This window comes from Desulfocicer niacini, assembly GCF_054657595.1.
Map to the genome: position 1 here is coordinate 1 of NZ_BAAHYK010000041.1, position 57,671 is coordinate 57,671.

The following is a 57,671-nucleotide window of genomic DNA, read 5'->3' on the forward strand; positions in this document are numbered from 1 at the left end:
CACCACGGATAATTTCGGGGATTTCTGGTTCCGGAAACTTGCCGATGATCGTAAATTTACCCTGACCATTGACAAGGACGGAAAACAAAAAATTGTGGACGGTATTGTCACTGATAAGGATTTAAGTCTTGGTGACATCCCCATGACTCTTTAGTGTATAAAAGTTGTGATAGCCTGGGGGGGCGGCTTGTCCCTCAGGCTATCTGATGATCCAAGCCCCCCAGGCTAAACGTGGTCAGGCTTGCGTTATTGGCGCTTTTTGCTTGAATTTGCTTTTAAACACAGGCTCTTGACAAAATCATGGAGTTTGATAAGATAAAAAATTAAACTCTAATACTACATAGCCTGACTCCGTTGGCCCCGCCCACTATGACAAATAAACCATATTGTGATCAAACCGGTAAAATGGGAGTGGAGCCCTTAGACATATGGGTTTTCAACCGGATTTGCCGGTCAATGAATTTGTTCTGACCCCTCCCCGTGATATGTCAATATAAAAAAATTGCTCATAGAGGTAAAAACTTGTACATCGAGTATGATGACCGGCCCATGTGGTGAGTAACTCCGAGATTCAATCAAAAATAATGGGAAATAGATTCGCCATGGAAAGAGCGCTGTGTTCTTTTATTAATGCCTTGGCGGTTTTTACGTTCTGGCTGGCAATGGCTTTATAAAGATTGTCGTGTTCTTCAATGATTTCAAACAGCCGGGGCGTTTCAAGGTGCTCTGTGCGGAAACGCAGAAATATTCGCTGATAAATATCCTTGTAGATGTCCACAAAATAATTGTTTTCGATCATCTCCCCGATGGCCGCATGGAATTCCATATCAAGAATAAAAAGATGTCGATAGACATGACTTTTTACAGATGATGCATGCTTGTTCTTTTTTTCTTCAAGGATGGCCAGTTTTTTCGGGGTTGCATTTTTGATTGCCTTTTCAATGCAGCCAAGCTCCATGAGCAATTTGATTTCGTAGAGGGATTCTGCCTCCTCCCTGGTCAGCTTATGAACCGAGTACCCTTGGTTGGGTATGAAATCAAGATATCCTTCCTTGGCAAGAATGGACAGTGCATTGTTCACGGGGGTGCGACTGACACCCAGCTCTTTAGCCAGATCAACAAATACCAGGCGTTGACCGGGAACAATATCATAGTTTAACATCATCTGTTTGATATTGTCATATACCCGTAATGTTAGATTCTTTTGTTCGGCCATTTATAACCTCCTGAACCGGAGTGTTGCTCTCATTCCCCTGGGCGTTTGTCTGGGATGATTTTCTTGAACCGGAGAATCGTTATAACTCCATTTTGAAAGTCGTTCCACAGGGAGCATTTTTTTAAATTAAGTCCGGGTGTGATAATGATTGTATTTAAAAAGAGTATTTGATTTTGTATGCAAGGTGATTTAAACTTGGTCTATCCAAAAACTTTTTATCTTTTTACATTATAAAACAAATACACAAATGTCAAATCATTCTGCCTCATCGTTCATAAGTTTTTCGATTTGCCATCGCGTGATGTACTCCATGGGCATTGAATAAAGCACATGCAGTATGGAAAAGCGGTCTTGGTCACAATATGCTTCGTTTTTGGGTGTGATCTGGCTTGCGTTATTGGGGGCCCCATGCTGTGATCATGCCCAAAATTTTTGTTTCTTCCTTGTGAAAATTATTTGAAAATGAGATACCGAGAAGTAATAATTGGGCTTGCTCATACCTTCGTTACTCGTTATCGTTGGCGGGCTGACGGGGTCAGGCTATGTGGTATTAGAATCTGAGTTGTTTATCAGACGCTATGATTTTGACAACGGTCTGTGTTGCAAGGCATATTTCAATAAAAACGTCAATAACGCAAGCCTGACCCCACCCCTAAGGGATGCCGGATTCATATGTTGGTTTTATTTTTAGGTCTGGGGTTAAATTTAATTTGACAAGAGAGTGATTGCATGTAATATAATATTCAAAATAAAATTCAGGAAAAAACAAACCATGACTGACAATAATTGTGATCGCTGGAGTGTTCGACTCAAGGTATGGCTTGAGATTGATGGTCGTCCTGTCATTGGTGAGGGCAGGGTGGCCATGTTAAGTGCCATTGATGATAATGGTTCCATCATTGAAGCGGCAAGAGCCTTGGGAATGTCTTATCGTAAGATTCGAGGTGCCATAGCCGACATGGAAGCATCTGTGGGTAAATCCTTGGTAAAGACCCATCGGGGCGGTGGCCATGGCGGTGGTGCTTGTCTGACCCCCCATGCCCACTCACTTGTTGAAGATTATATAAGGGTTTGTCGGGAATTCCGGGATGCAGCATCCGTTCAAGGGAAATCTGCTAATATAAAAAATTTATCACCGAATGGCAGATTCTGCCATTCGGTGGTCATGGGAGGGTGAGTATACCACAATGAAATCTTTTAAAGCTTTGTTGGAATCGTCTGCCATTGCCCATGGCCATTTGTGTGCCGGCCAGGTGGTCGGGGTGCGTATGGCCATGCTGGGATGTCGACTGGTGGGAATAGAAGATCCCACATCACCAGAGTTCAAGAAAAAATTGATCGTATATGTGGAGATGGACAGATGTGCCACCGATGCCATTGGCAGTGTTACAGGTTGTCGCCTTGGCAAACGTACCATGAAATTTAAAGATTACGGCATTAATGCCGCAACCTTTGTAAATTTGGAGACCCGAAAGGCCGTGCGGATTGTCTCAACAGAGGCCTCAAGGGAACTTGTTAAACGGTATGCCCCCGAAGAGACCCATCATTATCAGCAGCAGCTCAAAGGTTATAAAATCATGCCGGAGAACGAACTGTTTGATGTTCAATGGGTAACTGTGGATTTGCCGGATCAAGATATGCCCGGCCCCCCCCGGACACATGCCACGTGTAATCGATGCGGTCAGGTGGTCAGGGATTCCAGGGAGGTGGTGGTGGAAAAAGAAACCCTATGCAGAATTTGCGCAGGTAAAGGGTATTTTAAACCCGTGGGGCCGGTGATTCTGTGAATCTTGTGCCACCCCTAAGTGGCCCATGTTTTGATTAAGCCCGTGAGAGATAAGTATTATTTTATTTTCCGGGAAGTATTGCTCCCAAAATATAAAGTAATTTGGGATTGATATGAAAGATGCCAATGTTTTTTTAACTAAAATTGTTTGGGACAGGGAGGATTCTGATGATTCAAGTTGTAAACATAGAAGATGCTGTGGGATACCCGTTGGCCCATGATATAACGGAAATCAGAGCAGGCGAATTCAAGGGGCCGGCATTTCAACGGGGTCATATGCTGACCTGCCGGGATCTGGATCATTTGAGACGACTGGGGAAAGATCATCTTTATATCATCAAACCCGAAATTAATGAAATGCACGAAGATGATGCCGCCATTGCAATGGCCGATGCTCTTTGCGGAGATGGGGTGGCATGGGATGAAGCCCCCAGGGAGGGTAAAATCTCTTTAAAGGCCATCCGGGATGGTTTGCTTAAAGTGAATGTGGATGCCCTGGAGCAGTTCAACGAAATGGGCATTGTCATGTGTGCCACCCGTCACACCAATAGCATTGTTAAAAAGGGTGATCAGGTGGCGGCAACCCGTGCCATTCCTCTTTTAATTGCAAGCGATTATGTGGATGCCGCAGTTGCCATTGCTAAAAGTGCACCGGAAGGCATTTTACAGGTACAGCCCATGATGACTGCCAAAGTCGGGGTGATGATTACGGGCAGTGAAGTTTATTATGGCCGCATAGAGGACAAGTTTGAAGCCATTATCCGTAAAAAAGTGATGGCCCTTGGGGGGAGTATACTGGAGGTGGTTTTTCTTCCGGATGATGATAAAATGATTGCAGCCGCGGCACTTGATCTGGTGGAAAAAGGGGCCAATGTCCTTATTACCACCGGTGGCATGTCCGTGGATCCCGATGATCGCACTCGTTTCGCTCTAAAAGAGGCAGGTGCCTGTAATATGGTTTATGGTACTCCCGTGCTGCCAGGTGCTATGTTCATGATCGCATATTTAAAGGACGTGCCGGTACTGGGTATTCCCGCATGCGGTCTTTTTTCCACCACCACTATGTTTGATTTAATTTATCCCCGGGTACTGGCAGGGAATAAAATCTCACGTTCGGATATTGCTGCAAAGGGGCATGGGGGAATGTGCCTTGGTTGTAAGACCTGCACTTATCCTCGCTGTGCATTTGGAAAATAAAAGGAGTTGCATATGATTTCATGGCTGCCCATGGGGTTTCAAGAAGCGCTTCGAATTACCCTTGAGAGCATCAGTCCGTTGGGTCAAGACACGATTACCCTGTCACAATCCACGGGTCGAATCCTGGCACAAACATTGATTTCTACCATTGATTCTCCATCCATTGATGCTTCCCTTAAGGATGGATACGCGGTTGTGTCTGGTGATCTGGCTTGTGCCTGCCCGGAGGCCCCCGTCCATTTAGCACTGGTTGAGACGGTGGCCGCTGCAGGGGGCGGGCAGACCCAGCGTCTTCTTCCCGGGACAGCCATGCGAATTTTAACAGGGGCTCAAATCCCCCCGGGTGCCGATGCGGTGGTGGCCGAAGAATTTACGGATGTTTCCGGGACCACCCTTGTGGTCAAGAATAGTGCCGGGGTGGGGCGCAACATCATGCCAAAGGGAACCGATGTGGAGAAGGGGCAATGTATTGCCCAGAAGGGGGATGCCGTTATTCCGGGCTTGGCCGGCATCATTGCCGCGTCAGGATTCAGTGCGTTGCCTGTTTTTAAACAGCCCCGGGTGGCCATTATTGCCACGGGAGATGAGGTGGTGGCACCGGGACACCCCCTTCCCCAGGGAAAGCTTTATGCTAGTAACATGGTTACTTTGAGTGCATTTTGCCGACAATGGGGTATGGAGACGCTGCTGTTTACTGCCAAGGATGATCCACGGGAAATACAAAATGTGCTGGAAAAGGCCATGGATCAAAGTGATGCCATCATCACAAGCGGAGGGGCCTGGACCGGAGACCGGGATCTTGTGGCAAAAATTTTTCTGGAGTTGGGCTGGCAAAAGGCATTTCATCGCATCCGCATCGGACCCGGCAAGGCCGTGGGGTTTGGCATGCTTGATCATATTCCTGTTTTTATTTTACCCGGAGGTCCTCCATCCAATCTCATGGGATTTCTTCAGATTGCATTTCCGGGGCTTCGTGCCCTGGCAGGATATCAACGCCCGTGCCTGCCAACCATGCGAGCTGCCCTGGCCTCTGATCTACATGGACGTGACAGCGATTGGACCCAGTTTATTTTTGGAATGATAGATTTGGAGGGTGATACGCCATTGTTTCGTTCACTGGGGCAGAAGGGCAGGCTTCAATCCATGGCAAAGGCAACGGCCATTGCTTCAATCCCCGAAGGAACCACGGCTATCTCCCGGGGAACGATGATAGATATACAGGTGTTATCCTTTTAAGTTTAGGTATGAAATTATGAATAAATTGGATCAAGATTGTTTGACGGATGCCTTTAACCGAAGGGTAACCTATCTTCGGCTTTCTGTGACCGATCGGTGTAACCTTAATTGCTGTTATTGTGCACCTTCAAGGCCCAAGCTGGTGCCACTGGACGGATTGATGTCCTTTGAAGAGATGTTTCGTGCGGTGAAGGTTGGCGTGGGGCTGGGGATTACCAAGGTCCGTCTCACCGGGGGTGAACCACTTTGTCGCCAGGATATTACCTCGTTTGTTGCAAAATTATGCTGCATTCCCCAGCTTAAAGACGTTGGATTGACAACCAATGGGGTGCTCCTGGAACAGATGGCTGCCGGGTTAAAGCAGGCCGGAATGAAACGTATAAATATCAGTCTGGATACCCTTGATGCTGGGAAATTTGAACAAATAACCGGAAAAAATTACTGGGATAAGGTTTGGAATGGCATCATGGCTGCACATAAACTTGGATTTGCACCAATAAAAATTAATACGGTGGTGATGAAGGGTGTCAATGACGATGAGGTTGTGGATCTGGCTCGTTTGACCCTGAAATATCCATTTCATGTGAGATTCATTGAGTATATGCCCATTGGAACAGATCCCCGAGGAGCGCAAGGGTACTTTATTTCTGGCAATTCCCTTAGAAAGCGCCTTGTGGAGGTGGAAGAACTTATTCCCCTGGATAGTGAGGAAAATGATGGGCCAGCCAGACGATTCAAATTTGCAGGTGCGCCTGGGGAAATTGGGTTTATCAGTTCCATGAGTGACCATTTCTGCCATAGATGCAATCGTATGCGTCTCACCGCCAGGGGCTTTTTAAGACCCTGTCTATTGGCCGATGATCAGGTGGATCTGGGGACTAGGATGCGAAGAGGGGATTGTGATGAGACACTGGAACAACTGTTTTGTCTGGCATTGTCAATGAAAAAAGGAGAGCATGGATTGAATTTTCATGGAGCAGATGCCCTGAAAACAAAAATGGTGAGTATTGGTGGGTAACAACAATTGGGATTGTTTACAGCAATGCTTTCTTACCCCTATGAACCATGAAGTTACTTAGACACACAGAAATAGAATTGCCGAAAAATAGATATCTGCCTTGACAGACATTCATGTGAACACGTACAATTGCCAACGCATTATTTGAATTGCTTGTTGGTCAATGGGTTGTGTCATGATGGGGTAGGGGCTATTGAATATTTATTGTTTTAGAAAATCAAAGCGAATCACCCGGGAAATCCTCTGCAGGACCTGTCTGTTTCGTCGTAAATGCCGACCGTTTCAGCTTTGGCTGCAACCGGAATTTCCTTTTTTTTTCAAATCCAATGGAGAATGCAAGGGACTTTTTGATCTACAGAACAATGTTCAAGATACCTTGGATGCACTATTCCCCTCAGAATATCGTCTATTGAAAGCAAAGGCATTGAAAATGCTGTCCAGTGATGGACAGACAAGTCGGACATTGGTTCGACTGAAAATGTTTGAACTGATGAACCATTCTGGCAACTAACTGGATGAAAGGTTGATGGGGCCGGGATGCTTTTTAAAATGTATTTAAAAATCGGCGAAGTTATTGAAGTAGAAAAAATAAAAAAAACTTTTTTTTATTTTTAATTGCATGTAATATGACATGAAAGATAAGGCTATGCGCTCAATGATTCCGGCATCCTTCATGTGACTCCACAATCAGTTTGCATTTTTTGCAGAAATTGAACTGAAATAGGGATTTGAGGAAGTCATCAGTTTTCGATTTACCGTTTCACACTGGGCGGTATCCATGGGATACAGCCAGTTGGGATTGACAAATGCTGAATCGATAAGATCTGACCTTCTGATATTGGGCAGTCCAAGTCACTTATGGCCCATGCCGAACTTTTTATAGCCCAAGGGGGCAATGTAATCTGGTCCACGGCCAGCCCCGGGCATTGGTGCAGATATCCTTATAATTGCAATAAACCTAAACCCATAAAAGCAGAGGTTATTATGACAACAACAACAGACCCTTATTCAGGGCTGCAACTGGTTGAATTGAGCCATGAATGGGGTCATGGTGTACCATCCTACCCCGGACAGGAAGATGTGAAAATGGCCAGGGGGGTAAAACACGCCCAGCACGGTGTGCTTGCATGGAAAATTAACACCGTGATGCACACCGGGACCCATATGAATGCACCGTTGCACCTGGTACAGCGTGCGGCGGATCTGGCAGAGGTCCCCGTTGATCGTCTCTTTGGCAATGGGGTTGTTTTGAGTATTCCCAAGAAACGATTTGAGATTATTACTGCCAAGGATCTTGCAGCAGCCACCCCAGAAGTTCAGAAGGGGGACGTCGTGGTTATTGTCACAGGCTGGCACCATGAATACTCCGACGGTCTTGAATATTATGGTGCTTCGCCGGGGTTATCCAAGGATGCGGCGAAGTGGCTGGTGGATAAAGAGTGTAGAATGGTGGCAGTAGATACTCCCCAGATAGATCATCCCTTGGCGACTTCATTGGCCCCCCATCGCGGTGGTCCCACAATGAATAGACTGGTGGCCGCCTACAAAGAAGGAACCGGCCTTGATCCTGAAAAAGAACATCCAGAATGGAATATCGCCCATAAAACCATATTAGCAGCCGGTATTCCCACAATTGAACAGGTGGGGGGTGATGTAGATGTTATTGCAGGCATGCGGGCTACTTTTGTTGCCACGCCATGGAAATTTAAACATGGAGACGCCTGTCCAGTTCGCTTTGTAGCCATGATTGATCCCTCCGGTAATTGCCGCATTGATGCGGGTAATTGAGACCCCTTATCTGCTGAACCATCTGGTAGAAAAAAGATTAAAAACCTTGTTGTCATGGAATTTTTAATCTGGGTTTTTCAAAACATTTTAAATATGGAATAAGGAAAATGAGCCTGAAAATATATAATTTAAGTCATGCCTTCCATCAACATATGCCGGAATGGCCGTCCACTCCGGGTGTCAATGTCACCGTCAATAAATTTCACGCCAAGGATGGTGTTTACCAGGTCAACTGGGAGGGTATTATGCACCGGGGTACTCACATGGATGCGCCCATTCATGTAACGGAAAATACACCCGGCATCAGCGATTATCCACTGTGGCGCCTGTGCGGCACCGGTGTTGCCGTTTCCATTCCCAAGGAAAAATGGGGCGTAATTACCCCCGAAGATCTTGAAAAAGCCACGCCTGCCATTCAAGAAGGCGACATGGTCATGATCAACACCGGCTTCCACCATAAATGGGCTGACTGTGATGACTATTTTGCCCATGGCTGCGGAATTTCCGGAGCTGGCGCCCAGTGGTTGGTGGATAAAAAAATAAAATGCGTGGGCTATGGCTGCCAGGCCAATGATCATCCCCTTGCGACCAAACTTGTGGATCATGGTCTTGGACCCTCTCAGCCCCATCTCATTGAAGAATATAAACAGGTCACGGGACGTGATCCCAAGGAAGATTTCCCCGATTGGGAACCGGCACACAAAACCCTGATGGTCAAGGGCGGAATACCCGGTATCGAAAATATTGGTGGAGATATTGATGAAGTGACGGGTAAACGCTGTTTTTTTATGGCATTTCCATGGCGCTGGGTCGGTGGTGATGGATGTATTGTTCGCGTGCTTGCGGTGGTTGATCCTGATCAGACCTTTCGCTTTGGCTCTGGCAAATAAAAAAATAATGCTGTGTTGGGTACCCTTCACATCAGCACCAAACTATTGTACACTTTGGGGGGCAACAGCTTCCTAAGAATGGGGATTGTTGCGCCAGAAAGTGTAAACTGATAAATGAAGGGTGTCTTGTGTTGATTTCTATCATCTGATTTTTTGGGGGGCTTGTATGACGTCAAAGGGATATATTCATGTGTACACCGGGGACGGAAAAGGCAAAACCACAGCAGCATTGGGACTTGCCCTGAGAAGTGCAGGTCATGGCATGGGTGTATTTATCGGCCAGTTCATGAAGGGCATTCAATACGGTGAGATCCATGCCCTTTCCCATATTCCTGGTATTGAAGTAGAGCAGTTTGGGGACGAGATATGCATACGCAGGGAAGATGTCACTGACATGCATAGAGAACATGCCCGCCGGGGGCTTAAAGTGATTGAAGAGGTCATGGCACTGAAAAAATACAAGGTGGTCATCATGGATGAAATTTGCGTTACCTTGTGGTTCGGTATTCTTACCCTGGCTGAGGTCATGGCAGTGATAAAAGAGAAACCAGATGATATCGAATTGGTTTTAACCGGTAGAAGGGCACCCAAAGAACTAATCGACAGTGCTGATCTTGTGACTGAGATGAGGGAGATAAAACATTATTATACCAAAGGGGTGCTGGCCCGGGATGGTATTGAACGTTAGACTTTCAACGCGCCAGAATTCTTCAGTAACAGCGGGTGATGATTTTCACAATTTAAAAAAAGGGCGGGTGGCATATGCTATCCGCCCTTTGGCGCTTTAGAGGGATATTATTGGAGGCGTTTGTTACTGCTTGACAACATTTCTGGCAGCAGGCCCCCTGTCATTTTCTTCAATGTCAAAGGTTACCCGTTCTCCTTCGGAAAGGGTTTTAAATCCTGGCATATCAATGGCCGTATGGTGGACAAACACGTCACTTCCCTCATCCTGCTCAATGAATCCGAACCCTTTCTTGTCGCTAAACCATTTTACTGTTCCTTGTGCCAAACCGTTTTCCTCCTTAAAAAATATCAAGATGTGGCTGTCAGGCCGGTTGCCCTGGCACACCAGAGCGGCTCCCATTGAATTTAAAATCATCTGTTCCCATTGTCCTGTACGCTGGGTTGCTGATCCACATGGAAGCCCCCCTTTCCTGGATCGTTAAAACGTCATTGATTGGGAAAGGCAAGTTGGCGTTGTGAGGGTCTGCAGGCTGCAGATTTTCAGCCTTAGTCCAGGAAAAATGTGATCGATGATGATGAATTCTAATATAATAGGATTATCCATAGTAGCAAAAAAAATCAAGTAAAAAAACGTCAATTGTTATTTTTGAGTCAAAATTAGAAAAGGCAGCTTTATCCATGGATGTTGCCTCAAACTTACTTTTCCACCTGGTGCAGCAATAATTCCATTTTTCAAAAACAGGGGGGAATAATCTGGGCCAGTAACCTAATCTCTGGGGTAATGATTCTCACAAAGTGCAAAAAAAAAAGGTCTGCTTTAAAAAATAAAAGCAGACCTTCTTTAGATGTACCTGATTGTAAGTCACAGATGGGTTACAACAGGTTATTTACGATTCCCATATTCGGCATAGGACATGGCTGTCAATCGGTAAACCAAATGGGCCATCTTGGAAAACGGCAGAAAGGCAAACAGATTGAAGATGGCGATGAGATGCAGATAATAAATGAAATAAGAAACATACTCTGCACCGGCCAGGCGGCTCATTTCAGACAGAAGCCCCGTTACACCCAATGCCAGTACCAGGCCCAGGATATACCAGTCTTTGTATGATGAAACCTGGTCTTTTTTATCCATGCGGTTTTTAATCATGAGAATACTGCCGATGACAAGGGAAGCACCACAGATATTGGCTAGCCATTTAACCGGGTTAAGTTGGGAATAGGGGCCAGGAATGTGGAACACATAAAGCACCACAAAAAAGATATTGGTGACAATGAACAGACCAATAAACGCATAAAGAACCATCATGTGGGGGGTGGCACGGTCCTGGTTGGTGGTACACTCGTTAAATTTGTCATGCTTGAGTACCTTGGGAATAACCTTGATGATGGCCTGTAAGAAGCCTTTGGGATCAATTTTTTCTTTGTCGGTTTTACCTTCTGCCAGGGCATTGGCATGAATATCCACCACAAAGCGTTTCAGGCCCAGAGCAAAGACAATCACAGCAAATGCGGCAAGGGGTACAAAGGTTAGATCCACAAACCAGGTGGAGATGAAATTTGCATGGGCAATGACATCATGTCCGCCATGGGACCATTCCAGACCAAAGCTGTGAAACAGTTTTGTCATGCCTTCACCGCCTGTGATGGTGATGTAGGCCAGAATGGCAAACCAGATGGCTGGAATACCCAGAAGAAAGGGCAGTTTTTTCTGATCTTTTACGGCGTTTGCCAGGAATTTGGGCTGGGCATACTCGTTGATGGCGGCATATCGGACAGCGGCCAGGACGTCACCGGGTTTGGCACCCCGCGGGCACAGATCCGAGCAGTCACCACATTGGTGGCACAGCCAGATATCTCCGTTGGAGATCAGTTTATCCTTAAGACCCCAGGAGGCGGCGATCATCTCTTTTCTGGGGAAAGGGCTATTGTCAGGTGCAATGGGGCATGCCACGGAACAGGTGGCGCATTGATAGCATTTTTTGAGATCCTCTGCGCCAAAACCCACAACCTCGTCAATGAAGGCAAGATCCGGTTGGGCAAGGTATTTTTCACTCATACTGCGATACCTCCTAAAATTTCGGTATATAATAGCATTTTTCTGTCATGAAAATCGAGAAAAGCCCGCCACAAGATAAAATAGTGACGGGCAAGGTACATGACGGGATCAGAATCCCTTGAACGGGTTGGGACCCAGTGCTTCTATTTCTTCCACAAAGTCACTTAAGAGTCCTGGAAGTTTGTCATATTCATCAATGGCAATCTCTTCGAATCTGACGCGTTCTTCTTCCAGGGCCAGGCTTGCCAGGGCATCTCCGATCTTTTTCACCCTTATTTCGGCAAGCTCGCTGCCTTTCATGAAATGGCACTGGTAGTCATCGCCGTGCTTACAGCCAACGAGAATAACACCGTCCATGCCCTGGGCCAGGGCATCTTTAATCCAGATGGTGTTGACAGATCCCAGACAGCGTACGGGGATTACCCGGACATCAGGGGAGTAATCAACCCGATTCATGCCCACCATATCAAGGGCAGGGTAGGCATCATTCTCGCATACCAGAGCCAGGATTCGGAAGGGAGGTTCATCAAAATCATCTTCGGAGGGCACGCCAATGGCCTTGATCTGGGAACCGATGCTGTCAATGGTGTAATCGGCAAAGCTGATGATTCGTTCGGGACATGCACCCATGCAGGTACCGCATCTTCGGCACCGGGTGGGATTGATCTTGGGAGTTCCTTTAGCATCGTCATCCAGGGCACCAAAGGGGCATTCCACGGTGCAGCGTTTGCACTGGGTGCATCTCTGGAAGAAAAATTCCGGATAGGTCTTGTCGCCGGAGCGGGGATGAACTGCCACGCCGCGATCGGCGGAGGAGATACATTGGATGGCCTTGAGGGCGGCACCGGTGGCATCTTCCATGGACTCTTCAATGGTCATGCTGCGGCGGATGGCACCGGCTGCATAAACACCAGTTCTCTGGGTTTCATAGGGGAAACAGATATAATTGGAATCGGCATAACCCCCAAAGATATCATTATCCCGGAAGCCCGGACCCTGGCGATAAGCCAGGTTGATAATGGGGTCATCCACAGTGACTGGTACCATACCAGAGGCCAGAACCACAAGATCAGCCTTGAGGTTCAGATTGTCTCCCAACAGGGTGTTGGTGGCTTCCACAATGAGACTGTCGCCACTCTTGCTGACTTCGGTGACAGCCCCTTTGCTCATGAAAATACCACGGTCCTGCTGCATGCCTTTGTAAAAATTTTCCTGGAGGCCCGGGGTTCTCATGTGCTGGTAGATAATGTATGCCTTGCCATCGGGGTAATCGTCACGCACATATTTGGCCTGTTTCAGGGCCACCTGGCTGGTGACGGCACCGCAATAGGGAAAGTCTGCGTCATCCTCATCTTTTCCAGGGGACTGAATAAAGACAACGGATTTGGCCTCTTTGCCATCGGAGGGTCTCACAATTTTACCCTTGGCGGCAATTTTTTCAAATTCATCATTGGTGATAACGTCGGGAAGATCAATGCCCAGATGGGCGTAGGCATCTCCTTTAAGTTTGTCCGGACGCCATCCAGCTGCCAGAATCACAGCACCGTAAAGTTCACCAGTGGGGTCCAGTTGAAGAATATCTTCCCGGCCTTTATTAAACTCAAGGTACTTGGCGTGCTGAGCTTCTGCATCCAGCTCATTGCCCTTTTCATCCAAGGTCATCTCGTGGGGCAGTGGAAAGGGAACGTCAAAGGGAATCTTTTCCCCGGGTTTTTTAAAGGTCACGGTGAACTCACCGGGCTGACCGGCAATACGGGCAACTTCTGTGCTGGTTCTTACCTCAATGTTGGGATATTGTTCCAACTCAGCCAGTTTGTCCTGGACCACTGTGGGGATCAGAGCATCAAAGGGCTCCACAACGGGCATCTGGCTGCGCATCTGGGCCGCATATCCACCCAATGCGTTGGTTTTTTCCACAATGGTGACTTCAAAACCGGCTTTGGCCGCATCAAGTGCCGCTGAAATACCCGTGATTCCGCCACCCAGAACCAGAATTTTTTTGGAAAAGGTTTCTGTTTTATAAGGCTCGGGCAATTTTACTTTTTCAACACGGATCATGCCCATTTTAATGTAATCTTCGGCCTTCATCTGGATTTGATCAAAATGCTCTTCATCATCCTTTTGATCTTCGGTGAGTGCCGGATATTTTTCCCGGGAGTGGGGCCAGACAACGCCTTCTCTTAAATTGACGCGTTCCACAATACAGCCGTCAAAGTTGAATACATCAAAATTGACCCGGCGGGAACAGGCACCAATGACCATTGCATTTACCTTACCGTCATCCACGTCCTTCTGGATGAGAGCAACCCCTTCCTTACTGCACAGAAACGGGTGGGTCGTGCAGTTAACGCCCTCTTCTTCGGGTACGTCAACAAGGTCTTCCATGTCAAGGACATCGCCAATGCTGCAACCTGTGCAGATATATACTCCAAATTTCTTAGCCATGGTTATCCCTTACCTCCTCACCAGCGTCTGAATGGCCTTTAATGCCATGCCGGTTGCATTCTGGTTGGATGTTACAACATCAGCGGGTTTATTGGCACACCCGGCACCGAACATACCGCCTTTTTTAAAGTCATTCACAATAAAGCCATCTGCATTGAACTTCAGATCTGCACTGGGTTTATCAACGGATGCGGTGGGCTGCATACCCGTTGCAAGGACAAGCAGATCCACGGTCTGGCGGATTTTTTCACCGGAAATGGTGTCTTCTGCAACAAGGGTTATGTTACCGGTGGCACTGTCCTCACCCACTTCGGCAACTTTGCCTTTTACAAAAAAGATGTTCTTGTCTTCTTTGAGTTTCTTGTAAAAATTTTCGTATTTTCTGCCCGGGGTTCTCAGATCAATATAATAGATATAGATCTTGGCATCCGGGTACTGTGCTCTCAGGTAGGTAGCGTGTTTCAAGGATGCCATGCAGCAGATATAGGAGCAATAGGGAAGATGATTTTCATCTCTGGAACCGGCGCATTGTACAAATCCAATGGTTTCCGGTGCCTTGTCATCCGAGGGGCGCACAATTTTGCCCTGGGTGGGACCGTTGCTGGAGGCAAGGCGTTCCAGCATCATGTTGGTGATGATATTCTGGTATCTACCGAATCCCAGATTGTCAATACGTGCGGCATCATAGGGCTTCCAGCCAGTGGCCCATACAATGGCGCCCACTTTGAAATCCAGGGTTTTTTCCTGCATGTCAAAGTCAATGGCATCAAATTTACAGGCTTCTTTGCATTTTTCCCGATCATCGGCGCTCATGGACGGGGCAATGACGTAGCGTGAGGGAAACGCCATGTTGTGGGGCAGGTATGCGGCCTTTCTTCTGTCCATGCCAAAGTTGAACTCATTGGAGATCTCAGATTCACACACTTTGGCGCATTCACCACAGGCCGTGCAGTTTTCATTGACATATCTCGGGCTGATTTTTACTTTGACGGTGTAATCGCCGGGGGTCCCATCCACCTTTTCAACTTCGGCCATGGTGATGACCTTAATCTTTGGATTGTCTTTGATTCTCCGATAGTTGATTTCAAGTCCACAGGTGGGAGGGCAAAGTTTGGGGAAATATTGTTTCAATTGTGAAACTCTGCCGCCCAGGGAAGGTTCCTTTTCAATCAGGAACACCTCATACCCCACTTCTGCAGCTTCCAGAGCCGTTGTCAGGCCGCTGATACCGCCGCCAACAACCATGATGCTTCCGCCGGCCGGGGCTGATTTGTCTGTTGTCATGCTTTTCCTCCGTGCATATGTAAAAATAATATGATTTGACTGAGAATCCCGGGAATCAAAGCGTGTAGTCCGGAATCCTGTGCCCTTTGGAAATTAAATTCGCAAAAGGGAGCTCACCCACTGCCAGTTCCCCTTTGCCAGTTTTTTTCACAAAAGGACACAGGGGTAAAATTCCCATGTATCAAAATCTGAAAAAACCCCCAGGCACATACAGAATGCACCTGGAGGTTATTGTGTTACTTAACGAAACGTACTACAAGCATCCTTGATTAATCAGCGATGATCTTGTGGTAAGGTACTTTTTTCAGAGACCATTCGTTGGTCTCTTTGTTGTATGTAGAGTTAACAAAGCAGAACCATTCTTCGTCATTCTGACCCATGAAGTCGCCTCTGTAGTAGAAACCGGGGAAGCGGGTTTCTTCACGGAACTGGATATGACGAGTATGTGCCTGTACGGTGAACAGACGATGGAAAATTTCCCATGCTCTGAGCAGCTCATGCAGATCGCCAGCAGCGATGTTGTCAAGGTCTTCACGGAACATTTCAAACAGATCCATGAGAACTTCAAGGCTCTTACCGGAAGTCATGTAGAAAGTACCGGTACCTGCGCCGTATTCACTGGTCATCTTCATCAGACGCATGGCCATGCCAGCAGGTTTGCAGTAGTTGGGGTTTACATCCACAGCTGTGGAATATTCACAGTGATCAAGGTAGTTTCGGACAGGTTTGTAAACCATGTCAACGAGTTCCTGGTCAGTTTCTTTGATACCGGAAACCTTGTCGCCTTCAGCAGCAAGATACTGCAGCATGGACTTGGCAATGATACGGCCTTCAGCATGGGAACCGGAAGAGAATTTATGACCGGAACAGCCAACGCCGTCACCAGCAGTAAACAGTCCCTTAACGGTGGTCATTCTGTTGTAGCCCCATTTGTAGCTTTCGGGAACCCAGTCTTCTTCGGGACCGGAGCACCAGATACCACAGCATCCGGAGTGTGAACCAAGCAGGTACGGTTCGGTGGGCATAACCTCAGAGTCTTTTTTCTCAGGCTCTGTGTTGGTTGCGCACCAGAGACCAGCCTGGCCAACGGACATGTCAAGAAAATCTTCCCATGCTTCTGACTCAAGATGCTTGAGTTCTTTTTTGCTCATGGTCTCACCAAGAGCAGCAAGTGCTTTTGAGGTTTCCATGATGATGGGACCGCGACCTTCTTTATACTCTTTCATCATGAGATGGTTTCTCAGGCATGTGGGAGTAACAGCAGCTGTTCCATAGGGAGCATATTTTTCAAGCTCAGCTTTGGCATCATCGCTGGCGGCATAATTTTCACCAAGACCGTTGACGGTTTTAGCTTTAAACAGAAGGAACCAAGCACCTACAGGTCCGTATCCATCTTTAAAACGAGCAGGGGTGAAACGGTTTTCCATCATGGAAAGTTCAGCGCCGGCACGAAGGGCCATGGTGTATGTGGAACCAGCATTCCATACGGGATACCATGCACGACCTTTTCCCTCACCAACTGAACGGGGCTGATAAATATTTACCGCGCCACCGCAGGCAACCATCATAACCTTGGCTGTGATGATGTAAACTTTGTTTTCACGCAGGGAGAAACCAACTGCACCGGCAACTCTTGAAGGATCATCTTTGTCATTGAGAATTTCAACGATGAAGCATCTTTCAATGATGTTGTCTTCGCCCAGGGCCAGTTTTCCAGCTTCTGCAACGATTCTCTTGTAGGATTCACCATTGATCATGATCTGCCATTTACCGGTACGTACAGGCGTTGCGCCGCCCTTCAATGTTCCGGCCTTCTGGCCTTTTTTACCGTCAAGGTTTTTTCCATCATCTGTTTTTTTCCAGATGGGCAGTCCCCATTCTTCAAACAGATGAACAGAATCATCAACATGACGACCCAAGTCGTAGATCAAATCTTCACGAACAATACCCATAAGGTCATTACGGACCATGCGGACATAATCTTCAACTTTGTTTTCACCAATGTATGTATTGATGGCGGAAAGACCCTGGGCAACCGCGCCGCTTCTTTCCAGAGCTGCTTTGTCACAAAGAAGAATTTTTGTGTCATCGCTGGCCCATTTTTTGATCTCAAATGCTGTTCCACAGGCAGCCATACCGCCGCCGATAATCAGAACGTCAACATCTCTTTTGTCAACTTCCGGATCCCTTACTGCCTTTAGCTCACCAACAGGCTTATTAGGTAATGCCATTTATATATACCTCCGAATAATCTTAAAAAAAATTAATAATCAAATTAATTACCTGGTGATTATGCCAACTCCTCAGGAGTCTTCAGTACATAACCGTCAGCTTCTTGTGTAGAAAGAAGACCGCTGTTCAGGTCTTTGCCCTTAAGATCAAGGTAGGCATTGGCCTCGCCTTCGGGAGTGGTTCTGATGGGGAACTTGAAACGTTTTACAACGCCGTTTCTGAACTTACAGGTCCACATAATGTCTTCTGTACCCATCATGGGCACAACGCTTGCTCCCATGGGTACAAAGTCAGAGTATCCTCTTACTTCGATGGCCTGGGACGGACAGATTTTAACGCAGGAATAGCATTCCCAGCACTGATCGGGCTCCTGGTTGTAAGCTTTCATTGCGTTGGGATCAAGAACCATCAGGTCATTGGGGCAGATGTACATACATGCTGTTTTATCCCCGCCCTTGCAGCCGTCGCATTTCTCAGCGATTACAAAAGATGGCATTAAAAATACCTCCGTTACACTTTGGTGCAAGGCCCATCCGGACACATGCACTGCTGTTAATCATATTGCGACATTCAAACACGTTGTGTCGCACTTCAATATAAAAGTAGGTCTCACTTGACAGGACCTATTCATCCAGATTTCAAAAGTCTCTAACAGCGCGTTGAAATAAGAGGTGTATTGTCTTATTTCATAAAACGATTGAAAACGTAGCACCAGCTAATATCCTTGTCAAGCATTTTTGGAAGGAGTGCTTGTTAAATTCATTTTCGGCTGGGGTGCTTTGGGGGGCGGTGGGTTTCTTTTTTTGAAAGATGTGATAATGTGTGCCCCTCCCCACTGGGGTTTGATGTCCCGCTGAGCCGATGTGATCGGCCGTGGACACGGCTTGACAGGGCCTTTTCATGTCCCTGATCTGCAGGTGTTCGACGCTGAATAATTTTTAAGATAAAGGTGTTTGAAATATGAGTGATGAGATGATTCCGGTTTCCCTGAAAGACGATTTTACGTTTGTCTGTTCCCCAGATGTGTCCTGTTTTAATCAGTGCTGTCGAGATCTGAACCAGTTTCTGACCCCCTATGATGTGCTTCGTTTGAAAAATGCCATGGGAATGAGTTCCCATGATTTTCTAAAAAAATATACCCTGCGGCATAACGGGCCGGAATCGGGATTGCCGGTTGTGACCTTCAAAATGGATCCAAGTGCCGGGTATGCCTGTCCCTTTGTGTCGGAAAACGGTTGCACCGTTTACACGGACCGTCCGGCGTCGTGCCGGATGTATCCCCTTGCAAGGGCTGTGGTGAGATCCCGCCAGACCGGGGAGATGGAGGAGTATTTTGCCTTGATTGAAGAACCCCACTGTCACGGATTTAATCGACAATCAGGACAGACGGTCGGGCAATGGCTAGCGGGTCAGGATGTGGCACTTTACAATAGGATAAATGATCAACTACTGGAGGTTATCGGACTTAAGAATCGCATTATTCCGGGTCCCCTGGATGGTGCGGATGCCGATCGTTTCTATATGGCTTGTTATGACTTGGACGTCTTCCGGACCAATATCAGAGATGATGGTCTCTTGTCGGGGATTCCTTTTGCGGCGGCACAGATAGAGGGGGCAATGACAGATGATGTGGCATTGCTGGAGCTGGGCATGAAGTGGGTGAAGTATGTGTTGTTTGGCGTGCCGGTCCACGGGGCATGATAATCCAGGGAGGTAAAAAATGACGCTCAACGGAAAAGTAGCCCTTGTTCTGGGGGCTGTAAAGGGTATTGGTCGTGGCATCGGGCTGGCCCTGGCCCGTCAGGGGGTTCGTCTTGCTTTGACCCGGCATGACTGGCCTGAGAGTTTTTCCGAGATGGAATCCGCCTTTGAAGAAACCGGTGTGGAACATGCTGTTTTTGATGTGAACCTGTTGGAAACATCTTCCATTGAACGTTTGATGGAAGATGTTCGTGCCCGGTTTGGACGGCTGGATATTTTAATAAACAATATTGAGCGGGGGGGCTGGCCCGTGGTACATGGTCCCTATGTGCCGGAACAGTGGGATCTTGAGATGGCAACTACGCTCAGGGCCAAGCGTTGGGTGTTTGATCTTGCATTCCCTCTGCTTAAATGCAGCAAAGATGCTGTGGTGATTAATTTTTCATCCATTGCCGGTGTGTGTGGACGTTCAGGGCCTGCGGCGGTGTTATTCAATGATGGGTATGCTGCCGCAAGCCGGGGGGTTTCTCTGTTGACGGAAACCTGGGCTCGCATGGGGGCGCCTCATGTCCGTGTCAATGAAATTATGCTGGGGGTGGTGGATACCCGTCATGCCCGGGGAACCAGAGGATGGGAGACTGTGTTGAGTCCCGGGGAGCAGGCGGCCATAATTGATCATACCCTGATTAAAAGAACCGGAACCATTGATGATGTGGCTAAAGCGGTGTTGTTCATGGTGAAGGATGCACCATATATGACCGGTTCCGTTCTGCGCCTGGACGGCGGTTATCTTCTGGGGGGCGAAGACGTACCCCCCATGCCTCCCGGTATTTTATAGCAGCCACGTCCAGATTAAAGCAGCATCTGGGCAATGGTTTGTCGGATGCGACTGGTTTTGCCATGGGTTCTGCAGAATTGTATTTCGGCAAGGCTCATCTCTTTGTAAAAGGGTGTGCGGTCAAAGGGATGGTCCGCCGCATTGAAAAGATCTTCGCCAGCATGGCATCCTGGTGATTTAACCATGGGGTGTCCTGGTTTTTTTAATTGGTGGGGAATGCCGTGGAGGCGGCATATCATGGGTCGGTATGGGTACAGGACGCACCGGCCGTTTTTATTGACGGGACACATTATGCGGATTGGTTCTGTGTTGTGTCTTGTCTCTCCCATGGCCTGAATGAATAACTTTACATTCTTTCGTATTCCTTTTTTCAGGGCGGGTCCCAGGGTTTTAAATCCATGGCGTAGATAGGCGCGTTCTATATGGGTGTGGTGGAAAAACAGGGTCGCGCAGCAGTTGTCATAGCATCCACTACAGGTGAATCCATATCTGGCGGCAGTGGTATTCCAGGCGGTATCCATTTTTTCATACAGGGCAACGAGGCTGGAAAAGGCGTTGGTTTTTGTCATTGTATCTCACAGGGTAAAAGCTACGGTGGGTTATCGCTACACATGGGGTTGTGGAAAAAATAGCTTGGAATAAAGCTCCAGGGCGTATCGATCGGTCATGCTGGCAATGATATCGCAGGCGGTGCGTTCCAGAAGGTCGGGATCTTCATCCCAGGGAGCCATTTCCATTTTTTCCAGCTCCGCCTGCATGGCATCGGGATGCTTGATGAAATAACGATACAGTTCCTTTAATATCTTTTTAGCTTTGATGAATTCCTTGTGAACCGATGGGGATCGATAGACGTTCTCGTAAAGAAATCCTCTCAGGGTGGTCATGGCAGTGTATGTTTTTTCTCCCATGCAGAGCCGAAATTCGTTTTCATGGGGGCCGCTTGAGTATACAAGGGATTCGATCATGGCTCTGGCTCGCTGGGGATGGTTTTCTCCCAGTTCCGTGGTGCAGATAGTGGGGATTTCGTTTCTTTTGATGACGCCGCTTCTCAAGGCATCATCAAGGTCGTGATTTAAGTAAGCAATAATGTCGGCAATGCGGACAATCTTGCCCTCCATGGTGGCGGCTGTGGCTCCGGGGGTGGAGGGCATTATGTCTCCAAATCCTTTGGAGTGCTTGAGGATACCATCCCTTGTTTCCAGGGTCAGGTTCAGTCCTGCGCCTTTATTTTCAAGTGTGTCCACCACACGAAGGCTTTGCTCGTTGTGGGAGAATCCGGGATGATGGATCTCTTTTAATGCTGTTTCTCCGCCGTGGCCAAAGGGGGTGTGTCCCAGGTCGTGCCCCAGTGAGATGGCTTCTGCCAGGTCTTCATTGAGGCGCATGGCTCTGGCAATGTTTCTGGCGGTTTCAGACACCTCCAGGGTGTGTGTCATCCGGGTTCTGTAATGGTCTCCCAGGGGGGAGAGAAATACCTGGGTTTTATGTTTCAGTCTTCGGAACGCGTTTGAATAGACAATTCTGTCTCTGTCCATCTGAAAGGGGGTGCGTATGCTGCAGGAGGTTTCTTCTCTTGCCCGTTCACCTGCCATGGCACTGGGGCATCCAAAGGGAGAAAGGAACTTGTTTTCTCTTGCCTGATAGGTTTCTCTTATGGAAAGTCCCGGCGGAGACTCTGATCCATGTTTGTTTTCAGGGCAGGATGGTTTTTGGTCTATCAGTTGTTTTTTTGTCGCTTTCATGTCATTTTCAGGTCGAGTGATGAAGTTTTTGTTTTTTTTGCTGCAGATGTTTGCCCATGCTGTGATTCACTATCCTGTTCTGGCAAGCGCTTTAAGAACTGCACATATTGTGAACTGTTTGTAAAGGGAAAACTTTTCAAACTGTCCGGGCCGTGCTCCGGAACAGGGAGGATAATATGTCCAACGATGAAAAATATATGGCCCTGGCCCTTAAGTCTGCTGAGTCTGCCCTGGCACAGGGTGAATTCCCGGTGGGGTGCGTTGTGGTGCAGGGAGGCAAGGTGGTTGCCACCGGGGCAAGGCGGGGAACTGGGGATATGAAAAAAAAGGCCGGGGAGCTTGATCATGCCGAAATCCTGGCCCTGCATCAGGTGGAGGCAAGGGATGTGGACAGACAAGAATTGACATTGTACTGTACCATGGAGCCCTGTCTTATGTGTTTTGCAGCCATCATGCTTTCCGGTATCAGAAAAGTGGTATTCGCCTATGAAGACGTCATGGGCGGGGGGACCGGGTGTGATCGACAGTCTCTGCCCCCTCTTTATCGGAATGCCGATATAGAGGTGGTGCCGGGGGTGCTGCGCCGGGAAAGTCTTTTGCTTTTTTATCGGTTTTTTAGCCGACCTGACAATCTTTACTGGAAGGGAAGTCTGTTGGAAAGGTATACTCTGGATTGCGGGTCTGAATCCTATGGAGATGGGAGAAAAAGAAATAGTTCTTGCAATTTTCGATAAAGTTTATATAATTACCCGTTGATTAATATGGAATTATTATTGTGGATGTTGTGGATACGACAAAAAACAGAGGAGGTGTGGGATAGCCAGGCAGAGCAATCGGGACAGGATAAATATAAACAGGGGTATCAGGGCTGAAGAGGTGCGAGTTATCGGCGCTGATGGAGAGCAGATAGGCGTCATGCCCATACGGAATGCCCTTGAAAAGGCTGCTGAGCATGCACTGGATCTCGTGGAAGTCTCACCCAATGCAACGCCGCCTGTCTGCAAAATAATGGACTACGGCCGGTATAAATACGAGCTGACCAAAAAATTGCAGGAGGCCAGAAAGAAGCAGAAAACATCCCAGATTAAGGAGATCAAGGTTAGGCCCAAGACAGATACCCACGATCTTGAGACCAAAGTCAAGCATATTGAAAAGTTCATCGGTAACAATGACAAGGTGAAGGTGACCTTGGTTTTCCGGGGGCGTGAAATAACCCTTGCTAAGCAGGCCAGGCTTGTCCTTGAAAAAGTGGCGCAGATGACGGATGAGTTTGCTCAGGTGGAGCAGCACCCCAAGTTTGAAGGGCGGACCATGACCATGATTTTGTCACCTAAATGATTTGATGTCGACGGGAATTGCTTAAGTTTTTTGTTTTTTGTCGGGATATCCAGGATATCTGCTGAGAGATAACTTTTATTCTGAATCTCCGGTGTATACTTGTGCGCCATGCTGCCGGGGTTTTAGGATGGAATCAAAATGTGTTTGAACCTGTATGGTGGCGTGGTGCGCCCTAGGGCGTTACTTTGCTGCCATATCTTTTTTTGAGTTAAATGCGTACCAGGGAGATAATGAAATGCCTAAGATAAAAACCAACAGGGCGGCTGCCAAGCGGTTTACAAAGACAGGGACGGGGAAATATAAATTCAGGAAATCACACGCAAGTCATATCCTGACCAAAAAAACCACAAAACGGAAACGGTCCCTTCGGTTGGACCAGATCATTGGTAAGAGTGATATCAAAGAGGTTAAACGCCTGCTGCCCAATGGCTGATCAGGATATAAGGAGTATATGAAATGAGAGTAAAAAGAGGGTTTAAAGCAAGAAGACGCAGGAATAAAGTTTTAAAGCTTGCCAAGGGCTTCCGGGGCGGGCGCAGCAAGCTGTACCGCACGGCTGCAGATGCCGTTGACAAGGCATTGATGTACGCCTATCGTGATCGCAGGGTGCGTAAACGGGAATATCGAAAATTATGGATTGCCAGAATTAATGCCGCAGCTCGTATGAATGATCTTTCTTACAGCAAATTTATGCACGGACTTCAGTTGGCCGGAATTGAGCTGGACAGAAAGGTTCTGGCTGAACTTGCCGTGTGTGATCCCAAGGGATTTACTCAGGTTGCTGCAGCTGCCGCAGCTCAACTTTAGGCCGCCGTTGACCGGTCTTTATTGAAAGGTGGAGATTGCTGTGGAAAAGAGTTTGCAAAAAATTGAACAGGAGGCCCTGACTGACCTTGATAAGGCAGTATCCAGAGAGGATGTAAACAGCCTTGAGACAAGGTATCTCGGACGCAAGGGAGTTCTGACCGCATTTTTGAGAAATATTTCAAAACTCCCTGTTGAAGATCGGCCGGGTGCGGGCAAAGATGCAAATGCATTGAAAATTAAGCTTGAAGAGGCTTTTGAAGAGATCAGTGGGCGTTTTGAAAATCAGGATACCGGGGAAAACGTTGACGTAACCCTGCCTGGCCGGCTGGCTTTAAGGGGCTCTCTCCACCCGGTAACAAAAATTTCCAGGGAGATTGTCGGTATTTTTTCAAGGCTGGGATTTGATGTGGTGGAGGGGCCCGAAATTGAGACGGATTATTATAATTTTGAGGCGCTCAACATACCCAAGTACCACCCGGCCCGGGATATGCAAGATACTTTTTATGTGTCTGATAATATAGTGCTCAGAACCCATACGTCTCCCACCCAGCCTCGGGTGATGGAAAAAACCGACCCGCCGGTTAGAATTATTGCCCCGGGGAAGGTGTACAGATGTGATTCGGATCTTACCCATACGCCCATGTTTCATCAGGTGGAGGGGTTAATGGTGGATGAAAATGTTTCCTTCGGAGATCTTAAGGGAACCATTACAACTTTTATTCATCAATTGTTTGATCCCGATATTGCCGTTCGCTTTCGTCCCAGTTTCTTTCCCTTTACCGAGCCCAGTGCTGAGGTTGACATTCAGTGCGTCATGTGTCGGGGGAAGGGATGCAGGATATGCTCTCGAACCGGGTGGCTTGAAGTACTGGGCAGTGGTATGGTTCATCCGGCGGTTTTTGAGAATGTGGGCTATGACACGGAAAAATATTCCGGTTTTGCCTTTGGCATGGGGATTGAGCGCCTTGCGATGCTCAAATATGGGATCGATGATCTCAGGAAATTTTTTGAAAATGATATGCGCTTTTTAAGGCAGTTTTGATATGAAAGTCAGTTTAAGCTGGTTAAAAGAATATACATCGGTGATGGATGACCCGGCAGAAATTGCGGCAAAGCTCACCATGGCCGGTCTTGAAGTTGAGGCCGTTGAAAATCGATACGCTTTTCTGGATAACGTGGTGGTGGGTAGAGTGGATGCCGCGGAAAAACATCCGGAGGCGGACAGGCTCAGTTGCTGTCGGGTGGATGTGGGTGATGAGGTCCTCAGTATTGTCTGTGGGGCACCCAATGTGAAATCCGGCATGATGGTGGCCTGTGCCCGGGTGGGAGCAGTGCTCCCCGGAGGGCTTGAAATTAAAAAAAGCAAGCTTCGGGGACAGGTGTCCCAGGGGATGTTGTGCAGCAAAACAGAATTAAAGCTTGGCCTTGATGGTTCCGGTATTATGGAGCTGGCCCCGGATTTAATTCCTGGAACCCCCCTTGCCAAGGCCCTTGACCTCTTTGATGCCGTCCTTGAAATTGATCTGACTCCCAACCGCCCTGACTGCCTCAGCGTTATCGGTGTGGCAAGGGAAGTGGCGGCTTTCACCGGCAGGCCCTTTACTCCGAGTTCTCCGGATCTTTTGGTACCATCTTTGCAAGATTCAGGTATTTCTGAGTATATAAATGTGCTGATCCATGATCCTGAGCTGTGCCATCGCTATATGGCCGCCATGGTGGTGGACGTCACGGTGGGACCATCCCCTTACTGGCTACAGGATCGCCTTGAGTCGGTGGGGCTTAAACCCATAAACAACATCGTTGATGTTACCAATTTTGTTATGATGGAAATGGGGCAACCCCTCCATGCCTTTGACTACGATTTCTTGACCCAGGCGCGTATTGAGGTGGGCAGGGCTGGCTCCCGGCAGGATTTTATTACCCTTGACGGTAAGACCCGCACCCTTGATCCGGATATGCTCATGATCTGTGATGGCGGAGGTCCCGTGGGTATTGCCGGCGTTATGGGTGGAGAAAATTCTGAAATTATTCCAAAAACCACCCGGGTTCTTGTGGAGAGCGCCTATTTTGATCCGGTTTCTGTCCGTCGAACGGCAAAGCTTTGTGGAATCAACAGTGATGCCTCCCATAGATTTGAGCGGGGCATTGATCCGGAGGGCTGTTTTACAGCCTTGAGTCGTGCTGTCTCCCTGATGATTGAAGTTTCCGGCGGTACCCTTGTTCCCGGTTTTGTGGATGTGCATCCCACTACTTTTACCCCCCATGTCATTGAGCTTGACACTGCCGCCTTGAACCGTCGACTTGGGACAGATCTGGATGATGATCGCATCCAGAAAATGCTGATGTCTGTGGGGTTTGGGGTGACTTTTCTTGGCCAGGGAAAGCTGAAAATAAATGTTCCAGGTTTCCGTGTGGATGTGACCCGGCCTGAAGATCTGTCAGAAGAGGTGGCAAGACTCTGGGGATATGATAATATCAAAACTAGTTTTCCCATGGTGCCATCCCTGAGACGACAACCGGCTCCTGAAATTGCTTTTCGAGAATCAATTAAAGATATGATGAACGGATTTGGTTTCTCCGAGGCCGTGAATTATAGTTTTACCGATGCCGCTATATGTGAAAAACTTCAATTGCCCCCCGATGATGAACGGTGGGCACTGGAGCATGTCCTTAATCCCATTTCAGAAGATATGTCAGTGCTTCGCACTTCGCTGCTGCCGGGACTTTTTGAAAACTTGGGGCGTAATGCTGCCAAGCAAGTCAGCTCTTTGAAGCTTTTTGAAATCGGTAAGATTTTTATGGCTACGGGAAAGGGTATTCAGCCCCGAGAAAAAGAAATGCTGGCGGCTATCTGGGCTGGAAATCGTTCCACGCTTTCATGGCACGAAAAAGACGTACCCTGTGATTTTTTTGATCTCAAGGGTGTTGTGGAGGGGCTTTTTGCCAGCTTGGGAATCTCTGAAAAAGATGTTGTTTTTTCAAGGGCTTCGGAGACCCTTTATCCTTATTTTAAAAAGGGTTCTGGAGCGCTGGTGGAAATCAAGGGTACTTGTGTGGGAACTCTGGGTGAGATTTCCCAGGTGGTTAGATCCTGCTGGGGACTCAAGCAGGAGGCCTTTGTGTTTGATCTGGATATGACGGCCCTTCATTCGGCAACCCCCCAATCTATTGTTTCCGTACCATTGCCCCGGTATCCTTCCGTGGAAAGGGATCTGACCCTGATTGTAGATAATGCCGTGGCCGCCGGGGATATTCGTGATGACCTTGCCCGTCATACCCAAACCATCTCCCTTGTGGAGGATGTGTTGTTGTTTGATGTATACCAAGGCGCTCCCCTGGCCGAGGGTAAAAAATCTCTTTCTTTCCGTATCGTTTATAGATCTTCTGAAAAAACATTGAAAGAGAAAAAGGTAAAAGGTCTTCATACCACTATTTCCAAGTGGCTTATTGACAAATATGATGCCGATCTGCCTGCATGAAAGGGCAAAAACACACACCGGGACAAGCGGTTTCTGCCCCGGTGTTCAAGAAAAAATAAATGACTTATGGTTGACAATTTTCTTTTTTTGCTTTAAAGTTGCACATTGTTAGCGGGCATAGCTCAGTTGGTAGAGTACAAGCTTCCCAAGCTTGGTGTCGCGAGTTCGAATCTCGTTGCCCGCTCCATTTTTTTTGAACAGATCAATGTATTATTGGAATGTTCAGACGCCATGGGGTATGATCCTGCCTTCAGGTCGTAAAACTCCAGACTTTTATGCTTGGAATGGGAGTGTGATTCATCCTTGTTCTTAATGGGTGTTTTTCTGTTTCAGGCCCGGTGTTCGTGACGGTGGAGATATTTGAGATTTCTTCACCCGCTGTTGAACAGGCATGCGTGCTAATGCCTCTGGCATTTTTTGTCCTCAATGAAGCAGAGATATCCATTGCAAATGTTTGCATCAATGGAAATTTGCAGTGGGTGGCTGATAAATCGTGTCGGCACGGATTTACAGGGTATCAGGGAACGGGCGTTAGCCCGTTTTTTTTTTGGGGTGAGTGACGCATACTATCGTGGAGGCCGAAACCCAATTTTTGGCGACGAGGCACGGTTACTTCCGTTCTGGAAAATTAACAATACACAGCCGCCCGCCATGGAATTTATTAAATGCAAAAAAATGGTGTCGGTGTGGATAAAGGCGGATTACAAAGGTATGGTGACGCAAAAACAGCAGGAAACACAATCGGTTGCAGGGAGGGTGGAAGCACTGCTGGACCCATTGTGTACATCAGAAAATATTGAGTTTGTGAGTCTTGAATTCCTGTCAGACAGGGGCGGGGCTATTTTGAGAGTATGCATTGATAAGCCCGGTGGGGTCAACATCAGTGATTGTGCTCACATGAGTCGGCAGATTGGGGATTTGATGGATGTGCATTTTGAAGAAATGGGTGCATATCGCCTTGAAGTATCTTCTCCGGGGCCCAAGAGAATTTTAAGAAAATCGACTGATTTTAATCGTTTTTCAGGGCATCGAATTAAGATAGAAGTCAAACAACCGATTCAGGGCAGGCGGAAATTCACCGGCATTCTCCAGGGGATCTGTGATGATCTTGTCACCATTGCGGTGAATCAAGAAACGGTGGAGATTCGATATGAACAGATCGGCAAGGCAAGACTGGCTGGTTCACACGGGGAGTCATGATGTTAATTACAGATATTAAGCGGGTTATAGATCAGGTTAGCCGGGAAAAGGGAATCAGCAGAGAGGTACTTGTTGTTACCCTGAAAGAAGCCATTGAGTCAGCTGCCAGAAAGAAACTGGGGCCACGGGCGGACGTTGAAGTTCATTATGATGATAAAACCGGCGAAGTTGATGTCTTTCAGTTTAAAGAAGTTGTTGAAAATGTTCAGGATCCTGATATTGAATTGACCTATGAAGAGGGCCTTGGCTATGATGCCGAATGTGAGATCGGGGATAGCCTAGGAATCAAGGTGGATACATCTTCTTTTGGACGTATTGCGGCCCAGTCGGCAAAGCAGGTCATCATCCAGAAGATGAAAGAAGCTGAAAAAAGTGCGGTTTATGAAAATTTTATTCATAAAAAGGGTGAAATTATAAATGGTATTGTCCAGCGGGTGGATAGGGGAAATATCATTGTGAACCTTGGTCAAGCAGAGGCCATACTGACCTCCCGGGAACAGATTCCCCGGGAAATGTATCGCCGGGGGGATCGCATCCGGGCCTATGTGCTGGATGTTCTCGAAGATGCCAGGGGTTCCCAGATTCTCTTGTCCCGGACCCATCCGGAATTTCTGGTGAAGCTATTTGCCACCGAAGTGCCGGAGATTGCCGAGTCCATCGTGACCATACGAGGTGCAGCCAGGGAAGCCGGTGTTCGTTCAAAGATTGCTGTGAGTTCAACGGATTCCGATGTGGATCCCGTGGGTGCCTGTGTGGGTATGAAGGGCAACCGTGTGCAGAGCATTGTTCAGGAGCTCCGGGGGGAGAAAATTGACATTGTTCAATGGAATCCCGATGTGGCCAAATTTGTGTGTAACGCCCTGGCACCTGCTGAAGTCGCGCGGGTGATCATCGATGAAGATAACAAAAACATGGAGATCATCGTTGTTGATGATTATCTTTCCATTGCCATTGGGAAAAACGGTCAGAATGTCCGTCTTGCCTGCCGCCTCACCGGTTGGCACCTTGAAGTGATGAGTGAAGATGAATACAGCCGCAGTCTTAAAAAGGGATATGATTCTTTGATGGATATCCCCCATGTCACCCTGTCCATGGCGGAGGCATTGTATAAAAATGGGTTCTGCTCATCTGCAGATGTTGCATCCGGCGGGAAAGAAAACCTTGTGTCTATCCTTGAACTTCCAGAAGCGGATGTGACACAGCTGATTGAGGATGCACAGAAAATTGCTTCCGGAGGAAAAGCGGTACCCGTTGAGCTAACTTCCTCGGATGACATTGAACAGGAGATTGCGGAAAGTGACGCTCAAATCTCTGTCTCCGAATCAGATGATGATGACGATGATGAAGCAGATGACGTAAAATAACTCGACTTTCCCGGTTGATATAAACGGGGTCAGGTCAGGCTTGTATTATGGCAGTTTTTTTCGGCAGCACATGCTGATCGCTAAAAAGGATCATAATACAAGCCTGACCCCGCAGGCTCAACCTTTTACAGGCTTAAATCTGGAAAGTTGAGTGAAATAAGCCTTATAAACAGAATAAAAAGAGAGAATACTTGGGGGAACGGATGGCAAAAATCAGGGTATATGAGCTGGCCAAAAAGCTTAATTTGACGAACAGAGCCCTCCTTACAAAGCTGAAGGCGTTGGATATTGAAGTGAAAAGCCATATGAGTTCTCTGGAAGATGAGGACGTCAGCAAGGTTAAGGCAAGCATGTTCGGGCAAAAGAATAAACGGGCAGAGACCAGGGTGAAACCTTCTGTTATTCGAAGACGCAAACCCATGAAAAAAGAAGCGGCCGCAGCTGTTAAAGGAGCGGCCGCAGCTGTTAAAGGAAAAGACGCAGATGTGTCTGCTGGTGATGATGTGAAACCGGGTTCGGCTTCCTTAAAAGCCATTTCAGAGACAGAATCCGGACAGGCAAAACAAAAAAGTGCTGCCCCTGGGGATACAGATTCCCGGGAAAATGGGGTTTTGAAATCTGACACCTCCCTAGATGCCAATGGGTCTGAAGAAACACCTTCCCTTCCTCCTGAAGCCCGACCAGAAGAAGCTGTGAAGGAATCATCTGCTGAAACAGAAAATGAAAATTCTGCAGAGTCCTCATTAAAGAAAAACGCTTCTCCGGGATCTAAAAATTCCAGACCCAAGAAGAAGTCCGCCCCTGCCAGAGTCATTTCCGTGCCGGTAAAACCTGCAGAGGTCATTGCCAAAGACGTAAGTGAACCAACGTCTTCGCCTGTGGATACTGCTGAAGAGGCACCTGCTTCCACTGTCTCAGAGCCTTTTGAAGCAGTGACACCTGATCCTGAGCCATCTTCTCCTGATGATAGGGTTAAAACCATCAAGGAAAATCAGTCTCCGGTGGAAAAAACCATACCTGATCAAGAAACAACACCAACGATGGATAATACCAAAGACGAGACCAAAGAGGAGGGCGGTGCCCTGGATATAGTTGACGACGACAATGGTTCTGAGACTGAAGACAATAGCGACAATTCCGATGCCGGTGATAAAAAACGCCGTCGCAAAAAGAAAATGAAAAAATCTGAGCCGGCAAAAATTATTAAACTTGCCGTGCCCCCTGTTATTCCCCCTGCTCGAAAAAAGGAAGCTAGTACGACTGTGGCAGCGGATGTACCAAAGTACCGAAAAAGGGTAAGTAAGCCTTCTGCTGCAAGGCCATCTGAATCCAATCCCAATGCCAGGATTGTTTCATCACGTGTGGATCCCGGTGAAATGCCCGTGGGAGGAGATGTCTCAGGTAAAGCCAGACCTAAAAAGGACAAACGCAAGAAATGGGACCAGGCTGATGGTCCAGGGAGCATACCCAAGGGAAATCCCCGTAAAAAAAGATCTGTGGTTGAAGGAAAAGATCTTTACGATGGCGGCCGTGGCGGGAAAAAAGGACGGAAAAAGGATGCCCGTAATAAACAGCGAGTAAAGGCACAGAAGACCCAGATTACTATCCCCAAGGCCATTAAACGCCGGGTTAAGATTGATGACACCATTGAGCTTTCAGAACTTGCCAAACGCATGGGGATCAAAGCCAATGAGATGATCGTAAAGCTCATGGGCATGGGCGTCATGGCAACGGTGAACCAGACCATCGATTATGATACTGCAGCTCTTGTGGCCGCAGAATTTGACTATGAAGTTGAAAGAGCTTCCTTTGAAGAGGATCTGCTCATGGACCTTCATGTGGACGAAAACCCCGATGATCTCATCAGTCGCTCGCCGGTGGTGACTATCATGGGCCATGTGGATCATGGTAAAACGTCCTTGCTGGATGTCATTCGTAAATCCAAAATCACCACCGGTGAGGCAGGTGGTATCACTCAGCATATCGGTGCTTACAGTGTGGAGACCCCCAAGGGGGTGATTACCTTTCTTGATACCCCGGGTCATGCCGCTTTTACGGCCATGCGGTCCAGGGGTGCCCAGGTGACGGATCTTGTTGTTTTGGTGGTGGCAGCCGATGACGGGGTCATGCCCCAGACCATAGAGGCCATCAACCACTCCAAGGCGGCCAAGGTTCCTGTGATTGTGGCAGTGAACAAGATGGATAAACCCGATGCCGATCCTGAAAGGGTCATGCGGGAGTTGTCAGAACACGGTCTGGTCTCCGAGGACTGGGGCGGTGATGTTATTTTTGCCAGGGTGTCGGCCAAGGCGGAAACCGGCATTGATGAACTCCTTGAAATGATACTCCTCCAGGCAGAAGTTCTTGAACTCAAAGCCAATCCCACCCGCCCTGCCATGGGTCATGTGGTGGAGGCACGACTGGATGCCGGCAGAGGCCCTGTGGCCACGGTGCTGGTGGAGCAGGGAACCCTGAAAGCGGGTGCCCCCTTGGTTTGTGGTCTGCATTCCGGAAAAATTCGTACCATGATCGGAGACGTGGGCCAGACTGTCACCGAGGCGGGCCCGAGTACCCCGGTGGAAATTGTGGGATTGAGCGGTGTGCCCGAGGCTGGAGATGAATTTGTAGCCCTTTCATCTGAAAAAGATGCCAAGCAGATCAGTGAGCACCGCATGCAGAAAGAACGGGCCAAAGAACTTGCCAAAAAGAGCCGGGCCAACCTTGAAAAACTGTTTGCCAACATGGGTGCCGATGACATCCGGGAGCTTAAACTTATTATCAAGGCGGATGTTCATGGATCCCTTGAAGCCCTGAATGATTCGGTGATGAAATTGACCCAGGAAGAGGTGGATATCAAAATCGTCCATTCCGGTACCGGTGCCATTAACGAGTCTGATGTTTCCCTTGCAGCGGTTTCCGATGCCATTATCATTGGATTTAACGTTCGGCCCACCCCAAAGGTGAGAGATCTTGCCAAAGAAGAGAACATTGATATGCGTTTCTATGACATTATTTATAATGTCATCAACGATATCAAGGCCGCTCTCACCGGCTTGATGCCGTCCACCTTCCATGAGAATATCCTGGGACGTGCTGAGGTGCGAGAAACCTTTGTAATTCCCAATAAGGGCACTGTGGCCGGTTCCTTTGTGCTGGACGGGAAAATGACAAGGGGAGACAAGATCCGCCTGTTGCGTGATGGTGTTGTGAAATGTAAATCTACACTGGCTTCCCTGCGGCGCTTTAAAGATGATGTGAAAGAGGTGGCCCAGGGGTATGAGTGCGGTATTGGTCTTGATAAATACAATGATATCAAAATGGGCGACATTTTTGAGTGTTATGAGATCGAAGAACGAAAAGCCACGCTGGAGCAGATAAAATAAATGAAACCATATCCAAGGGCAGACCGGGTGGGGGTGCAGATTCAGTCATCCCTCACCGAGCTGATGACCAAAAAAATACAGGATCCACGGATTGAGATGGCAACCATCAGCGGGGTTAAACTGACACCGGATCTGCGGATTGCCTATGTTTACTTCTCTGTTTTCGGGGATGAAAAACGGGTTCAGGAGGCTCTGGAAGGATTTAAAAGTTCCTGCGGATTTATTAAAAAAAGTCTTGCGCCCAAGCTTGGTCTGCGATACATGCCTGATTTGAAATTCATCCATGACGCATCCTTTGATCGGGGCAGTCGCATTGACAGTCTGCTCAAGGGAAGTTTTTCTGATGATGCATTAAAGGATGACCATTGACCCCAGTGATGGACGGCATTATTGCCGTTAACAAGCCTGCAGGTATGTCTTCGGCCCGGGTGGTGGCTCGGTTGAAAAGACGGTCCGGGGTGAATAAAATAGGTCACACCGGTACCCTAGATCCCTTTGCCACCGGTGTAATGCTGTGTGGTATAAATAAGGGAACCCGCCTTTCACGCTTTCTTTTGGGTGGAGAAAAATCCTATAAAGCCGGCGTCTACCTTGGTGTGGAGACCGACACCCTTGATGCCGAGGGCAAAATGACGGCATCTGTGGGAGATGTTGGTGTGGATGCCATCTCCGGGACCAGGGTGGCAGAGGTGGTGGCCCGGTTTAAAGGCCCCCAAAAGCAAATCCCCCCGATCTATTCTGCGTTAAAGCACCAGGGCGTTCCCCTTTACCGCCTGGCCCGCCAGGGCAGGCCCGTTGAAAAGCCTGCCAGGGATATTGAAATATATAATATCGATATCACAGCCTTGGATCTTCCCATGGTTGAAATCAATGTACATTGTTCTTCCGGTACTTATATTCGAAGCCTGGCAAGGGATATCGGTGTCTATCTTGGTTGCGGTGCCCATCTGGCAAGTCTGTGCCGGACATCTTGTTGTGGCATTTCCCTTGATAAAACCATCTCTCTTTCCGGACTTGAACAGATGGATGACAAATCCTTCAATGAACAGGTCATTCCCATGGCCCAGGCTGTTTCCAATTTGCCCGGCATTTCTGCCGATGAACCCATGCTGAAAAAAATTGGTTTTGGGCAGCCTTTGGGTGATCTGCTTCCCGGGCCATCTTTCTGGGCCCATGCCGCCGCCGGTGAAGATAATTTCCTTCGAATACTTGGTCCACATGGATGCCTTGCAGCCATCGTTGAGTATGATGTCCGTACCCAGGCATATAATTATTGTTGTGTTTTTATGGATTAGTCGATAGTATAAACTGTTTTTGTCCCGGGAGGATATATCTGGAGGCAAATTCAATGGCAGGGGGATTCCAGCGATGTCCGTTTATCTGTTTTTCTGAATGGAATATTGGATGACAGATAACACAGCAAAGGGCCGTGTGTTGGATGAATGCCCCGTATTAATTTATTCCAAATAAGGAGTATTACCGTGGTTTTACTGGCAGAAAACAAAGAAGAAATGATTGCAAATTTTAAGCTCCATGATTCGGACACCGGTTCGCCGGAGGTGCAGGTGGCACTTTTAACCCATCGCATCAGTTACCTGACGGAGCATCTTAAAATACACAAGAAAGATCATCACTCAAGAAGAGGGCTCTTGATTCTGGTTGGTCGCAGACGTCGTCTTCTGGACTATGTTAAGAAAAAAGATATTGCAAGATATAGAACCCTCATTGAAAGACTGGGGCTGAGAAGATAAGAAGATAAGGGGCACGTTCTTCAATTACACATAAGGTGATTGAAATTAAAATGCGGTGGTCCCGGGTTTTTCCCTGCAGCTTGGATGATCTCTTTTCAAGTTGCTTCACAAGGAGAAAACGGGTCATTTGCGTAAAACAGATCCCTGAAGAACCAAACGCCGACACCTGATATACAGGTGTCGGTATGATAAATATTAACGGGCGGTAATTCTTTGGCAGATGCCTGAATAAGTTCGCACATGCACCATGCAGGTCTTCCTGATGGTGGATGTGCGGGTTTATTCTGTATAAAGATGCTTTTAGAACCGCCCTTTTTTACAGGAGAATTTATGGAACAAGTATTTAAAACCCAACTTAATGACAAAGAATTCAGTATTCGATCCGGAAAAATGGCCAAGCAGGCATCGGGCTCTGTGGTGGTGCAGTATGGCGATACCATGGTGCTGGTAACAGCCGTGAGTGCCAAAGATCCCAAACCGGATGCAAGTTTTCTGCCTCTCACCGTGGAATATCAGGAAAAAATATATGCAGCAGGCAGAATCCCGGGAAATTATTTCCGACGGGAAATCGGTCGCCCCAGTGAGAAAGAGACCCTGACCTGCCGCCTCATTGACCGTCCCATTCGTCCTTTGTTTGATAAGGGGTATAACTTTGAAACCCAGGTCATTGCCACAGTACTGTCCATGGACAAGGAAAATGAGCCAGACACCCTTGCGCTTATCGGCGCATCGGCTGCCCTTGGCCTTTCTGACATTCCCTTTGCCGGACCCATTGCAGGGGTTCGTGTGGGGCGCATTAACGGCGAGTATGTGGCCAACCCCACCGTGGAACAGCTGGCGGAAAGTGACATAGAACTTGTGGTTGCCGGCTCCAGAACCGGTGTGATCATGGTGGAAGGCGGTGCTGCCATGGTATCTGAAGAAGAGATGCTGGATGCTATTTTCTTTGGTCACCAGGCCATGCAGCCCCTCATTGATATCCAGGAAGCCCTCCAGGCGGCCATGGGCAAAGAAAAAAGAGTGATCGCCCCCCCGGAGGTGGATGAAACTCTTCTTGAAAAAATCAAAACCTTGGCGGGTGATAAAATTCATTCAGCAGTTCAGACCCAGGGAAAAATGGCACGTAACAAAGCCCTTGATACGGTGAAGACCGACCTGATTGAAGCGCTGGGAGAGGATTATGCCGACAGGGTCCGTGATATCAAAGATCTTTTTTCTGGCCTTGTGAAAACCATCTGCAGGGACATTGTGTTGAATGAAAACAAACGCATTGATGGCCGCCCCTTTGATGAGGTCAGGGAAATTACCTGTGAAGTGGGAAATCTGCCCCGACCCCATGGCAGCGCCTTGTTTACCAGGGGAGAAACCCAGGTACTTGGCACCTTGACCCTGGGCTCCGGCCGGGATGAGCAGCGGGTGGAAACCCTTGGCGGGGAAGAGACCCGAGCCTTCATGCTCCATTACAATTTTCCTCCCTATTCCGTGGGCGAGTGTAAACGCCCTGGCGGTCCCAGCAGGCGGGATGTGGGCCATGGAAATCTGGCCACCCGGGCCCTGGAGCGGGTATTGCCGGATACAGAAGATTTTGAGTACACCATCCGCCTTGTGGGCGAAGTCATGGAATCCAATGGCAGTTCCTCCATGGGAACGGTGTGTGCCGGTACCCTTGCCCTGATGGACGGTGGTGTTCCTATAAAAGAACCGGTGTCCGGTATTGCCATGGGGCTTGTAAAGGACGGAGATAATACAGTGGTCCTGTCTGATATCCTTGGGGATGAAGATCATTTCGGGGACATGGATTTCAAAGTGGCCGGTACCCGTACCGGTATCACCGCCCTTCAGATGGACATTAAAATCCGAGAACTTTCCCGGGATGTGCTGATAAAGGCCCTGACCCAGGCAAGGGAAGGGCGGATTCATATTCTGGATCGCATGCTGACAACCCTTGATGCGGCCAGAACGGAGATGTCCCCCCATGCCCCCAAGATTATTGTCGTTAAGATTAATCCTGACAAGATCCGGGAAATCATCGGCCCTGGTGGTAAAATGATCCGTTCCATCCAGGCGGACACCAACACCGTCATTGAGGTGGATGACACAGGTCTTGTGAAGATTGCCGCTACAAACCAGGAAGATGGCGAAGCCGCCTGCAGGATTGTAAATGACATCGGCATGGACCCTGAAATCGGCGGTGTCTATGAGGGCGAAGTGGTTAAAACCATGGATTTCGGTGCCTTTGTGCGTATCAAAACCGGCACCGATGGACTGGTACATATCTCTGAATTGGCCGACCACCGGGTGAAAAAGGTCACCGATGTGGTAAAGGAAGGGGATATCATCAAGGTAAAAGTGCTTGATATTACCCGGGACGGCAAGATTCGTCTCAGCCATAAAGCTGTAACTGTCACGGAATAATGAATACCCCGGGGCTCAGTGTCTGTTCCCTTGCCAGTGGCAGCAAGGGTAATGCCGTTTTTGTTTCCGGTGGAGACAGTGCGGTTCTGGTTGATGCCGGTCTTTCCGGCATTGAACTGGAACGGCGTATGGCTGAAAAGGGACTTTCCCCGGAGATGCTTTCCGCTGTGGTGATCACCCATGAGCACACCGATCATATCCGGGGTGCGGGGATCTTGAGCCGCCGGTATAATATTCCGCTTTACATTAACCGGCAGACCCTTCAGGCGGCTTCACAAAAACTTGGCACCCTCCATGATGTTCAGGATTTCAGATGCGGGGTCAGTTTTCACATTGGTGATCTAAAAATAGATCCTTTTTCCATCTCCCATGATGCAGCAGACCCCTCGGGGTTTACACTGGAGCATGGGGGGGTTAAGTTTGGTCTTGCCACGGATCTGGGGGTGGCCACCCATCTGGTGAAAAACCATCTAAGAGGGTGTTCACTTCTGTATGTGGAGGCCAACCATGATCCGGACATGCTCACCCGGGGTCCCTATCCCTGGTATTTAAAGCAGCGGGTGAGAAGTCGTTTGGGACACCTTTCCAACGCTGCCGCTGGTGATCTGGTCAATGAAGTCCGGGATGACAGCCTGCGTCATGTATTTCTGGCCCATCTCAGCCATGAAAACAATACCCCCGCACAAGCCCTTCAAACCTTCCAGGAACGCCTGAACACCCCCGATCTTCCGGTGGAGGTGGCCATGCCCCATGCCCCGGGGACCCTGGTGTCTGTTCCCCCCTTATTTGTCCCAGGATAATGTTTCCAGGCGTTTCAAGGTATATTTTCGGGACCCCAACCCAATGGTTTCTCCATAACTCAGTTGAAGTTCCCAGGGGACTTGGGGGTAAAGCCCCTTGAACTTATCCTCCCCCGGCAGAAGGTTGTGCTTCAGGCAGCATCCGGGAAGGGCAGCTTCGGCATTCACAAGGTCCGCCGAGGCCTGATCCAGGGCAACGGGATCGGTGGATGCTGCAATGCCGATGTCCCTTACAATGGGAGCATCATTGTATGGCAGGCAGTCACAGGCCGGAGAAATATCTGAAATAAAGTTGATAAAAAGGGATTTTCCCTGCTTGTTTTTCAGAACCCCCAGCGTATATTCCATCATTTTTTCCAGAAAAACCGGGATGGTCTGGTTCCAGCGAATGTTCACCGAACTTGTGGGGCAGCGGATAATGCACTCTCCGCATCCGATGCATTTTTTCGGATCAATGGCCGCAATTGCTTCCTCAATGGCAATGGCCTCAACAGGACAATGGGCCGCACATTCCCCGCACCCGATACATGTTTTTCGTTTTACCTTGGGACTCACCGTGGAATGCTGATCCAGTTTTCCCCGCCGGGAAGCGCATCCCATGCCAAGATTTTTCAAGGTGCCCCCAAAGCCAGACAACTCGTGGCCTTTAAAGTGAGCCACAGATATCAGGGCATCGGCGGAGAGGATTTCACTGCCAATATATACCTGCCTGCAATGTTTCTGGTTGATTTTAACGGCCTTGTCACTTTTTCCCCTCAGACCGTCGGCAATGATAATGGGGGCACCGTCCATGCTGGAAAAGGAAAAGCCATTTTCAATTGCGGTCTTGATGTGGGTGGGGGTGTCACTGCGTGCCCCGGCATAAAGGGTGTTTGCGTCTGTCAAAAAGGGGATTGCCTTTTTTTGTCTTACGGCCTTTACAATGCTTCTGATGTAGGGGGGGCGAATGAACGCCGTGTTTCCTTTCTCTCCAAAGTGAAGCTTAATGGCTGTTAAGTCATCTTTGTTTAGTATGCCGTCAATGCCTGCTTCCTGCAGCAGTCTTGTGAGTTTTTCAGGGAGGTTTTCCCTGGAGGTTGCCTTGAAGTCGGTTATATAAACGGTGCTTGTCATGGAAAATCTCCTTTAATATATAAACATATATGGCAGTAGGCACCTGCCACAACGAAAAATGAAACTCTAATTATTGCAGTATTTTATACGGAGTTTCATATAAAACGGGCATGTCCTGTTGGACACAACAAATATAGGGTCGTAGACGCGGAGCCAAATGGCATTATACCGCCGCCGCCCCCCCCGACGGGCAATGGGCCCGGACCGGAACTGTAGACAGTTCGATTGTCCGGTTCCTATTGACCATCGGGGGGGGCGGCTCTGCTGAGGTTGCCTTGGAGGCTGCCTTTTCATATAGCATACATGGCAGTAAACCTCCGTCTCCCGACGTGCACGCGATCTGGCCCCGGACCGGGTGCCCGTTGGGGACTATGCTGTCGACACCCAGACCCCAGAGCCTTTTTTTCATTGTTTATTCCAGAAAATAAGTATGGTAAAAAAAGGGCGAAAAGTCAACCGACGATGCGAGGCAGCGTCGTTCACTCGTTGGGGGTGGTACTAAACCATTTTCCATGTTTGTTTCGTCGGTAAGCAGATATGGCCTTCGGGTTTGATCACATCATGGGCACCTGTCATATTTGGCGGGCCAATGGGGTCAGGTCTGATCCTTCATAAAAAAATATGCCGATAGTGGGTTATGATCACCCCCGAAAAGGAAGATTATCTTGGAAAACAAAGCTGAAGTGCTGGGGCGGATTTACCTGCTCCATGAACAATATACCCGTGAACATGGAATGGTGTGTGAAAAAGGGTGTTCTGCCTGCTGCACCTGTAATGTCACCCTGACCTCACTGGAGTATGCCTTTATGGTGAACGGCATGGGTGAAAAAGAAAAAAAACGCCTGGAGGAAAGGGCGTTAAAGGGCCGTGCTGGCAAACGATTTCAACCGGGGTATACCATTAACAACATGGCTGCCCTGTGCCTTGCCGGGCAGGAACCCCCGGAGGAAGAAAATGATCCCGCCTGGGGGACTTGCCCCCTGCTCCGGGAAGACATGTGCACCATCTATGAAACAAGGCCCTTGGCCTGCCGCATGCTCTTATCCCAGGTTCAGTGCCGTCAGCTGGGCTATGCACAGATGCCACCCCTTGTGCTTACCTTGAATAACCTGTTCATGCAGGTGGTGGAACACCTTGATGCCCGGGGAATATCCGGGAATTTGACGGACATGATTTTGTGGCATTCACAGCGTGAGAATGAAGGAACCGGAGACGTTTCCCCCCTTTCGGCCCATCTCATAAATAATTCCAGGGCACCGGTGTTCATGGTGCCGCCGGAACACAGGGAGCAGCTGGGTCCATTAATGGCGCAATTGTCCAGTATCATGGCCGATCAACAGAAGAGGTGAAGATTGGGCCGCAGGGATACTTCCGGATTCTTGTCGGCAATGCGGTCAATGATTTCCTGGATCTCTGCCATGCTTTCTCCCTTTAATATCTCTTTGCAGATGGCGTGGCCGAATTTGAATCCTGCGGCAAAATAAGGCACATATTTTTTAAACAGTTTCACGGCGGTTCTTTCCTCGTGGTATTGCATTAACAGCTGGGTCATCCTCAGGGCCGTATTAAAATCGGTGTGTTCATCGGGAACAAATCCCTTGGACCATTGGGCAAACAGCCACGGCCGGGCCACGGCCATGCGGCCGATGGAAAAACCGTCGCATCCGGTGCGCTGATGCATGGTCTCGCAGTCAGTCCTTTCAAACAGGTTGCCGTTTCCAAATACAGGAATGGACACCGCCTGTTTCACCTGGGTGATGTGATCCCACAATGGGGGACGGGAGCGTCTGTCCGGGGCGATTCTGGGATGGAAGACCAGGGCATCAGCCCCGGCATCTTCAAACCGCCGGGCCAGATCCGCCGCTGCTGAAACATTGTTTTCCCAACCGGTGCGAAATTTAACAAAGAGAGGAATGGACACCGCCAGCCGCACCTGTCGGACAATTTCAACGGCCCGGTCCGGGGTTTTTAAAAGGATGGCTCCGCTTCCCTTTTTGCAGATGGCGGATACGGCACACCCGAAATTGAGATCCACCCCGAAAAAACCCTCTTTTTCGATGCGTTGGGCTGCCCGGGCCATGCTGATGGGATCGGGGCCGAAAATCTGGCACACCAGTCGAGGCAGCTCTGCTTTTCGCCAGGTAAATACCTGGGATACCGAAGGATTTTCATGGGGGACTGCCTTGGCACTGCACATGCCGGTGAACAGCAGTCCATATCCCCCAAATTCCGACACAAGTTTTCTGAAGGCCATGTGCCCCAGCCCTGCCATGGGGGCCAGTAACAGTCGGTTGGGAAGACAGATGTTCCTGATGGTTACGGGGGTGTTAAGAAAAGAGGTAAAATCTGTTGATGCTGTCATTGAAACTGTTTCCATGTGTTGGGCCTTCATTGGAAGGCGCATGTTGACATCTGTTCATGCCTGTAATAATTTAAAAACGCATTTTATCTACGTAAATGTTTGGCCAGCACCCCGGATTCCCGTATTGGGGATTGCCTAGCATATCATTGCTGGGCGAGCAGGCCAAAATTAGGTAAATCTGGTGTACTGGCCGAATATTTACTCTGAATTAACAACAGGACCGGGTCTATGAATAGCAGACATGAACAGGAAAAAAAACAATTTAAGCAGTTGTTTCACAAAGAAGGGGTGGATGCCTTTGAGAAACGCTTTAAGGTGCTGGATTGTTTTTTAAAAACAGAACAGCATCTCACCTGCCAGGAAATCACAGCGCTTCTCAAAAAAGATGGCAATGACATGGACAGTGATTTTGTGGAAGAAACCATGGAATTGCTGTGTCAGTTCGGGTTTGCCGACAGGGTGCAGTTTGAGTCCGGTCCCAGGCGTTATGAACACCGGCATCTGGGGATGCACCATGACCATATGGTCTGTGTGAAATGCGGGGATATTCTTGAATTCAAGGATGAAGTGCTGGAACAGAAACAGGCCCATGTGGCAGCCGCTTATGGATTTCACATGCTCCAGCATCGCATGGAAATTTATGGTATCTGTTCAAAATGCCTCAGTACCCGGGAACTGCTCATGCCCCTTTGTCGTGCCCGGCAGGGAGAAACCTGTATTATTAAATCCTTTGAAGGAGGATGCCGGGCTCAGATGCGGCTCTCCTCCATGGGACTCAGGTGTGGGGATCGCATTGAAGTGGTGGCTTCCCAGGGTGGTGGTCAAATGGTGGTGGCCACAGGTGATAGCCGTTTTGCCATCTGCCATGGACTGGCGGAGAAAATTTTTGTTCACCATGCCCCGCCTGAAATAGATTCGGACATCCCCCGCATTGCCGGTTATGATCCCATGGAAAAGGAGGAAAAAATATCCTTAAGTGCCATGAAGCAGGGGCAGGAAGGCATTATTGTCCGGGTGGGGGGAGAATCTGTTCTCCGCCGCCGACTTATGGAAATGGGGATTAATCGTGGAACCCGTATTTATGTTGAAAAATATGCCCCACTTAAAGACCCACTGGAGTTGATTGTCAAGGGGTATCACGTTTCACTTCGGGTGGAGGAGGCGGCCAATATAATGGTTGAACATGTGAAAGCGGTGAAACATCCATGAAAAAACTGACCATGGCCCTGGCCGGTAATCCCAATTCCGGCAAGACCACCATTTTTAATAACCTCACCGGGGCCCAACAGAAGGTGGGAAACTGGCCCGGTGTGACGGTGGAAAAAAAAGAGGGTACACTGAAATGGGGCGAACATCAGTTAAAGGTTGTGGATCTGCCGGGTACCTACAGTCTGACCCCTTTCTCCATTGAAGAGATTGCGGCCCGGGATTTCATTCTGGAGGAAAAGCCTGATGTGGTGGTGAACATCATTGATGCGGCCAATCTTGAAAGAAGCCTCTACCTTGCCATGCAGATCATGGAATTGGATCGACCGGTGGTGTTTGTCCTGAATATGGCCGATCTTGCCCGGTCCAAGGGGATCACCATTGATGCCGAGCGTTTGTCCATGCTTCTGGATGTACCGGTGATTTTCACCGTGGGTAACCGAGACCAGGGCATGGATACGCTGGTGGAAACCGCCATTCATGAGGCTCAGTCCTCCCCCGGGGGGAAATCCGGCAGAAAGGTTAAATACAACCGGGACATTGAAACCCTGATTTCAGAGTTGATTCAGGTGCTGGAAGCCCAATTCCATGACCATCATCCCCATCCGGTGCGCTGGACAGCCATTAAGTTACTGGAATCGGATCAGATGGTGAAAAAAAGTCTGGAGGAACTCTCGCCGGAGCTGGAAGAAAAAATAAACCAGATGGCAGCCCGGAGTCGTTCTCGTCTGGAAAAAATTTTCCATGATGATCCGGAAATTGTCCTCACCGACGATCGTTACGGATTTATTGCCGGCATTGTCAAAGAGGTGGTTACCTTGTCTCCCCGGAAACGGGCGGATATGTCCAGAAACATCGATCTGGTGCTGACCAACCGTTTCCTGGGATTTCCCATTTTTATATTTTTCATCTGGGCCATGTTCCAGCTGACATTTTCCCTGGGGGCGCATCCCATGGAATGGATTGAGTCCGGAGTGGGATTTTTATCCGCCCGACTTGATATGTTGCTCCCTTCAGGTCTGCTAAAAGACCTGTTTCTGGATGGTATTGTGGCCGGCATCGGCAGCGTTATTGTTTTTCTGCCCAATATTCTCATCCTTTTTTTCTGTATTGCCCTGTTTGAGGACACCGGTTACATGGCCCGGACGGCCTTTCTCATGGATCGGGTAATGCACATGGTGGGTCTGCATGGAAAATCTTTTATTCCCATGCTCATGGGATTTGGGTGTAATGTGCCTGCCATCATTGCCACCCGTTCCCTGGAAAATCGAAAAGATCGAATCCTTACCATTCTTATTACCCCTTTCATGTCCTGCTCGGCCCGTCTTCCGGTGTACATTATTTTGGCCGGGACTTTTTTTGGGGCCCGGGCCGGCACCGTGATTTTTGCACTTTATTTCATCGGTATTGTGGTGGCCATTGTGTCAGGACGCTTGTTTCGTTCCACCCTTTTAAAAGGCCAGGATGCTCCCTTTGTCATGGAACTGCCCCCCTATCGGGTTCCCATGGCAAAGAGTCTTGTGATTCACATGTGGGACCGCAGCAAGATGTTTCTTAAAAAAATGGGAGGAGTGATTCTGGTGGGTTCCATCATCATCTGGGCATTGTCCACCTTTCCCCGTCTGGAAAATTATACCATGGACTACGCCGGTGAAATTGAAAAAATAACCGCCCAGGCCACCGACACGGTATCTGCCGGAGACCAGGTTACCCCGCCGAGTGTGGCCCCCCCCCCTGACATGGCTGAAAGAATTTCAGATCTGGAAAAAATGAAAAACCAGGAACAGGTGGCCCATTCCTTCATCGGCACCCTGGGTAAAGCCATGGAGCCGCTGTTCAGTCCCATTGGCATTGACTGGAGATGCGGGGTTGCTCTGATTACAGGTCTGGTGGCAAAAGAGGTGGTGGTGAGCACCATGGGGGTGTTGTACGGCATCGGCGATGGTGAGTCCGATGCATTAAAGGCGGCTTTGAAGAAATCAGGCATGACCCCATTATCGGCACTGTCCATGATGGTGTTTGTTTTGTTGTATGTGCCCTGTCTTGCCACTATTTTTACCATATGGCGGGAGACTTCGGCAGGTTGGGCCTGGTTTAATCTGGTATACACCACAACCATTGCATGGGGGTTTTCTTTTCTGGTTTACCAGGGCGGATCGCTTCTGGGATTTTGATAAAAAAATTTTTATAAGGCTGTATATGCGGCCATGACAACGAGTGGGAGACAAGAATGAAGGTTTCTGAATTTATGTTCAAAAAACTTACAGGCCAGGGCTTTCTGCAACTTTTTATTTTTACAATGCTGCTGTTGCAGTTGCTGGTACTGCCCGCGGTGTCTCTGGCACAAGAGCGACTCACCGTTATTGCAAAGATTGCCAATGTTCGATCAGGACCGGGTACCGGCTATGATATCCTGTGGCAGGTGGAAAAGTATAATCCCTTTATTGTGCTGGGAAAAAAAGAGGGCTGGGTTCATTTTAAGGATTTTGAAGGCGATAAAGCCTGGATTCACAATTCCCTTGTGGGTAATGTCCCTTCGGTTATCAGTCTAAAGGATGATTGCAATGTTCGCGCAGAACCCACCACCGATTCCGCCATTGTATTTACTGTGGAAAAAGGGGTGCCATTCAAGCTTCTTCAAACCCGAGGGGACTGGTTGAATATTGAGCATGCCGACGGAGACCGTGGGTGGATTTTTAAAACCCTTGTGTGGTAAAAAATTAATATCCGGGAGTATGGGCGCATTGACCTTCAGTTGTGACCATGTCCCAAACGGTTGACGTCCCAAGCCTTTTTTGAATTTTATTGCCTAAATAATAGAAAAATATGTAAGTTCTCAATAAGTGCGGGCATTCAGGGCATCCGTTTGAATAGCATTCGGCGTTTAAAGGGTAGACAGGCTTTATGACCCCAGGTTATTGAGATCTTACAAAAATATGAGCTAAGTTTTTGAAATGATATGTACATTAATTCTAGAGGAGTGAATATGTCAGAGAAAATTTCCAATGCACGCAAAAAAGAACTTGAGCAACCCGATCCGTTCATAGAATCTCTTTACAGGGGAATGGCCCTTGCACGGGAGTATCAAAAACAACTCCTATGGGCAGGAGGTGTCTTTTTGGCGGTGGTTTTGATAATTTCCGGGACATTTTACAGCATCCGATCCTCTGACGATAAGGCGGTCAGTCTTCTTGCCCAGGCCCTTGAGACCTATGCCTCCATGGAACCCGAAGAAGGCTATGATGCGGTTCAGGAGAATTTGACACGGCTGATTTCTGAATATCCCAATACAGGTGCCGGTAAAATGGGGAAGGTTCGGTTTGCCCAGATCTGCTATGATGCTGGAAAATTTGACAAGGCTCTGGCCCTCTATGAAGGTGCGCTGGCGGATTTTTCCAATGATCCTGTAATGGCCAATCTCATACAGGTGGCCCTGGGACATACCTGTCAGATGCTTGGAAAGGATGACAGGGCCGTTTCCGTGTTTAAAGCCGTGGCCCAGGGCAAGGCTGATTTCCTGAAGGATGAGGCCTTGTTTAATCTGGGGCTTCTGGCGGAAAAGACCGGGGAGGGGGACAAAGGGCTTTCTTATTTTAATAAAATTGTGTCCGATCATGCCCAGTCCATTTATAGTTCCATGGCCAAGTCCCGGGTGGCTGACACCGCTACGTGATTTTCAAACGAAAATAAGGGCATTCTTTATACCAGCCCCAGTAACTTAGGGACTCGGCTGTTTTTAAGTGACCGTTTCCTCGGATTACTGCATTCATAGAAGCAGTAATCCGGGCTTGATAAATGGTATATCAATAAAATCTGACGTCCTTACACTTTTGGAGCAAGACGTCCCGAACAATGGGATTATTGCTCCAAGAGCAGTAAATTGGCAAATGAAGGATGTCACTATAAGGATGCATTAAATTAAAAAAGGCCGACACGCTGTGACGTGTCGGCCTTTTTTAAAGGAGGAAAAAGATGAAAAACCAACTTTATCGGTTAGTTTGATTTTATATAATGCAGATTGCATGCCAAATATTTAAAGAATATCAATGTCGTTTGATAATATAAAATATTATTTCTTAAAATTGCTTTTAAATAAAGCAGTTATCTGTGAATTGCCTGGGTGTATATAAAAAAAGTGCAATCTTTTTTTCATCATGGACTTTGGCAGTATTTGCTATAAAGTTTAAAATTTTGAACTTCAAAATGATTGATCCTATTTGATTATGCCCATAACTATCTTAAATAAAAATGTTTTTGTCGTGTGGTTTTGCGGGTTCATAATTGTGAACTTATCGGGGCCGGGTTCAAAAAAATAAACCGCTTACATGCCATATTTTTTTAATTTTTGATTCAGCCCGCTTTTTCCGATTCCCAAAATTTCAGCGGCCCGGGTTTGAACATTGCCTGAAAGAGCCATGGCTCTCTTGATCATACGTTTTTCCACCGCCATGAGGGTTTCTGAAAGCCCTGCATTTTCCGGTATGTCCTCCAGCTGCATTGAAGGGGCGCTGGATGGGGATCTCAGTTTCATGGGAAGGTCATCCGCGGTGATGCTGTCTCCCGTGGCAAGGATTACAGCCCGCTCAATGATATTTTCAAGTTCCCTTACGTTGCCGGGCCAGGCATATTCAAACAAAAGGCGTGCTGCCTGGGGATCCACACCGTTCAGGGCTTGGGAGCTCTTGCGTTCATGGGCGTATTTCTGGATAAAATGGTTTACCAGCAACGGAATATCTCCCTCCCGCTCCCTCAAGGGTGGCATTACGGCCTTGACAACATTGAGGCGATAGTAAAGATCCTCCCTGAAATGTCCTCGTTTAACTTCTTTTTCAAGGTTTTTGTTGGTGGCGGCGATGAGTCGAAAATCCACGGGCAATGGCGTGGTACCCCCCACCCGCTCAATGGTTTTTTCCTGGAGCACCCGCAAAAGTTTCACCTGGATACTGGTGGGAAGTTCTCCGATTTCATCTAGAAACAGGGTTCCCTGACCTGCCAGTTCAAATCGGCCTTTTTTCATGGCGGCAGCCCCGGTAAAGGCTCCTTTTTCATGGCCGAACAGCTCACTTTCCAGAAGGGACTCTGCAAAGGCCGTGCAGTTCACTGCCACCAGGGGAAACTCCCCTCTGAGGCTGTTGTAATGAATGGAGCGGGCAGCCAACTCCTTACCGGTGCCGCTTTCTCCTTCAATGAGAACACTGGCATTGGTGGGCGCCACCTTCTGGATAACATTGTACAGCTCTTTCATGGGCTTGCTTTTTCCGATGATGTTATCAAAGTTGTACCGGGTGGAAATTTCTTCCCGGAGTCGGGAGTTTTCCTTGACAATCTCATGGATGGCAAGGGCCTTGGTAATATGTGCCACCAGGGTGTCATTGTCAAAGGGTTTTAAAATATAGGTGAACGCACCTTTCTGCATGGCCTCCACTGCCTTTTCAACACTGCCGTGGGCCGTCATCACAATCACCGGAAGTGTGGCATTGAACTCCTTGATCTGAGCCAGTAGTTCAATGCCGTCCATCCCGGGCATCATTACATCGGTTAATACCAGATCAATGCCTTCGCTTTTCAGGATTTCAAGGGCCATGAGACCGCTTGCTGCGGTTACGGGTTCAAAGCCTTCTTCTTTGAGTACCTCTCCAAGAATTGTGGGATAATTTTTTTCATCATCCACAATGAGAATTTTGTCCATGTCTTATTCCTCCGTTATGGGCAGGGCAATGGTCACCCGGGTTCCGGTGGGGAGCGCATTGTCAATGTGAATGCTTCCCCGGTGGGATTCAATGATGTTTTTGACAATGCCAAGTCCCAGACCTGTGCCAAGCTCTTTGGTGGTGAAAAAAGGAGTCCATATTTTTTTGAGCTGTTCCGGGTCGATACCGCTGCCCTCATCCTGGATGGTGAGGTGTACATGGGTGTTATCCGCATTAAGGCAGATCAAAATGCGTTGCCCGTCGTCCACGGCCTGCAGTGCATTTAGCAGTAAATTTAAAAGTGCCTGGTAGAGGCGGTTGGCATCCCCCATAATGAGAGGGATGGTGCCCTGGATATCGTTTTGAATGAGGATGTTTTTTTCCTGGGCCTGGGGCTTTAGAAAATGAATATTTTTTTCAATGAGTTCCTCCATGGCGCAGGGTTTTAAATCCGGTGTCATGGGGCGGGCAAAGTCAAGGAAATCCCGGATGATATTGTTTAAACGGATGGACTCCTCAACGATGATATCCACAATGGTGGTGGATTCCTTGAGTTTTGTCATTTTTTTTCGCAGCAGCTCCGCCGAGCTTTTGATGATGCCAAGGGGATTGCGGATTTCATGGGATACCCCGGCAGTCATTTCTCCGATGGCGGAAAGGTGTTCAGCCCGTTGCAGTTTTTCTTCCAGTTTTAGACGTTCCGCCGCTCTTTTTTCAATAATAATTTCTCCCTGTTTCACCACAAATCTGAGTACAATAAAAAGGGAAGCCATAATAAAGGTGCAGGATATTATGATGAGCAGCTGGAGCTTGAAAATCTTTTCATAGTCCCGGGACACATCCTGTATAATTTCCACCACCCCTAAAACAGGCCCGGAAATGGCTGACAGGGGTTTTTCTGCCCGGAGCGGTGCAAAGGTGACTATGCGCGTGGTGCTGGGAATGCCTAAAAAAAGTTGAAAAAAATTACCGGTGCGTACCAGGCTTGAAGAAGACTGGTTGTCAATGGCCCTGTCATAGGCTGCGCCCCCGGCTTCCTGTTTGCCGATTCTTTCCTTGTCCAGGCTGTAAGAAATGATATTTTTCAGGTCATAGATGTTGACCATTTCCACATTAAAGCTGTGGATGGTGGATCGGATGACCCTGTCCATGCGGGTGTACTGGTTTTCTTCCCTGAGTTGTACCTTACCGTATTTTAATACCACAGGGATGATAAACTGCATAAATATCTGATGGTTAAGGTTCTCCACCAATAGATGTGCATATTCTTCATTTTTCTGCTGTAGGATGCGTTTTACCCAGTGGGTATTGATGGCGGACAGGGCAATGGTTGCCGTGAACATCACCACCAGGCTGGAAAATGTGAAAAATTTTACCAGGCGGAAGGGCCTTTTTTCTGCTCCGTTTCTCTGCGTCATTTTGCCGTCTGAAGGCAACCTCATATCGTGTGGTTAATAATGGAATTCCATGTCATGTTTTTTATTAATAATTTTAATTTTAAAAACGATTAATATTTATTAAATTAAACACTTAAATTATTTTGGCCTTTTATACATCATCGAAACTAGCATAAAACATGAAAATTATAAAACGTCAATTAACAATTGTGCTTGACTTAACACGTATATTCGATAGAGTTAACCTGTGCTGTATAGTCCGCTCAGATTGAGTTTACTCAATCTAGTAATATACCACATCCATTATGTGATAACGGGCAGCTTTGCCAGACATACCCCCAAATATCCCACTGATTTGAGCTTAACTTTATGATTTTTAGAAAAAAAGAGCAACTTATAGGAATTGATATTGGATCATCAAGTATTAAGGTGGCTGAATTAAAGTCGTCTGGCAAGGGTTATGTACTAAATAAATTGGGGATGGCAGATCTCCAGGATGGTCTTGTTGAAGACGGGCGTATCATGGATCCTGATGCGTTGGCCGAGATTATTCGTATGCTTTTTCGAACTCAGAAGATAAGATGTAGAAATGTTGCCATATCAACTGGTGGTTACTCAGTGGTTATTAAAACCATTGTAGTGCCTACTGCATCGGAGAAAGAATTACTTGGTTCCATCAGAGTTCAAGCAGAACAATATATCCCTTATGATATTGAAGATGTCAATATTGATTTTCAGATAATGGGAACCAGCGAGTTCTCAGATGACCAGATGAATGTTCTTCTGGTTGCTGTGAAAAAAGATCTTGTGGCCGAATATATTGATCTTATTAATCAGGCTGGCTTAAATCCTTGCGTCATCGATGTGGATAGCTTTGCTCTGCAAAATATTTATGAAATGGTTTATCGGCCAGTGGCTGAAGAAATGGTTCTTTTAATTGACGTGGGCATGTCTAAAATATCATTGAATATTTTAAAAGGAAACCAGTCTCTTATGATGCGAGATGTCGCTGCGGGGACTGGGCAGATTCGAGACGAAATTATGTCGGAGCTTGGATGTTCTGCAAGCAGGGCTGAAAAAATTCTGGAAGGAGCCAGGGGGGGTGAAATTTCAGAAACACGCATTAAAGAAATTTTTTCTAATTGGATTCACATATGCTGTTCTGAAATTCAAACCGTCGTTAAAAGTTCTTTGGCAAAATCAAACGAGGGAGAGCTTGAACAAATACTCGTTTCTGGCGGTGGCACTCTTGTTGATGGATTTATAGATACATTAGCATTGGATCTATCCGCCAGAGCCTCTGTTTTGGATCCTTTTCAGGGGATAAGTTTTAATCCCAAACAATTTTCTCCTTCACTTCTGGCTTCCTTCAAACCCCAAATCTCCATCGCCATGGGACTCTCTTTGAGAAGGTTGAATGATAAATGATACGAATTAATCTATTGCCTTTTCGGGCCGCACGGAAAAAAGAAAATATAAGGAAGCAAATCTCCATTTTTTCTTTGTTGTTGATCTTTATGATTGTCAGTCTATTCTACTATACTACATGGGTGGATCGCAAAATTGATATTTTGCATAAAAATATAATTCGGATAGAAAATGATATTACCCTCTATAAAGACAAGGCAGACAAGGTCAATGAAATTAAGAAAAAATTAAAAAATCTCGAGCTTAAGCTGGATATTGTCCAATCGCTGGAAGCAAAAAGACGGCAACCCGTATTGCTCCTTGAATCCATCAGTCAACTTATGATTCCAGACCGAATGTGGCTTACCAGTATGAAAACCGATGAAAAAAATGTGGTGCTCAGCGGCCTTGCCTTTGATAATAAAACCGTTGCGGATTTCATGACCGCTATTGAGAAATCCCCTTTTTTTTCGAGTGTTGATCTGAAGACCCTCCAGATGAAACAAATAAAAAAAGACTTGCGGATCAAAGCCTTTCAAGTAATATGCTGGAATAAAAAAGAAAATAAAAACGCCCATAATGTCAATAGTGGAAAAAATATAAATAAATGAAACGAACAGAGAGGAAAAAAATTATTGATGTTCTCAGGCAAAGGGCTGCACCTGTTTTTGTAAAGGTGGGCAATATGTCTCGAATGCATCGAATATTGATCTGTGCTTTCTCCTTTATCACGGTAGGGGCTATTTTCTACTATTTTTTTTACATGCCAAGGCATGAAGAAATGAGTCGCTTGTCTGACGAACAAACTCGTTTAAAAAACCAGCTTGATTTATATAAAAGCAAAGCAGCTCTCCTGTCTAAATTTACTAAAAAGATGGCAGAGGCTCAGAATCGATTTGATTCCGCCATGACAGCACTGCCTGAAAAAAAAGAGATTCCTTCTCTTTTGACAGAAATTTCAAATTCCGGCAATAATTCGGGTTTGGAATTTATGTTGTTTCAACCCAGGTCGGAGCTGAAGACTGAATTTTATGCTGAAATACCAGTGGATATAAAGGTCCAGGGTACATATCATCAAATGGGTTCTTTTTTTGATAAGGTGTCACGTCTTCATCGCATAGTTAATATCAAAGATATTACCATGATGCCCGGAAAGCAGGAAGGAAGCCTTTTTGTCACCTGCACTGCGGTGACTTATATGTTTGTTGAAAAACAAGAAAATAAGGGCAAAAAGAAATAATAAATGATAAATTCCATAGTTAAAATAATGGGTTTTGCTATTTTGTTGATACTGTGCGCTCTCCTTTCTGCCTGCAGAGACGATAACGCCCAACCTTTGCCTGAGAAAACAGTGGTGACAGTTGCCTTTAAAGTTCCCATATCGGATAAGCTTCCTGCACCTTCTTCCCCAAAAGAAATAACAAATAAAGAAGTGATGAAAAATAATGAACCGCCTCTTTCTTCTGAAAAAGAAAATATGAGTCCTGAGATTGAAGCGTATAGCGGAGAGGGAAAAATAGATCCTTTTGAACCCCTTATCAAAGTTGAAACAAAGCAGGCGATTGCTCAAGGGGAACCTGTGAAACTGATGGAAAAACCAGAAAGGATATTAACGCCCCTTGAAAAACTTGATTACAGTCAAATGAAACTGGTCGCCATCATAAATGCTGATGCCGGTAGTGTTGCCATGGTGGAGGAGGCAGGTGGCAAGGGATATGTTGTAGGCTTGGGGACCAATATTGGTCGAGATGGTGGAACTGTGGTGGAAATCCAGAAAGATAAGATTGTTATATTGGAACGATTAAGGGACTACAAGGGTAAAATAATTAAACGTACCCAGGAGATGAAACTAAATAAAACGGAAGATGGGAGCTTATGATGATTTATACTTCCGAAAAATACTTTACATGTTTTTTAAAGGCCTTTGGGCTGGTGTTATTTCTATTTTTTTTTATGGGTTGTCTGTCTGGACAACAGCAGGAAACCAGTACTTCTTCCTTGAAAATGCATGCTGAAAAAAGAATTGTTACGAGCATGGAATACAAGTCGGAGCAACCGGCCGTTAACCTGTCAGCAGATGGTAAATTGGTCTATACTTCCATTAAACAGACCGATCCCTATGGTGTTGTTTTATATCTTCCTGCTACAAGCATTGATGATGCAGTTACAGATATCTCTTTGGTGGGTGAACCCGTTAAATTAATTTCTGCGTTGTATGCCGATGAGAATAGAAATACCGCTAAAATTGAGATTTTGTTGCAAGATGATTTTCAGTATGAAGTGGTGGAAACAGAAAATGGTATCAATATCCTGTTTTTCATGGAATCCGGATACCAGGAAAAGAAGAGGTTGGCTACCCCCCCGAAAAAAGACGTTTCCGGCGATAGCGACCAACCTTTTGTTCTTGGTGAAGACGGCCATGGAAACACCGTTATTTTTACCCAGCAAACACTTCCTCAAAATTTGCCTGACTCTTCAGATTCATCCTTAAATCCTTTGGGTGGGGATATTCCATTGGCGATGCCTTCCCAGGAACCAGTCATCTTTTCCAATGAAGAGACAAAACTTGCGGATATTAGTTTCAGTGCCAAGGAATCAGGAGAATCTGTTCTCACTGTTGAGACGTTGACGCCTGTGAAATATGATCTTCAAAAAGATGGGAACGATAGTCTTAAACTTTATTTATATAATACCCTGATTCCTCCCCATCACCAGCGGCCGCTGATCATGACCTATTTTAATTCTGCAGTGGCCCAGGCACTGCCGATACAAGGAATTCCAGGTCAGACCTTGTCGTGTATATTGATTGATTTAAAACAACCAACTCCATACCGCATTTATAGAGACTCGAATCAATTAAAGCTTGTTTTTGATCCCATCACAAAGGTCGGTCCACGTTTTGAACAGGCAAAAACAAAATTCAATGCTGGGGTACAACCAGCCCTGGCTGTGGGTACGTCCCTTTCTCCCTTGAAACAAGCTGTCTCAAATACTGCTTTAAAGGAGCCTGTTCAGTTAAATACCGTTTCTCCAGAACCGGAAACCAATGCCGACCCTTTGGCTGCTCTTAATGGGGAAGAACCGGTTTACACAGGAGAAAAAATCAGTCTTGATTTTTATGAGACAGATATTAAAAATGTATTTCGGATTTTGCGAACCATCAGTGGCGAGAATTTTGCGGTGGACAAGGATGTCAGTGGAAATGTTACTCTTACCCTTGACAATCCGGTTCCATGGGACCAGGTTCTGGACCTTGTCTTGAAAATGAATGGACTGGGCAAGGTAAGAGAGGGCGATATTATCCGCATAGCCACCCAGGCAACCTTGAAAAAAGAGTTGACTATACGCCAGGAAGAATTGGCTGCCAGACAGAAGGCCATTGAGCAGCAAAAGCAACTGGAACCCCTTATCACAGAGTATATTCCCATCAATTACTCCGATGCTGAAAAAGATATTAAGCCCCATCTGGAAAAACTTCTCACCCCCAAAAGGGGGCAGCTCAGTGTTGATACCCGGACCAACATGATTCTTATAACGGATGTCCGGGAAAAAATTGTTGAAGCAAAAAATATGATAAACCGACTGGATACAGTCACCCCCCAGATTATGATTTCCGCAAGGGTGGTGGAGGTAAGTAAAGATTTTTCACGGGAACTGGGCATTGAATGGGGGGTATCCAGCCAGGATGTGTACAGAGATGACCTGGGGGGGACCTATGGGTTTGATGTGGCCATGAACTATCCGGCAACATCCAATTCCAGCCTCAGTTATACCTTTAATCGTGTCGTTGGAACGCCTTTTTCAATCAATGCTAAATTGACAGCAGCAGAGGCCAAGGGTGATGTTAAAATTGTTTCTTCTCCCAGAATTTTAACCATGGACAATAAAAAGGCAAGCATAAAGCAGGGAATTGAATATGCCTACCTTGAACGAGATGACACCGGCGGGTCATCGGTAAAATTTAAAGACATTGATCTTTTGCTGGAGGTGACCCCCCATGTGACCCCGGATAAGCGCGTCACCATGACCGTTCATATCACGAAAAATGACCTTGATTCCATCACTGACGGAATTCCTTCTCTGTCCACCAATGAAGCGGAAACCGAATTACTGGTAAATGACGGGAATACAATTGTCATCGGGGGGATTGTTAAAACCAGTACCACGGACAGCTCCACCGGGTTTCCCTTGCTGTCAGATATCCCCGTTCTGGGACACCTTTTCAGATCAGATAAAGATACTGAGAAAAAAAATGAATTGCTGATTTTTCTGACACCGACCATAGTACAGCTTGATCAGAAAATGCAAAATTAAAAAAGCAGATTATTTACCATTGCTGCCGTAGAGAATAGATGAACCGCGATATTTATGATTGATACTTGAAGGTAAGAGGAAAATTGCATGAGGGTAAAAATGGCCGGGCGGATAGAGTTAAGAAGTATTTATGTGTTTTTTTGTCTCCTGTTTATATTTATACTATCCGGATGCGGTTCATCGGGTTCTCCTGGCGATCCGGATGTGGATCTCAATCATCTTCATTTTTCGGTAAAACTGATTAATGAGGCAACAGGCAGTGAAACCGATGCAATCAGTGAAGGCAATCCCGGTATTCTTCAGATTACCGTCACCTATGACAACGATAAAAATAAGCCTGCACCAGGTAAGCTGGTGACGGCAACCCCCACCAAGGGGAGTTTTTCTGTTGCAGCGGATGGCACCGACAGTACCGATGCCAACGGGGTAGCTGAAATAAAGCTGGTGGCTGTAAATGCGGACGGAGAAAGTGTCACCGGTGCCGGTGAGATTTCTGTACAGTCCGGTGAATACGTCATCGAAACGCCCTTTGCCTTTCAAATCGGTGTGCCCGATTCCACACGCCTGGGGGCTTTTATAGATGGTTTTTTCCAGGGAGGCGTACTCTCCTCAAGTCTCGTTCCCGGGGAGAATCTTTCCTATGGTGGAACTGCCTTAATCGTGGCAGATCTTGTGGATGGAGATGGAAGTCCCTTTGATCAACCGGTAACGGTGCAATTTTCCTCCCAATGTGGTGCAACGCTTACAGAATCGGTATTGTCGGAAAATGGGCGGGCCGTTTGTGTGTATACTTCTAACGGGTGCAGCAGCGCCCAGGACGTGGTAACTGCCACCGTGTTAAAAGGGGGCACCGATCTAACAGCCATGGTTGCCGTTCCCCTGGCCGAAGAAGCCACCGGTTCCATTGAATTTGTGTCTGTGCAGCCGTCAAATATTGCCGTTGCCGGGACCGCCACCGCTTCAAAACCGGAAAATGCCCTTGTCACCTTTAAAGTAAAAGATGACAAAGGACATGCCATGGCCCGGGAACTGATCTTTTTCTCCCTGACCACCACAACGGGGGGGATTACCGTATCTCCTCTCAGCCGGGAAAGCGATGAAAACGGTGAGGTGACCGCCCTTGTCAAATCGGGGACCGTGGCCACATCTGTCAGGGTAAAAGCCACTTCAAAAGAAACTTCCATTTCCACATTGTCTGGAAACATTTCCATTGAAGAGACCCCCTTGTCTGAATCCATCGGATCCATTTCTCTGAGTTCCGGCAGCCTTATTATCCCCGCCGACGGCCAGAGCCAGGTAACCGTGCGGGCCACAGTGCTGGATAAATCCGGCGATCCCATGCCTGCCGTGGATGTGAATTTTTCCACCACCCTTGGCACTTTATCTGAAAGTACTGCATGGACCCGCAGCGATGGTATCGCAGAAATCCAGCTGCAAAGTACCTCTTCCGGTACGGCAGTGATAACGGCCAATGCCCATGGATTTCTTACAAACCTGAGTATTGGTTTTACCCCCGGCGCGTCCAG

Annotated in this window: 48 protein-coding genes and 1 tRNA gene (1 of these 49 running past the window's edge); 36 read left to right on the forward strand and 13 right to left on the reverse strand. The window is 47.5% G+C overall.

Going from position 1 to position 57,671, the window contains the following annotated elements:
• Positions 1-571: 571 nt before the first annotated feature.
• The gene (locus ACYQ2M_RS18995) at positions 572-1,216 is read right to left on the reverse strand and encodes a GntR family transcriptional regulator (RefSeq protein WP_459917958.1); all 645 of its coding nucleotides are present in this window, start codon (positions 1,214-1,216) and stop codon (positions 572-574) included.
• Between the two features lie 772 nt (positions 1,217-1,988).
• Here ACYQ2M_RS18995 and ACYQ2M_RS19000 point away from each other — a divergent pair.
• The 8 genes from ACYQ2M_RS19000 to ACYQ2M_RS19035 all read left to right on the forward strand — a co-directional run bounded on the left by ACYQ2M_RS19000 (position 1,989) and on the right by ACYQ2M_RS19035 (position 9,819).
• Positions 1,989-2,393 carry a winged helix-turn-helix domain-containing protein gene (locus tag ACYQ2M_RS19000; RefSeq protein WP_459917959.1) on the forward strand — a complete coding sequence of 135 codons (405 nt, stop codon included), beginning with the start codon at positions 1,989-1,991 and terminating at the stop codon, positions 2,391-2,393.
• A gap of 10 nt (positions 2,394-2,403) precedes the next feature.
• Positions 2,404-3,003, forward strand: coding sequence for an FmdE family protein (locus ACYQ2M_RS19005; RefSeq protein WP_459917960.1), 600 nt, complete (start codon positions 2,404-2,406; stop codon positions 3,001-3,003).
• A gap of 167 nt (positions 3,004-3,170) precedes the next feature.
• Positions 3,171-4,199, forward strand: a complete 1,029-nt coding sequence (locus tag ACYQ2M_RS19010; protein ID WP_459917961.1) for a molybdopterin-binding protein — start codon at positions 3,171-3,173, stop codon at positions 4,197-4,199.
• A gap of 12 nt (positions 4,200-4,211) precedes the next feature.
• Complete coding sequence (locus ACYQ2M_RS19015) at positions 4,212-5,435, forward strand: molybdopterin molybdotransferase MoeA (protein ID WP_459917962.1); 1,224 nt, start codon at positions 4,212-4,214, stop codon at positions 5,433-5,435.
• Between the two features lie 16 nt (positions 5,436-5,451).
• Positions 5,452-6,453 carry a GTP 3',8-cyclase MoaA gene (gene moaA / locus ACYQ2M_RS19020; RefSeq protein WP_459917963.1) on the forward strand — a complete coding sequence of 334 codons (1,002 nt, stop codon included), beginning with the start codon at positions 5,452-5,454 and terminating at the stop codon, positions 6,451-6,453.
• 984 nt (positions 6,454-7,437) lie between these two features.
• A complete protein-coding gene (locus ACYQ2M_RS19025; protein WP_459917964.1) occupies positions 7,438-8,241 on the forward strand; it encodes a cyclase family protein in 804 nt (267 codons plus the stop codon).
• 107 nt (positions 8,242-8,348) lie between these two features.
• Complete coding sequence (locus ACYQ2M_RS19030) at positions 8,349-9,131, forward strand: cyclase family protein (protein ID WP_459917965.1); 783 nt, start codon at positions 8,349-8,351, stop codon at positions 9,129-9,131.
• A gap of 166 nt (positions 9,132-9,297) precedes the next feature.
• On the forward strand, positions 9,298-9,819 hold the full coding sequence (locus tag ACYQ2M_RS19035; RefSeq protein WP_459917966.1) for a cob(I)yrinic acid a,c-diamide adenosyltransferase: 522 nt from the start codon (positions 9,298-9,300) through the stop codon (positions 9,817-9,819).
• A gap of 123 nt (positions 9,820-9,942) precedes the next feature.
• On the opposite strand, the gene ACYQ2M_RS19040 is transcribed toward ACYQ2M_RS19035, so the two are convergent.
• The 6 genes from ACYQ2M_RS19040 to aprB all read right to left on the reverse strand — a co-directional run bounded on the left by ACYQ2M_RS19040 (position 9,943) and on the right by aprB (position 18,334).
• The gene (locus ACYQ2M_RS19040; protein WP_459917967.1) at positions 9,943-10,143 is read right to left on the reverse strand and encodes a cold-shock protein; all 201 of its coding nucleotides are present in this window, start codon (positions 10,141-10,143) and stop codon (positions 9,943-9,945) included.
• 558 nt (positions 10,144-10,701) lie between these two features.
• Complete coding sequence (qmoC, locus tag ACYQ2M_RS19045) at positions 10,702-11,877, reverse strand: quinone-interacting membrane-bound oxidoreductase complex subunit QmoC (protein ID WP_459917968.1); 1,176 nt, start codon at positions 11,875-11,877, stop codon at positions 10,702-10,704.
• A gap of 108 nt (positions 11,878-11,985) precedes the next feature.
• A complete protein-coding gene (locus tag ACYQ2M_RS19050) occupies positions 11,986-14,322 on the reverse strand; it encodes an FAD-dependent oxidoreductase (RefSeq protein WP_459917969.1) in 2,337 nt (778 codons plus the stop codon).
• A gap of 9 nt (positions 14,323-14,331) precedes the next feature.
• A complete protein-coding gene (locus tag ACYQ2M_RS19055; RefSeq protein ID WP_459917970.1) occupies positions 14,332-15,606 on the reverse strand; it encodes a CoB--CoM heterodisulfide reductase iron-sulfur subunit A family protein in 1,275 nt (424 codons plus the stop codon).
• 269 nt (positions 15,607-15,875) lie between these two features.
• Positions 15,876-17,837, reverse strand: coding sequence for an adenylyl-sulfate reductase subunit alpha (gene aprA / locus ACYQ2M_RS19060; protein WP_459917971.1), 1,962 nt, complete (start codon positions 17,835-17,837; stop codon positions 15,876-15,878).
• 59 nt (positions 17,838-17,896) lie between these two features.
• Positions 17,897-18,334, reverse strand: a complete 438-nt coding sequence (gene aprB / locus ACYQ2M_RS19065; protein WP_459917972.1) for an adenylyl-sulfate reductase subunit beta — start codon at positions 18,332-18,334, stop codon at positions 17,897-17,899.
• A gap of 464 nt (positions 18,335-18,798) precedes the next feature.
• Between aprB and ACYQ2M_RS19070 the strand changes: the two genes are divergently transcribed.
• On the forward strand, positions 18,799-19,539 hold the full coding sequence (locus ACYQ2M_RS19070; protein ID WP_459917973.1) for a YkgJ family cysteine cluster protein: 741 nt from the start codon (positions 18,799-18,801) through the stop codon (positions 19,537-19,539).
• Positions 19,540-19,558: 19 nt separating this feature from the next.
• A complete protein-coding gene (locus ACYQ2M_RS19075; protein WP_459917974.1) occupies positions 19,559-20,377 on the forward strand; it encodes an SDR family NAD(P)-dependent oxidoreductase in 819 nt (272 codons plus the stop codon).
• A gap of 14 nt (positions 20,378-20,391) precedes the next feature.
• Here the strand turns inward: ACYQ2M_RS19075 and ACYQ2M_RS19080 are convergent, their stop codons facing one another.
• Entirely contained in the window at positions 20,392-20,946 is a 555-nt protein-coding gene (locus tag ACYQ2M_RS19080; RefSeq protein ID WP_459917975.1) for a hypothetical protein, read from the reverse strand.
• Between the two features lie 36 nt (positions 20,947-20,982).
• A complete protein-coding gene (locus tag ACYQ2M_RS19085) occupies positions 20,983-22,119 on the reverse strand; it encodes a deoxyguanosinetriphosphate triphosphohydrolase (protein ID WP_459917976.1) in 1,137 nt (378 codons plus the stop codon).
• Between the two features lie 176 nt (positions 22,120-22,295).
• Between ACYQ2M_RS19085 and ACYQ2M_RS19090 the strand changes: the two genes are divergently transcribed.
• The 15 genes from ACYQ2M_RS19090 (at position 22,296) to ACYQ2M_RS19160 (ending at position 38,656) form a co-directional block, all read left to right on the forward strand.
• Complete coding sequence (locus tag ACYQ2M_RS19090) at positions 22,296-22,853, forward strand: nucleoside deaminase (RefSeq protein WP_459917977.1); 558 nt, start codon at positions 22,296-22,298, stop codon at positions 22,851-22,853.
• Positions 22,854-22,968: 115 nt separating this feature from the next.
• A complete protein-coding gene (gene infC / locus ACYQ2M_RS19095; RefSeq protein WP_459918002.1) occupies positions 22,969-23,457 on the forward strand; it encodes a translation initiation factor IF-3 in 489 nt (162 codons plus the stop codon).
• Positions 23,458-23,692: 235 nt separating this feature from the next.
• A complete protein-coding gene (rpmI, locus tag ACYQ2M_RS19100) occupies positions 23,693-23,890 on the forward strand; it encodes a 50S ribosomal protein L35 (protein ID WP_459917978.1) in 198 nt (65 codons plus the stop codon).
• Positions 23,891-23,913: 23 nt separating this feature from the next.
• The gene (gene rplT, locus ACYQ2M_RS19105) at positions 23,914-24,264 is read left to right on the forward strand and encodes a 50S ribosomal protein L20 (RefSeq protein ID WP_459917979.1); all 351 of its coding nucleotides are present in this window, start codon (positions 23,914-23,916) and stop codon (positions 24,262-24,264) included.
• Positions 24,265-24,304: 40 nt separating this feature from the next.
• Positions 24,305-25,306, forward strand: a complete 1,002-nt coding sequence (pheS, locus tag ACYQ2M_RS19110; protein WP_459917980.1) for a phenylalanine--tRNA ligase subunit alpha — start codon at positions 24,305-24,307, stop codon at positions 25,304-25,306.
• A 1-nt stretch (position 25,307) separates the two neighbouring features.
• Positions 25,308-27,743, forward strand: a complete 2,436-nt coding sequence (gene pheT, locus ACYQ2M_RS19115) for a phenylalanine--tRNA ligase subunit beta (RefSeq protein ID WP_459917981.1) — start codon at positions 25,308-25,310, stop codon at positions 27,741-27,743.
• A gap of 111 nt (positions 27,744-27,854) precedes the next feature.
• Positions 27,855-27,930: transfer RNA gene (locus ACYQ2M_RS19120), tRNA-Gly, on the forward strand.
• Positions 27,931-28,394: 464 nt separating this feature from the next.
• Positions 28,395-28,943, forward strand: a complete 549-nt coding sequence (locus ACYQ2M_RS19125) for a ribosome maturation factor RimP (RefSeq protein ID WP_459917982.1) — start codon at positions 28,395-28,397, stop codon at positions 28,941-28,943.
• Complete coding sequence (nusA, locus tag ACYQ2M_RS19130) at positions 28,943-30,307, forward strand: transcription termination factor NusA (protein WP_459918003.1); 1,365 nt, start codon at positions 28,943-28,945, stop codon at positions 30,305-30,307. Before ACYQ2M_RS19125 ends, nusA begins: the two co-directional genes overlap by 1 nt.
• Positions 30,308-30,510: 203 nt before the next feature.
• A complete protein-coding gene (infB, locus tag ACYQ2M_RS19135; protein WP_459917983.1) occupies positions 30,511-33,690 on the forward strand; it encodes a translation initiation factor IF-2 in 3,180 nt (1,059 codons plus the stop codon).
• Positions 33,691-34,059: a 30S ribosome-binding factor RbfA gene (gene rbfA / locus ACYQ2M_RS19140; RefSeq protein ID WP_459917984.1), complete on the forward strand. Its 369-nt coding sequence runs from the start codon at positions 33,691-33,693 to the stop codon at positions 34,057-34,059. It abuts the gene before it with no gap.
• Between the two features lie 5 nt (positions 34,060-34,064).
• Complete coding sequence (gene truB / locus ACYQ2M_RS19145) at positions 34,065-34,985, forward strand: tRNA pseudouridine(55) synthase TruB (RefSeq protein ID WP_459918004.1); 921 nt, start codon at positions 34,065-34,067, stop codon at positions 34,983-34,985.
• Between the two features lie 186 nt (positions 34,986-35,171).
• On the forward strand, positions 35,172-35,441 hold the full coding sequence (gene rpsO, locus ACYQ2M_RS19150; protein WP_459917985.1) for a 30S ribosomal protein S15: 270 nt from the start codon (positions 35,172-35,174) through the stop codon (positions 35,439-35,441).
• 330 nt (positions 35,442-35,771) lie between these two features.
• On the forward strand, positions 35,772-37,856 hold the full coding sequence (gene pnp, locus ACYQ2M_RS19155) for a polyribonucleotide nucleotidyltransferase (protein WP_459917986.1): 2,085 nt from the start codon (positions 35,772-35,774) through the stop codon (positions 37,854-37,856).
• Entirely contained in the window at positions 37,856-38,656 is an 801-nt protein-coding gene (locus tag ACYQ2M_RS19160) for an MBL fold metallo-hydrolase (protein WP_459917987.1), read from the forward strand. The genes pnp and ACYQ2M_RS19160 overlap by 1 nt, the downstream gene beginning before the upstream one ends.
• On the opposite strand, the gene ACYQ2M_RS19165 is transcribed toward ACYQ2M_RS19160, so the two are convergent.
• Positions 38,639-39,769, reverse strand: coding sequence for a DUF362 domain-containing protein (locus tag ACYQ2M_RS19165; protein ID WP_459917988.1), 1,131 nt, complete (start codon positions 39,767-39,769; stop codon positions 38,639-38,641). The two genes, ACYQ2M_RS19160 and ACYQ2M_RS19165, sit on opposite strands and share 18 nt — an antisense overlap.
• Before the next feature lie 665 nt (positions 39,770-40,434).
• On the opposite strand from ACYQ2M_RS19165, the gene ACYQ2M_RS19170 reads away from it, so the two are divergent.
• A complete protein-coding gene (locus ACYQ2M_RS19170) occupies positions 40,435-41,118 on the forward strand; it encodes a YkgJ family cysteine cluster protein (protein ID WP_459917989.1) in 684 nt (227 codons plus the stop codon).
• Here ACYQ2M_RS19170 and ACYQ2M_RS19175 read toward each other — a convergent pair.
• Positions 41,103-42,131, reverse strand: a complete 1,029-nt coding sequence (locus ACYQ2M_RS19175; RefSeq protein ID WP_459917990.1) for a tRNA dihydrouridine synthase — start codon at positions 42,129-42,131, stop codon at positions 41,103-41,105. The genes ACYQ2M_RS19170 and ACYQ2M_RS19175 overlap by 16 nt on opposite strands.
• Positions 42,132-42,359: 228 nt before the next feature.
• Here ACYQ2M_RS19175 and ACYQ2M_RS19180 point away from each other — a divergent pair, with 228 nt between their 5' ends.
• The 4 genes from ACYQ2M_RS19180 (at position 42,360) to ACYQ2M_RS19195 (ending at position 47,010) form a co-directional block, all read left to right on the forward strand.
• A complete protein-coding gene (locus ACYQ2M_RS19180; RefSeq protein ID WP_459917991.1) occupies positions 42,360-43,340 on the forward strand; it encodes a FeoA domain-containing protein in 981 nt (326 codons plus the stop codon).
• On the forward strand, positions 43,337-45,511 hold the full coding sequence (gene feoB / locus ACYQ2M_RS19185; protein ID WP_459917992.1) for a ferrous iron transport protein B: 2,175 nt from the start codon (positions 43,337-43,339) through the stop codon (positions 45,509-45,511). The genes ACYQ2M_RS19180 and feoB overlap by 4 nt, the downstream gene beginning before the upstream one ends.
• 56 nt (positions 45,512-45,567) lie before the next feature.
• Positions 45,568-46,053, forward strand: a complete 486-nt coding sequence (locus ACYQ2M_RS19190) for an SH3 domain-containing protein (RefSeq protein ID WP_459917993.1) — start codon at positions 45,568-45,570, stop codon at positions 46,051-46,053.
• Between the two features lie 270 nt (positions 46,054-46,323).
• Positions 46,324-47,010, forward strand: a complete 687-nt coding sequence (locus tag ACYQ2M_RS19195) for a tetratricopeptide repeat protein (RefSeq protein ID WP_459917994.1) — start codon at positions 46,324-46,326, stop codon at positions 47,008-47,010.
• 648 nt (positions 47,011-47,658) lie between these two features.
• Here the strand turns inward: ACYQ2M_RS19195 and ACYQ2M_RS19200 are convergent.
• Together ACYQ2M_RS19200 and ACYQ2M_RS19205 are read right to left on the reverse strand one after the other, a co-directional pair.
• Entirely contained in the window at positions 47,659-49,026 is a 1,368-nt protein-coding gene (locus ACYQ2M_RS19200; protein ID WP_459917995.1) for a sigma-54-dependent transcriptional regulator, read from the reverse strand.
• Positions 49,027-49,029: 3 nt separating this feature from the next.
• The gene (locus tag ACYQ2M_RS19205; RefSeq protein WP_459917996.1) at positions 49,030-50,445 is read right to left on the reverse strand and encodes a sensor histidine kinase; all 1,416 of its coding nucleotides are present in this window, start codon (positions 50,443-50,445) and stop codon (positions 49,030-49,032) included.
• Between the two features lie 348 nt (positions 50,446-50,793).
• Between ACYQ2M_RS19205 and pilM the strand changes: the two genes are divergently transcribed.
• The 6 genes from pilM to ACYQ2M_RS19235 all read left to right on the forward strand — a co-directional run.
• The gene (gene pilM / locus ACYQ2M_RS19210; protein ID WP_459917997.1) at positions 50,794-51,852 is read left to right on the forward strand and encodes a type IV pilus assembly protein PilM; all 1,059 of its coding nucleotides are present in this window, start codon (positions 50,794-50,796) and stop codon (positions 51,850-51,852) included.
• On the forward strand, positions 51,849-52,442 hold the full coding sequence (locus ACYQ2M_RS19215; RefSeq protein WP_459917998.1) for a PilN domain-containing protein: 594 nt from the start codon (positions 51,849-51,851) through the stop codon (positions 52,440-52,442). The genes pilM and ACYQ2M_RS19215 overlap by 4 nt, the downstream gene beginning before the upstream one ends.
• On the forward strand, positions 52,439-53,071 hold the full coding sequence (locus ACYQ2M_RS19220; RefSeq protein WP_459917999.1) for a type IV pilus inner membrane component PilO: 633 nt from the start codon (positions 52,439-52,441) through the stop codon (positions 53,069-53,071). Before ACYQ2M_RS19215 ends, ACYQ2M_RS19220 begins: the two co-directional genes overlap by 4 nt.
• Before the next feature lie 3 nt (positions 53,072-53,074).
• Positions 53,075-53,710, forward strand: coding sequence for a pilus assembly protein PilP (locus tag ACYQ2M_RS19225; RefSeq protein ID WP_459918000.1), 636 nt, complete (start codon positions 53,075-53,077; stop codon positions 53,708-53,710).
• Positions 53,711-53,835: 125 nt separating this feature from the next.
• Positions 53,836-56,145 (forward strand): type IV pilus secretin PilQ, encoded by a 2,310-nt coding sequence (locus ACYQ2M_RS19230; RefSeq protein WP_459918005.1) that lies wholly within the window; start codon positions 53,836-53,838, stop codon positions 56,143-56,145.
• Between the two features lie 87 nt (positions 56,146-56,232).
• Positions 56,233-57,671: part of a beta strand repeat-containing protein coding region (locus ACYQ2M_RS19235; RefSeq protein ID WP_459918001.1), annotated on the forward strand (this coding region is incomplete at its 3' end). The annotated region continues 2,113 nt past the right edge of the window; the window shows 1,439 of its 3,552 annotated nt.

Coding starts and splice junctions, on each gene's coding strand:
- ACYQ2M_RS19200 (WP_459917995.1), bottom strand. CDS start 49,026: ATGGACAAAATTCTCATTGTGGATGATGAAAAAAATTATCCCACAATT.
- aprA (WP_459917971.1), bottom strand. CDS start 17,837: ATGGCATTACCTAATAAGCCTGTTGGTGAGCTAAAGGCAGTAAGGGAT.
- nusA (WP_459918003.1), top strand. CDS start 28,943: ATGTTAATTACAGATATTAAGCGGGTTATAGATCAGGTTAGCCGGGAA.
- ACYQ2M_RS19090 (WP_459917977.1), top strand. CDS start 22,296: ATGTCCAACGATGAAAAATATATGGCCCTGGCCCTTAAGTCTGCTGAG.
- ACYQ2M_RS19195 (WP_459917994.1), top strand. CDS start 46,324: ATGTCAGAGAAAATTTCCAATGCACGCAAAAAAGAACTTGAGCAACCC.
- ACYQ2M_RS19030 (WP_459917965.1), top strand. CDS start 8,349: ATGAGCCTGAAAATATATAATTTAAGTCATGCCTTCCATCAACATATG.
- ACYQ2M_RS19050 (WP_459917969.1), bottom strand. CDS start 14,322: ATGGCTAAGAAATTTGGAGTATATATCTGCACAGGTTGCAGCATTGGC.
- ACYQ2M_RS19025 (WP_459917964.1), top strand. CDS start 7,438: ATGACAACAACAACAGACCCTTATTCAGGGCTGCAACTGGTTGAATTG.
- ACYQ2M_RS19230 (WP_459918005.1), top strand. CDS start 53,836: ATGCATGCTGAAAAAAGAATTGTTACGAGCATGGAATACAAGTCGGAG.
- rpmI (WP_459917978.1), top strand. CDS start 23,693: ATGCCTAAGATAAAAACCAACAGGGCGGCTGCCAAGCGGTTTACAAAG.
- ACYQ2M_RS19075 (WP_459917974.1), top strand. CDS start 19,559: ATGACGCTCAACGGAAAAGTAGCCCTTGTTCTGGGGGCTGTAAAGGGT.
- ACYQ2M_RS18995 (WP_459917958.1), bottom strand. CDS start 1,216: ATGGCCGAACAAAAGAATCTAACATTACGGGTATATGACAATATCAAA.
- ACYQ2M_RS19225 (WP_459918000.1), top strand. CDS start 53,075: ATGATAAATTCCATAGTTAAAATAATGGGTTTTGCTATTTTGTTGATA.
- ACYQ2M_RS19160 (WP_459917987.1), top strand. CDS start 37,856: ATGAATACCCCGGGGCTCAGTGTCTGTTCCCTTGCCAGTGGCAGCAAG.
- ACYQ2M_RS19190 (WP_459917993.1), top strand. CDS start 45,568: ATGAAGGTTTCTGAATTTATGTTCAAAAAACTTACAGGCCAGGGCTTT.
- ACYQ2M_RS19175 (WP_459917990.1), bottom strand. CDS start 42,131: ATGACAGCATCAACAGATTTTACCTCTTTTCTTAACACCCCCGTAACC.
- infB (WP_459917983.1), top strand. CDS start 30,511: ATGGCAAAAATCAGGGTATATGAGCTGGCCAAAAAGCTTAATTTGACG.
- ACYQ2M_RS19005 (WP_459917960.1), top strand. CDS start 2,404: ATGAAATCTTTTAAAGCTTTGTTGGAATCGTCTGCCATTGCCCATGGC.
- rplT (WP_459917979.1), top strand. CDS start 23,914: ATGAGAGTAAAAAGAGGGTTTAAAGCAAGAAGACGCAGGAATAAAGTT.
- ACYQ2M_RS19215 (WP_459917998.1), top strand. CDS start 51,849: ATGATACGAATTAATCTATTGCCTTTTCGGGCCGCACGGAAAAAAGAA.
- ACYQ2M_RS19180 (WP_459917991.1), top strand. CDS start 42,360: ATGAATAGCAGACATGAACAGGAAAAAAAACAATTTAAGCAGTTGTTT.
- aprB (WP_459917972.1), bottom strand. CDS start 18,334: ATGCCATCTTTTGTAATCGCTGAGAAATGCGACGGCTGCAAGGGCGGG.
- qmoC (WP_459917968.1), bottom strand. CDS start 11,877: ATGAGTGAAAAATACCTTGCCCAACCGGATCTTGCCTTCATTGACGAG.
- ACYQ2M_RS19165 (WP_459917988.1), bottom strand. CDS start 39,769: ATGACAAGCACCGTTTATATAACCGACTTCAAGGCAACCTCCAGGGAA.
- ACYQ2M_RS19000 (WP_459917959.1), top strand. CDS start 1,989: ATGACTGACAATAATTGTGATCGCTGGAGTGTTCGACTCAAGGTATGG.
- pilM (WP_459917997.1), top strand. CDS start 50,794: ATGATTTTTAGAAAAAAAGAGCAACTTATAGGAATTGATATTGGATCA.
- ACYQ2M_RS19055 (WP_459917970.1), bottom strand. CDS start 15,606: ATGACAACAGACAAATCAGCCCCGGCCGGCGGAAGCATCATGGTTGTT.
- pnp (WP_459917986.1), top strand. CDS start 35,772: ATGGAACAAGTATTTAAAACCCAACTTAATGACAAAGAATTCAGTATT.
- ACYQ2M_RS19035 (WP_459917966.1), top strand. CDS start 9,298: ATGACGTCAAAGGGATATATTCATGTGTACACCGGGGACGGAAAAGGC.
- ACYQ2M_RS19080 (WP_459917975.1), bottom strand. CDS start 20,946: ATGACAAAAACCAACGCCTTTTCCAGCCTCGTTGCCCTGTATGAAAAA.
- ACYQ2M_RS19205 (WP_459917996.1), bottom strand. CDS start 50,445: ATGACGCAGAGAAACGGAGCAGAAAAAAGGCCCTTCCGCCTGGTAAAA.
- pheT (WP_459917981.1), top strand. CDS start 25,308: ATGAAAGTCAGTTTAAGCTGGTTAAAAGAATATACATCGGTGATGGAT.
- feoB (WP_459917992.1), top strand. CDS start 43,337: ATGAAAAAACTGACCATGGCCCTGGCCGGTAATCCCAATTCCGGCAAG.
- ACYQ2M_RS19070 (WP_459917973.1), top strand. CDS start 18,799: ATGAGTGATGAGATGATTCCGGTTTCCCTGAAAGACGATTTTACGTTT.
- ACYQ2M_RS19220 (WP_459917999.1), top strand. CDS start 52,439: ATGAAACGAACAGAGAGGAAAAAAATTATTGATGTTCTCAGGCAAAGG.
- ACYQ2M_RS19125 (WP_459917982.1), top strand. CDS start 28,395: ATGGAATTTATTAAATGCAAAAAAATGGTGTCGGTGTGGATAAAGGCG.
- ACYQ2M_RS19085 (WP_459917976.1), bottom strand. CDS start 22,119: ATGAAAGCGACAAAAAAACAACTGATAGACCAAAAACCATCCTGCCCT.
- rbfA (WP_459917984.1), top strand. CDS start 33,691: ATGAAACCATATCCAAGGGCAGACCGGGTGGGGGTGCAGATTCAGTCA.
- ACYQ2M_RS19015 (WP_459917962.1), top strand. CDS start 4,212: ATGATTTCATGGCTGCCCATGGGGTTTCAAGAAGCGCTTCGAATTACC.
- ACYQ2M_RS19010 (WP_459917961.1), top strand. CDS start 3,171: ATGATTCAAGTTGTAAACATAGAAGATGCTGTGGGATACCCGTTGGCC.
- moaA (WP_459917963.1), top strand. CDS start 5,452: ATGAATAAATTGGATCAAGATTGTTTGACGGATGCCTTTAACCGAAGG.